Here is a 57,671-nt window from a genome sequence, read left to right as displayed (position 1 = left end):
CTGATGTCTTCGTACTACCAACGCTAGAAGATACTTGGGGTGTGGTGGTACTAGAAGCAATGCTGATGGGTAAACCAATTTTATGTTCTACAGGTGCGGGAACGTCAGAACTGATAGTGCATGGTGAGAATGGCTATGTATTTGACCCCAATCAGCCGGAAAAACTAGCCGAACTCATGTGTCAGTTTATCAATCGCCCGACGGCGATCGCAGACATGGGTAAAAAATCGCAACAAATCATGTGTCAATATACCCCAGAAGCAGCATCAAAATGCCTAGTTCAGGTGACAAACCTAGTTTTAAATAATTGAAATTTATGACTATGAAAAAAGTTGCTATCCTGACGCATGATATTGGAGGTGGTGCGTTCACTAGCTTAGGAACTGCCCTCTCGCGCGGCTTTCAGGAATTAGGAATCAATTGTGAGTTTGTGGTTTTAAAGGCAACTCAAGCAGAAAAAGAGCAATATCCAAACATTAATATAGTTACTCTCAATACTCAACGCACGGCTTTTTCTCTACTCCCAACTGTTCGCTATCTCAAACAAAGTAAACCAGATGTTATCTTTCCAATGCCTTGGTATTTTAATATCACGGCAATTTGGGCAAGGTATCTATCAGGAATTGATAGCCAAATTATTATTGGCGAACACAATATTATTAGCTTAGAAACAGGCATCGAGCATCAAGATAAACTGCACCTGCAATCTCTGCCGATGCTAATGCGGTACACGTATCCCTATGGTGATGGCTTAATTGCCGTTTCTCAAGATACGATCGCCGACTTAGTTGAAACAATTAAAGTGCCACCGCGTATTCCGATGCGGGTCATTTTCAACCCCATTGACCTCGATCGCGTGCAACAACTAGCGAAAAAACCAACCGATCACCCCTGGTTTCTAGACTCTGAAACACCAACCATCGTTACGGTAGCTCGTCTAGCCAAGCAAAAACAACTCGATGTATTGCTGCGTGCTTTTGCCCGCGTTGTCAAGATTCAGCCTGCCAGATTGTTGATTTTGGGTGAAGGACCCTTGCGATCGCAACTAGAAAACCTGTGCTACGAACTCCAAATTGAAGATTGCGTAGCGATGCCGGGATACGACCGCAACCCTTACAGATACATGTCTGCCTGTGACGTATTCGTACTCGCATCCGCTTGGGAAGGATGTCCGATCGCTTTACAAGAAGCAATGGCTTGCGGTGCGGCTGTTGTCGTCAACGATGCCCCGGGCGGATCGAAGGATCTGATCGAATATGGGAAGCACGGAATGATGGTAGCTGCTGGAGATTCAGAAGCACTGGCAACAGGAATTTTGCAAATCCTCAGCAACTCCAGCCTCAAGCAGCATTATCAAAACCAGGCGCGTAAACGGGCGCGAGACTTTCAGTATTTGAAAATCGCTCAGCAATATTTAGATTTCTCTACCACTGGGTTAGTCCGCCAAGAGGTACTGTGTCGATGAAGATTCTATTGTCTGCCTATGCCTGCGAACCAGGTCGAGGAACTGAACTAGGGGTAGGCTGGAACACAGTTCGAGAGGTTGCCAAATATCATCAAGTTTGGGTACTAACTCGACCTGATGACGGTCGCGAGGCAATTGAAGCAGAGTTAGTCCGTCATCCAGTCTCCAACCTGCATTTTATCTATTTCACCTTACCAATCTGGGGTGGCGGTTGGAAGTGGGGCAATGGAGCTTTCCAAATCCACTACTATCTCTGGCAGATTCAAGCTTATTTTGTTGCCCGTCAACTGCATCGTCAAATTGGCTTCGACTTAATTCAGCACGTTACTTTTGTTAAGTACTCTAGTCCTAGTTTCCTCTCTCTGATACCAGTTCCCTTCATTTGGGGTCCTGTGGGCGGCGGCGAAACTGCACCAAAGGCTTTTTGGCAAGATTTTAGCTGGAAAGGTAAGGTCTACGAAATACTGCGTGACTTCTCTCGTCGTTTAGGAGAACTCGATCCGTTTGCTCGTTTGACAGCCAGACGCTCTGTCTTAGCTTGGGCAACTACTGAGGATACGGCGCGACAACTCTCTCAAATGGGAGCGAAAAACGTCAAAGTCCTTTCCCAAGTCGCTTTACTCCCAGAAGAGATCGCCCGTCTGAGTCAGAGTTATATTTCTAGCGATCGCCCAGTTCGGTTTATTTCTATTGGTAGATTGTTGCATTGGAAGGGGTTTCACCTGGGACTACGTGCCTTTGCTCAAGCAGATTTACCCTCTGATGCCGAATATTGGATTGTGGGAGACGGACCCGAACGAAAACGGCTGCAAATTCTCGCCCAAGAGTTAGGGATTATCTCTCAAGTCATGTTCTGCCCTGAGATGTCCCGCGATCGCATCTGGCAAATGATGGCAGATGCACGAGCATTGATTCATCCTAGTTTGCACGAATCTGGAGGATTTGTCTGCTTAGAAGCAATGGCAGCAGGTCGTCCGGTTGTCTGTCTCGATTTAGGTGGACCAGCGGTTCAGGTCACCGAGGCAACAGGTTTTAAAGTCCCCGCAATCGAACCTCAGCAAGCTGTTGCAGGTATTGCTGATGCTATGTCTCGTCTGGCAAACGATGCTGAACTGAGTGCCGAATTGGGCAAGGCAGGACAGAAGAGGGCAAACGAGCTGTTCAACTGGGCAAATAAGGGTCAGCAATTAGTTCAGTGCTACGACAACATTCTCAATCGACAAACAATTCCCCATGCGTATTCTCACAGTTCATAACTATTACCAACAACCAGGTGGTGAAGAACAAATCTTTGCTACCGAATCGGCTCTTTTAGAAACACGCGGTCATCAAGTACATCGCTACACGATTCACAACGATCGCGTTGAGGGGATGAATCCTCTAACTCTGGCGAAAAAAACAATCTGGAATAACGATGTATACCGCGACCTACGGGCGATCGTCCGCCAGGAACGACCAGAGGTTGCTCATTTCCACAACACTTTTCCTCTGATTTCTCCAGCCGCGTATCACGCCATGAAAGATGAAGGTGTACCAGTCGTCCAAACTTTGCACAATTATCGTCTCTTATGCCCCAATGCTCTGTTTTTTCGCGATGGCAAGATTTGCGAAGACTGTTTGGGAAAATGCGGTGCTATACCTGGCATCGTTCGCGGTTGCTACCGAGATAGTCAAACTGCGAGTGGAGTTGTAGCGGCAATGGTGAACTTGCACTCGATGATGTGTACTTGGACAAAAACAGTAAATGTATTCGTAGCGTATAGCCATTTTGCTTTGCAGAAATTCGTTCAAGGTGGCTTACCGGAGAAAAAAATTCAATTTAAAACTAATTTTCTACATCCCGCTCCCGCACCAGGAACAGGACGTGGTGGATACGCTATTTTTGTCGGGCGGCTTTCGCCAGAAAAAGGTTTAGGGACGCTACTAGCTGCTTGGGAACAATTGGGCGGAAAAATCCCTTTGAAAATTGTTGGCGATGGACCGTTAGCACCTCAAGTTATTGAGGCAACAAAGCGCGTACCAGGAGTGGAGTGGCTAGGACGCAGACCGTTGGAAGAGGTTTACGAGTTAATGGGAGAAGCTACTTTGTTGATTTTTCCTTCTGAATGGTACGAGACTTTTGGCAGAGTTGCGATCGAGGCTTTTGCCAAGGGAACTCCTGTAGTAGCTTCAGCAATTGGTGCGATCGCCGAGTTAGTTACGCCTGGGCAAACCGGACTTCATTTTCTTCCAGGTAACACCCAAGACCTCGTAGAGCAAGTAGAGTGGGCTTTATCACATCCAGAAGAACTGATGCAGATGCGCCAAGCAGCTAGGGCTGAATTTGAGACTAAGTATACTGCGGAGGAAAACTATCGTCGCATGATGGAAATTTATACCTTAGCTCCTCATGTCTAACTTACATGTAGCAGTATACAGCGCGCTCTGGTGCTTGTATCTAGAGGTCGATCGATGAAAGTAGAGGCGGCGTGTCAGCAACAACGCAAGGGATTAATTAAAAGTTCCACAATTGTACTATTGGCATTTGCTACTGCTTATTTTGCCCGTATCATCGAGGCATTAGGAGTACCCGCAGCAATTAATTTTTTACACTTTGCTACAGTTCCACTTGCCTGTGGTATTGCTCTTGTCAAAGCTCGCTCTAAAAGCCAGCGTCAGCTTACCATCGTCCAAGAAATTCTCTTAGGTTTATTAATATTTTTCATCTTAATGTGTGCTAGTGGACTACTCAATAATGCTGGATTAATTAATGTAGTTCTCAATTATTTAATGCTGACCGAGCCGTTCTTACTTATAGTAGCGATCGCCTGCATTCCCATGTCTTTAACTAGCACGGAAAAACTGCACTGTTGGTTAGTGCGTTTTGGCTTTATCAATCTCCTGCTTGCTTTGCTCCAGCGCTTTGTTCTCAACTTACATCTTCAGGAAGGTTTAGAAGACAATATTAAAGGAGTGTTTTTAAACCAAGGTTCTGGTCATGTTGTTGGTGCTTCAGTTTCATTAACATTTGGTACGTACTATTTATGTATTGCTAAAGAACGTCCACTTTGGCTGCGAGCCTCTGTATTTATTGCTACTATCGTTCACGTATTAGTATCAGATGCCAAACAAGTTCTAGCAGTATTTTTAGTTGCTCTCGTACTTCTTTTTTGCACTAAATTAAAAGATATTACAGAATTTGTAAAATACTCGATTGGAGCAATTTTAGCTGTATTTATCGCAGTTTGGTTGGCAAATAATGGGTTTCTCGCTTGGAGCGTCGATATGACTTTAGAGGGGATGAAGCTTAAACTAGTAGGATTCTCAATTATTCCTTCTTTCTATCATTCTCCGCTCAACCCTTTATTGGGGCTTGGTCCCGGTCACACGATCGGACGTTTAGGGGGGTGGATGCTGCGTGATTATTGGGATCTGCTCTCCCCTTTAGGAGCAACTCAACTTTCCGTGAGCGAAGCCGTATGGAGTGTGGTAGGAGCAAGCTGGTTTGGCGATAAATCTAGCATGTTTTCGCCGTTTTTTGGTTGGGCAGGAATTTGGGGAGATTTGGGTCTGCTAGGGTTAGGAGCTTATTTTTATCTTGCATTTCTTGTTTGGTGCAGGCTGTGTTCGGACGATCTTTCTCGGTTTTTTCTCCTAACTATATTTGTTTTTGGATTAATTTTCACTCAAATAGAAGAACCTGGTTACATGCTCTTTATGGCTATTCTTGTCGGTCTGCAATGGCAAACCAATCGCTTGAGACGGCTATCATAATTCTGTATCTTCAGAGTTTTGCGATCGAGCAATCTACGAGCTATTAAATAGAAGCAAATCTGCTACTATAGCTGGGTACTAATCATACCATGACTGAGCAATTATTATTTTTTAATGAAGTTGCTAAACTACTATTGCTTGTCAGTAAATTTTGGTATAAATTTAGACATATAAATAATGTTCAAGGCAGTTCTCATCAATCCCACCGTACTTTGAGAAGACGTGTAGCAATTTCTCAAATCTATAGGTGCTATTATTTCTGTTGATTATTATTTAATCGGTAATCATTATATTTTTTTCATCACTTCTATGACTCATTTAACATGCAAATTGAATTTAATCAAATAAATCATGAGTTATCAAAATAGGGGAAAGAAAATCAATACTTTTCCAAAGTTTTTCTAGTAAAAACTATAATTTTGATGGATTTGAAATCTTTTTTTTATCGTTAAAAACGCAAATAATCAATGATTAGCAATGCTATAAATTACTTTCAAACTATACTGTCATTCATGGTAATGACTCAAGTGAAGAGTTCAGGGAAATGAGATTCGATACAACAAATAAAGTAGAAGCAGTGGAGTTAATCCAACCAATAGCATCGGATTTTCCCGGTCTAGCCATCACTCAATCGTTTCATACTCCAGTCAATAAATCGGAGTTAGAAGTTATTCCGGCTGAAATTCCTCAAATTAGAATTTGTGTGATTGGCTCACCAATCACGATAGCACCTTTCGATCGCCAAATAGAAATGATGTTGGAGTGGGCTAGCAGTCGTGCTAGCCGATTTGTATGCGTGGCAAACGTCCATATGCTGGCAGAAGCCTACTGGCATCCAGAATTTCATGCAGTGTTAAATCGTGCAGATTTAATTACTCCTGATGGTATGCCCTTAGTATGGATGATGAAACTAATGGGAGCGCAACATCAAAATCGCGTTGCTGGGCTAGATATTATGTTATCTATTTGCCAACAGGCTTCGCAGCGTCAGATAAAAGTTTTTTTTCTTGGTTCGGAAGCTTCCATATTAAAACAGATGCGAAAGCACTTAGAGCGTGACTTTCCCGCTTTAGAAATTGCTGGAATGGAGCCACTACCATTCCGTCCGCTCACGAGAGCAGAAGATGCAGCAGTTATTCAAAAAATTCATGATAGTGGAGCTGGCATTGTATTTTTGGCTCTGGGATGTCCGAAGCAAGAATACTGGATGGATCGACATAAAGACAAAATTCATGCCGTTATGATTGGTGTAGGCGGAGTATTTCCAGTGTATGCAGGAATTCACAAACGCGCTCCCTTGTGGATGAGAAACTTTGGTTTGGAGTGGTTTTACAGATTAATTCAAGAACCACGTAGACTCTGGAAAAGATATACTACCACCATGCCCCTGTTTATCTGGCTAGCTTTGAAGCAGCTATTAACTCAGGGAGCAAGAAGCAGTGACCAGTGACCAGTGACCAATAACCAATAATCAACAACTACCTATCACCGCTCTTCACAAACAACTAATAACTGATAACTAGCCCCCTGCCCCTAATTTGTGGCAATCTGAGAGACAGATAGACTCATCTGATAATCTCGCTACAAAAATTCAGCCAATAGGTTATGCAGACTCTCCCCAACCCAGCTACAGTAAAATCTTCTTCTGGCGAACTTTCCACTGATACTACTATTCATCGCCGCCAGACTCGTCCGATTCAGGTAGGAAACGTCACGATTGGTGGTAGTCATCCAGTGGTGGTGCAATCCATGATCAACGAAGACACCCTGGACATAGATGGTTCCGTTGCTGCTATTCGTCGCCTACATGAAATTGGCTGCGAAATAGTCCGCGTCACCGTACCAAGTATGGCACACGCTCAAGCCTTAGCAGAAATCAAACAAAAGTTGTATGCCTCATACCAACCAGTTCCAATCGTGGCTGACGTGCATCATAATGGGATGAAAATTGCCTTGGAAGTTGCCAAGCACATCGATAAAGTGCGGATCAATCCTGGCTTGTACGTATTTGAAAAACCTAAATCCAATCGCACTGAGTACAGTCAAACAGAATTCGAGGAAATTGGCGACAAGATTCGCCAAACTTTGGAACCACTGGTAGTCTGCTTGCGCGACCAGGGTAAAGCCATGCGGATTGGCGTGAATCACGGCTCCCTGGCAGAAAGAATGCTGTTTACCTACGGCGACACCCCAGAAGGAATGGTAGAATCAGCCCTGGAATTCATTCGGATTTGCGAATCGCTGGACTTTCGTAACTTAGTGATTTCTCTTAAAGCATCGCGAGTGCCCGTGATGATCGCTGCCAATCGCTTGATGGTTAAGCGGATGAATGAGCTAGGCATGGACTATCCCTTGCATCTAGGCGTGACGGAAGCTGGAGATGGCGAATACGGTCGAATCAAATCTACAGCTGGGATTGGGACACTGTTAGCTGAAGGGATTGGCGATACCATCCGCGTATCGCTGACAGAAGCGCCAGAAAAAGAAATTCCCGTTTGTTACAGCATTCTGCAATCTTTAGGTTTGCGGAAAACAATGGTAGAGTACGTTGCTTGTCCTTCTTGCGGACGCACTCTGTTTAATTTAGAGGAAGTGTTGCATAAAGTTAGAGAGGCAACAAAGCACCTAACAGGTTTAGATATCGCCGTTATGGGTTGTATAGTCAATGGTCCAGGGGAAATGGCGGATGCGGACTACGGCTATGTAGGGAAGCAACCTGGTTACATTTCTCTCTATCGCGGTCGAGAAGAAATCAAGCGCGTTCCTGAAGATCGAGGAGTGGAAGAATTGATTAACTTAATTAAGGCAGACGATCGCTGGGTCGATCCGTAAGCAGTGACCAGTGACCAAGGTTTGTCTGCTGCGGTCACTGGTCACTGTCAAAACTGGTCACTGTCTGAGCGCCCTGTGTTAAATTGGGCTTACTTGGTTTGCTTTGTTCTCCGGCTGTGCAGTGTCAATACGATCATGAATAAGCGTGGAATTTTCTTGGGTGCAACAGCAGTGATGCTCTCGACTGCCGCAGTTGCCAGTTTTAGCGATCGCTCTCAAACTCAAGCTTTCTTTCGTGAAAGTCCGAAAGAATTAGTCGATGAAGTTTGGCAAATAATCGATCGGCAGTATGTAGACGGGACTTTCAACAAGGTCAATTGGCAAGCTGTACGCAAAGAGTACTTGAGCCGCTCTTATGCCAATCGAGAGGATGCATACAAAGCAGTCCGACAAATGCTAGAAAAGCTCAAAGATCCATATACCCGATTTATGGATCCAGAAGAATTCAAGAATATGCAGGTAGATACTTCTGGAGAACTAACGGGAATTGGCATTCAAATCGCCCAAGATGAGAAAACAAAGCAATTAACTGTAATTGCCCCAATTGAAGATACACCCGCTTTCAGTGCCGGAATTCTTGCTAAGGATACAATCGTCAAAATTGATGGTAAAAGCACTAAGGGAATGGATGTGAATCAAGCAGTGTCGCTGATTCGGGGACAACCAGGTACAGAAGTACAAATCACGATTTTGCGCAACGGACAGCAGAAGGATTTTCGGATAAAACGGGCGCGAATTGAAATTCATCCAGTGCGTTACAGCTACCAGAATAGCCCAACAGGTGGTATAGGGTACATTCGCTTAAATCAGTTCAGTGCCAATGCTGCCACGGAAATGCGCGATGCAATTAAAAATTTAGAAAAGAAACAGGTATCCGGTTATATTTTGGATTTACGTAACAATCCTGGTGGGTTGTTATTGTCCAGCATAGAAATTGCTCAAATGTGGCTGGAAGACGGGGTTATTGTTTCCACTAAGAACCGACAAGGGAAGCAAGACATTGAAAGGTCTAACCACCATCCATTAACTAATAAACCCCTAGTCGTACTAGTAAATGACGGTTCGGCAAGCGCCAGTGAAATTCTTTCTGGGGCGCTACAGGATAACAAACGCGCGGTTTTAGTTGGAGAAAAAACTTTTGGTAAAGGGTTGGTACAGTCGGTACGCAGCTTGGGAGATGGTTCTGGCTTAGCTGTGACTATAGCGAAGTACTTTACCCCCAACGGGCGCGACATCAATAAGTCTGGGATTGCTCCTAATGTAGTAGTATCGCTGACGGATAAAGAAAAACAGGCGTTGTTTCTACAAAATCGCGACAAAGTTGGTACGCCATCAGACCCGCAATATGCTAAGGCACTAGACATATTAAAGAAGCAAATTGCAGCTAAGGGGAACTCTGCTACAAGGTAGGGAGAAAGTGTTCCCCACCGATTACATAGGCTGGCATTTTCCGGCACGGATGAGTCCAACGCGACGGGCGATCGCTTCTGCTTGAGATGGGAACGGTCCCCAACGTTCTTTTGCTTCTGCATCTGGCTCTATATTCACTTGCTCGTCAGAAACAATTTGACAATGACCGTCCGCTAGCTTGACAATAAACCAAGTTTGTGAATTCATCATAGAAAAAAGTTGAGCGCTGTTCTGTCTGGTATCCTCAATTCTAAGCTGTTCGCAGACAAGAGCATATTTGTAGGGGCGCACAGCTGTGCGCCCCTACAGATCGTGTAATTTATCTAATCGAAAACGACAGATCTTTTCAGCAAAGGTAATCAAGCCTGATGCATCAACGGTTGCCGTTACCGTTACTGCCAGTTGCCAAAACTCGCTCGGCTAACTTGTCAGGAACTTCTTGCAAGTGATGGTATTGCCACTGGAAGGAACCAACACCTAGAGTTAGCGATCGCAACTCGACAATGAAGTTCTGCATCTCGGCTTGAGGTAAGTAAGCAATCAGCTTGTCCCACCCAGACCAATCAGATCTTCCTTCATAGCCGAGAATTTGTCCCCGTCGCCCGCTCACCAGTTGCATCACCTTGGAGGTGAATTCGCTGGGCGTATTGACTTCAATTGAGGCGATCGGTTCTAATAGCGTCGGTTCGCACTGAGTCATTCCCGTTTGCATAGCTAGCCGTGCCGCTTGTTTAAATGCTTGCTCGGAGCTATCAACTGTATGATAAGAGCCGTTGGTCAAGGTGACGGCAACATCAACTACGGGAAAACCTAAAGGACCGTGTACCAAAAATTCCTTCACACCAACTTCAACGCCAGGAATATATTGCTTCGGGACAACGCCACCTACAATCTTTTCGCTAAAATTAAAGCCTTCTCCGCGTCCAAGCGGTTTAATATCTAGGTAAACATCGCCAAACTGCCCGTGTCCTCCTGACTGGTGCTTGTAGCGCCCGTGAACTGAAGCAGCAGGCTTGCGAATGGTTTCTTTATAGGGTACTTGTGGTAGATGAGTCCCCATTGGTAAGTTATACTTCCGACGCAGGCGATCGAGGGCTACTTGCAAGTGAATTTCGCCTTGTCCCCACAGGATCACTTCGTGGGTATCACCGTGCTGTTCCCACATTAAAGATGGGTCTTCTTCTAACAGCTTAGTCAACGCTGCACTCAATTTGACTTCGTCGTTGCGTTTTTCCGGGGCGATCGCCAAGGCATAAACTGGTCTGAGTATATCTGCTTTAGGTAGTTCTGTGGCTTGTCCGTTGGCTGAGATGGTGTCGCCAGTTTTTACGCCATCCAAGCGGCTGAGGGCAACAATTTCACCAGCTTCAGCTTCATTTATCGAGTTTTGTTGTTGTCCTAGTAGCCGATAAATCCCGCCAGCGCGAGTACCATTCAATACGATGCCATCGGTTAACTTACCCTGCCATACCCGTACTAGGGAAAGTTTGCCTCCTTGGGGCGTGTAATAGGTTTTCAATACTTGGGCTATGGGAGTTTCAGCAGTAGCGCCAAGCCCTCGTCGTTGAGCAGTGTCTTGTGGTTCAGGTGCTTCTCGTAACAGTGCTTCTAAAAGCGGTCTAACTCCAAAATCTCGGTCTGCAACTCCACAAAATACTGGAACGACTAAATCTGCCCCTAGTTCTAATTTCAAGTCTTGCAGAATTTCTTCTTGAGGCGGCTCGATCTCTTCTAAAAGTTCTTCCAATAAATGGTCGTCAAAGTTGGCTAATTCTTCCAACATTTCCGCTCTAGCTGCCTGTTCCTGTGCCTTTAAAGATGCTGGCAATGGAATCGGATCGGCTGGTGCGCCAGAGTGGTATTGATATGCTTGTTCGCTGACTAGATCGATAAATCCAGTTAGCTGTTCGTCTTGAATAATGGGATATTGATGCGGTACGAGCGGACGCTTGGAAACAGCTTTAAGGGCGTGCAACATATCCATGAAATTGTTGCTAACCCGATCCATTTTGTTAATAAATACGAGATGGGGAATTTCCCAATCGTCAAGAAATTTAAATAAGGGAGCGAGGGTAAGTACCTTCTGACGCAAACCGTTTTCATTGTTATCATTTGCTGGCTCGCAAACAACAACTGCTGCATCTACGCCCATGAGAGCGTTATATGTCTCTTGAGCAAATTCGACTGAACCCGGACAGTCAACAAATGTGAAGCGGACACCTTCATACTCGGTACTAGCGGCGCTCACTTCTACACTCATTTGGCGATCGCGCGCTTCCGCTGCACTGTCTCCTACGGTGTTACCGTCGCGGACGCTACCTTTACGAGTAATAGCTCCTGTGACCGATAACAAACTTTCGAGCAAAGTTGTTTTTCCGCTCAAATAAGGACCGACAATTGCAACATTGCGCGTACTCGCTCTGACATTTTCATTCATACAACCTCCTACGCGGATTCTTTTATGAGAAGCCGCACGATCGTGAGTAGACAATGGATAATGTTGTAGAGAATTATCCCGTCTTTAATCCGACCTTATCTTGTCTTTAATCGTAAGAATGAAAATTGTAGTTTCTCGTAAGAATTAGCTAAATTAAAGTTAATTAGCTTGAAGTTTTATGCAGATATTTGGAGTTTTATCAAGGAGAGAGTGGTAATTGGTAGTTGGTAGTTGGTAGTTGGGTGGTGCGTGGTGCGTGGTGCGTGGTGCGTGAAGAAGGGGTGTAGGGTGTAGGTTGTAGTGGATTGTTGACTGGTCCCTGGTCACTGGTCACTGGTCACTGGTCACTGGTCACTGGTCACTGCTCGTGCGCTCCCTCTCATCAAGCTTTGCAGGCAAGCATTGAGTAACTCCCAATTCAAAGAGTTATATTTTGTCTGCCCTTCCTTGCGAATATCGAGCAACCCTGCTTCCGCTAGAGTTTTAGAGTGGTGGCAGAAGAGGGCAAGGCTAATACTTAATTTTTGCGCAATCTCCGTACCGCTCAATTCTCCAGCATGGGCGAGTAACTCGACAATTTTCAATCTGGTGGGGTCGGCAAGGGCTGCAAAGATTTTTGCCCGACGACAGCTATCGTCCACTTCAGCTACAGGTAGGGACTTGGGCTGGTCTAGATTATTGTGTGTCATCATCGTTCGTCCGCGATCGCGCTACTTGTCAAATAGTTAAATAGCTACTTGACTTTTTAATTTATCTTGTCTAACATAATAGTCAAGTGGTTGTTTAACTACTTAAATTTTAACCTACGGTTGGCGATCGGTAATAGGTAGTTGGTAGTTACCTTTTGCTTGTGCTAATCCGGTTTTGATGAAGAAGGAGACTTGTAGGTATGACAGATCGTGTCAAGCCGTTGACTCTCACTGCTGAGAATTTTCAAACAGAGGTCATTGAGAGTAAAACACCAGTGCTAGTAGATGTTTGGGCAGCCTGGTGCGGACCTTGTAGGGTAGTTAACCCAATCGTGGAAGAGATTGCTGCCAATTTTGCCGGACGCGCCACAGTAGGCAAGCTGAATATTGACGAGTACGGAGAAATTGCTTCTCGATATCAGGTGCAGGCAATTCCGACGCTGTTATTTTTCCAAAATGGCGTAGTTGTAGATCGAGTTGTTGGTGTTGTTGGGGCAAAAGCGATCGCGCAAAAATTGAATGCTTTGTTAGAGCCAGCAGCAGATCGACAAGCTGCTTAGACATTACATCTGTAGAGGCGTGAAATTTCGCGCTTCTACAGTCCACATTATTTCATACACTTTTTATCCATTTACCCTAGTAAAGCCTATGAATACCAACATCGATCTATTCTCACCCGTTCGGCTCGGTCGTTACGAATTACCTAACCGAATGGTGATGGCTCCCTTAACGCGCAACCGTGCGGGAGAGGGTAACGTGCCGAGAGAATTGAATGCAGAATATTACGCCCAAAGAGTCTCGGCAGGACTGATTATTACAGAAGCGACTCAGGTGTCGCCACAAGGCTTAGGTTATCCGTTTACCCCTGGTATTCACTCCCAAGAACAGGTAGAAGGCTGGCGGCTAGTGACGAAAGCCGTACACGATCGCGGTGGCAAAATTTTTCTCCAGCTATGGCACGTCGGGCGAATATCTCACCCCGATTTGCAAGTCGATGGAGCATTGCCCGTTGCACCTAGCGCGATCGCGCCATCAGAAGGTATGGCAGCTACTTACGAAGGAGAAAAGCCTTACGTTACACCCCGCGCCCTAGAAACAGCAGAAATTCCAGGAATTGTAGAACAATATCGCCAAGGGGCAAAAAATGCGTTGGCGGCTGGGTTTGATGGCGTAGAAATTCACAGCGCCAACGGCTATCTGCTCGATCAATTTCTCCACGATGGCTCCAATCACCGTACAGATGAATATGGTGGCTCGATTGAAAATCGCGCCCGCTTGCTAATGGAAGTGACTGAAGCAGTCGTTAGTGTTTGGGGTGCAGATAGAGTGGGAGTCAGACTTTCACCCAGTGGCACTTTTGGCAGCGTCTACGACTCCGATCTCAAAGCATTGTTTACCTATGTAGTTGATGCGCTCAACCAATTTGAATTAGCTTATCTACATTTGGTAGAGCCGAGAGTTGCTGGTAACGAGACAGTAGAAAATCCTACTTCAGAATTGTCATCAAAATACTTCCGTCCGATCTACAAAGGGACTCTCATCAGTGCTGGCGGCTACGATCGCGAATCGGGAAATGCAGTATTAGCCTCTGGAGATGCGGACTTAGTTGCTTACGGTAGACTGTTTATTTCCAACCCCGACTTACCGCAGCGTTTTGCTCTCAACGCACAATTAAACCCCTACGATCGCTCTAGCTTTTATGGCGGAGACAAGAGGGGTTATACAGATTATCCATCTTTGGAATTGCAGGCTGCTGGTTGATGGGGTAGGGGCGCACGGCTGTGCGCCCCTACTTTACCCAATTTATTTACTAGCAGGTGGTTCTTTATCTTTGAGCAAATCACTTGCAACTTTGAGCAGATCGTGCAGAATCTTGCGTAGTTGATGCTCTCCTTTCGCGATCGCTTCTCCTACTTCTTTAAGTCTATCTTCAAGCGATCGCCCTTCTACTGATTCTCCGACATCAGCTTTGTTACGGGTGCGGCTGTACCAGTGCGTAGCCTCATCTATTCTTTCTTTGATTTCCTCGTAGCGTCCGCCATAGCGGGCGGCTAGATTGGCGCGAACGATCGCCAATTGTGCTTGGAGTTGAGCGTAACGCTTCTTCATTAAAGCGAATTCTTCGCTATTTTTAAAGGCATTAATGGCGGATTGGATCGAATCTTTCAAACTAGAATCTGATTCTTTACCAACTTCTTCTACATCAACCAAGAGGCGATCGATCTCTTGTTGTAGTTCCTCTTCTTGAGTGTCAATTCTGGATTGTAATTGGTGAACTTCTGCCTGATCTTTGACAATAGTTTGCCGTTTGCCACTACTGTAACCTTCAATAAATCCTTCAACCGCAGCAGTAATTTCCTCTTTGATCTCGCTACCCTTATCCTTAAAGTTATCGCTAACTGCTGAAATGGTATCTCTGAAAATTTGACGAATATCGCTAGTACCTGCTTTTATCTCCGTACGAACATCATATATAGCAGATTGAACGATTTCGCGAATCCTACTCGATCGCAACTGTCCAGTAGTTTTTGCTTCCTCAAATTCGGAGCGAATTTGCGTCCTAATTTGCTCGACTATATTTCTTTGTGGATAAGTTGACGTACCTGTCTCATCTACAGGACGCTGAGCAAAATCCTCAAAATTCTCGTAGTCTTTAGCATCGAAACTAGAGTCATACTGGTCGAGATTAGGAGTTTTTTCCTCATGAACCAATCCTGGCTTACCTTGAGCTAGATCGTTCATGATTTTTTGTTTTTCTTCATTACTTAAAGTCACTTTTGTTTCTCCCACTTACTAAATTGAGCTACTAAAACTGAACTGTAGTAAAAGAATTGTTTTTGCTTTCTTCTTTGCGCCTGTGCATCTAACGCTTCGCCTTCGGCTAATGCGTGAAACACAATCAAAACTTTATCCAATCTAAGAAAAAATCTCTGATATCGTGTTCGGTTAATCGCTCGTAAATACCGTCAGAATGAATTCTGGTAAACCCACCCTTGCAATACTCTGGTTATTGCAACGAACTTAATATGACTTATCCCTACATTAATGACAAACAAATCCAATCGCACTCTTTCTGACGGATGAAAGTCAATCTAGAACAAGCTGAGTTGCTGAGGAAATGGCTGCAAATCGTTCCAGGGAAGCGGCGGAACCACAACCCCTTTTTGTGTCAATAACTGGTGAAACGACCGAGCATTGTGCGGCGATCGCTCTTCTGTGGGACAATGTATAAAGAAATAAATCTGGGTTCCTTGACTTAGATTGCGATCGATAAAATCAACCCATTCCTCAAGAAACAGCTGATTCAACTCCCATTTTGGGTGACTGATAAAACGAACTAAGCTAAACGGTGCAGCGATCCTAAATTCTACTGGTAACTTAGGTTTGCGGCGTTCGGAGTGAATCTGCGGATCGTCTGGTGCATCGTATATCGGACGGCTATCGAGTAAAACTCTACCTATCCCTAATTGTTTCAGAAGCGTTGTTAGTTGACTAGCGTGAGGCTCTTGAAACCAACTTGGATGACGTACCTCTAAAGCCAGCGACGTTTTTTCTCTCAAAGCGTTTAAGAATATTGTTAAGTCTTCTATTGCTTCTGGACTATATCGTGGCGGGAGTTGAGCAAAAATTGGTCCCAAGCGATCGCCTAAACCTTGCATTCGTGCTATGAAACTCAAAGCATCGGGAATATGTGGTTCTAGCAAGCCTTGATGGGTAATGTCTCGCGGTAACTTGAGGCAGAATTTAAATTCTGGCGGTGTTTCTGCTGCCCAGCGCGCTACAGTATCGGCATCAGGGATAGCGTAAAAGGTGGTGTTTCCTTCAACAGTCGTGAGACGCTGGCTGTATAAACCTAAAAATTCACCCACACGACTTCCAGTCGGATAAAAATCGCCTACCCAACCTTTATACGACCAAACAGCACAGCCAAGATGAAAAGTCAAAAGTTAAAAGTTAAAAGTTAAAAAACTGTAAGGACTGGTTTTTACTAAGATCTTCAGCTAAAGCTGTCAATCTATTTGCTAAGCTCACTCGTACAACAATCAAAAATCAAAGACAATTTTCTAGGAATGAACTGAGCCATCAGGCATAATTGCCCCAGTTAAAATTGCTCCGGTTAATTTGACCATAATTCGGTCTTTTGTACCTACTTTTGCTCCTTTTAAATTAGCTTTACTTAAATTTGCTCCACTCAAGTCAGCACCAATTAAATTGGCTTCCTGTAAATTGGCTGAAGTTAAATTTGCGCCTAATAAGTTGGCACGAAATAAGTTGGCTTGAGATAGATTTGCTTCTTGTAAGTTGACTTTGTGTAGAAAAGAATCGCTCAGATCGGCTTTACTTAAGTTAGCTTTGCTCAAGTTTCTCCCCGATAAATCTTTTTCTTTCAACTCAGCACCCCGTAAATCGGCTCCAGTCATATCGGGATAGTGAGGACGGTAAGGTTGATGGGGGGAAGATGAAGCAGTGGCTTGCTGGGGCGACTTAGAAGCAGAATAGTAAGACTGAGAACTACTCTGTTGGGGCGATTGCGATCCCGAGTAATAGCTTGAGGGAGGTGATTGCTGCTTGTAGCTCGACTGTGAAGCTGAGTAGTAATCTGACTGGTACGGTTGCTTATAGCTAGATTGCGAATGTGACTGCTGGTGCGACTGAGTAGAGTCGTAGTGCGATTGCGACGGTTGTTTGTAGCTAGATTGTGAATTATTGCCGTTCGACTGCGAACTTGCCTGCTGACGCGATCGCGCGGTTGAATCGTAATATGACTGAGAATTATTGCTGCTCGACTGCGAATAACTTTGCTGGCGCGATTGTGACGCTGAGTAGTAATGAGATTGAGAATGAGCCTGCGACTGTTTAGATCTACTGCGAGACTCTGGTTTTGGTTGCGCGGGAGTAAATTTACCCGTGCGAGTCTGAATTACCCGCAATTGCTCTCGCGCTTGATTAATTTCTTTTAATTTTTCTTGCGCTTTTTGCTGCAACCGCTGATTCTCTTTCGGGATGCGATCGGGATGCCAAATAAAAGCCAAGTCCTTATACGCCTGGTTAATTTCTTCCAGGGAGGCTCCAGGCTCTAATCCAAGTACTCTGTAGCAGTGGTTCAGGTCTAACATTACTACTGCCGCATCCTCACTAGCTTGGTATTACCCATGATAGGCAGCTAATTGCGTATTCGCTACCTTCTTTTAGGCGATCGCCTAATAAGAAACTTAAACTAAACTTATCACTACTGAGACAACACTAGCTCAAGAAAGCAGGAGGCAGATGACAGCAGGATTTAATCTATACGGCATCAGCCAGTCGTGCTGATTCAACTATATAGTTATTCTTGCCATAATCCGCTACATTTTTTCTTGAATTCCCCAGTCTCCAGCCGCCAATTTTCCATGTCGAGTCATGCCATTTGATTTTCAATTGCCCAACGTGCTAGCTCAGTACGATTGTGCAATCCCGTTTTACCAAGCATATTAGACACGTGGCTTTCTACTGTCCGCTGACTCACATTCAGTTCTTCGGCAATATCGCGATTAGCTAGACCTCTCGCCACATATTGCACGACTTTTAGCTCTGTTTGCGTCAGATGCACGTCAAAAGGAACTTGAATTTTTGTCTCGTTTTCGCCGTTGCCACCTGATTGTTGTCTCTGGCGATAAGCTTGTTTAAGAGAAGCTTCCACTTGAGCCACTAGTTCCTCTGGCTCGAATGGTTTGACCATGTAGACATCAGCACCGATGTTTAAACCTTTGATTTTGTCTTGGCTTTGACCCTTGGCAGAAAGAAATAGAATCGGAATCCAACTGGTGCGTTCGTCCTGTCTTACCTGATTGACAAACTGATAGCCATCCATTTCTGGCATCATCACGTCACAGATAATCATATCTGGAATTTCCTGCTCCAGAACTTCTAAAGCCTCTCGCCCGTTTTCTGCGGTGATGACCTCATAGCCTCGGAATTCTAGGTAATCCTTGACGAGTAATATGAGGTTGGGGTCATCATCTATTAATAGCAGTCGCTTGTGCTCTTTTACGCTAGTTTCCTTCATGCTGCGCTTACTCGCCACAATTGAGTCAGTCGAACTTTTCAATAGCAGTTTCTCTTGCAATTTATCGGTTTGGTGGTATTTTACTGACCTCGGTCTCGCTGAATTGTAGTCGGAAAGCCATTTTAATCTTCAAAGAAGATTTATAGCTTTAGTGCTGCACTGCAACTGCAAAGATTTCAGTCTTAGTACGGACACCTAATGATACGCCCTATTTGGTATAACTTAGGCGATATCATTATATATTCTTTTTTCGGCGTTGTCGTATAAAACCTGATACAATAGCAAAATATACCTATCTTTATTTGAAAGAATCAGTAAAACCCACTAAAGTAGGAGCAAACGCCAAAATTTGTACTGAGAAAAGTCAGTCAATTTTGTTTGCTAAATCAAATATTCTTTGTAACTATCCTTAATAAACTGTGATGAGATGGGGTCTCGTGCAAAAGAACTGATGGCTTTTTAGTTATTTTGCCAAGTTATTTTGCCAATTCTATTGACTTCTCTGATGCTGCACTAGTTGTCATCAGCGATCGCGTCTGATGTCGGTTCTGGAAGAGGATGAACGAGAAAGGCATATTCGCGCACAATTTGGTTGCCGATGAGATGTTCTTGGATAATCCGTTCGATAACTTCGGGGGTTGCCTGACGATACCAAACCCCATCGGGATACACTACGAGAATTGGACCATTAGTACAGACGCGCAAGCAGTTAGCCTTCGTGCGAAAGATACAACTGGGGCGATCGCTCGTTGGTTTATCGAGTTTTAATTGTTTGAGGCGTTTTTTCAAGTAATCCCAAGATTCTAGGCTCGCTTCCTTAGAACAGCACTGCGGTAAAGTCTGGTCGGCACAAATAAAAACATGGCGTTGAATTTGCGGTAAACCTAAAGCCTGGACGCAAACAGCCAAAGCTTCATCATCTTTTGGTTTGCAGGTTTCATCTTGGGGTGTCAGGTTGTCGGTCATTTGAGGAATGAGGGAGAAAATCTCAGCTTCAGGGAATGAAACGGGTAAGTTACATAATTTACACGCATACACATTGCATTTTAAATTGTCTTGTTCCTCATTATCCCCTTGTCCTCCTTGTCCCCCTTGTCCTCCTTCGCCCCCTTGTCCCCCTTGTCCCCCTTCGCCCCTAATCCCCCTTGTCCCCCTTGTCCCCCTTGTCCCCCTTGTCCCCCGACTCTCTAGTTCGGAAACCCGTACAATCGAATTTGTTGCCACGATCTCTATCTTTTGGCTAAATTAGCACTCAGGAGTTGAGAGTGCTAACAAGGCAAGGAATTTGTATGGCAGCAGTATCTTTAAGCGTTTCTACAGTTAAGCCACTAGGCGATCGCGTATTTGTCAAAGTCAGCGCCTCAGAAGAGAAAACCGCTGGCGGTTTGTACTTGCCCGACACTGCTAAGGAAAAACCCCAAGTTGGTGAAATCGTCGCCATTGGTCCTGGTAAGCGTAATGATGATGGTTCTCGCCAAGAATTAGAAGTTAAGGTTGGAGACAAAGTTCTTTACTCTAAGTACGCTGGCACAGACGTAAAGCTAGGTACAGATGAGTACGTGCTGTTGTCTGAGAAAGACATTTTAGCAGTTGTTAGCTAATCGGTAATGGGTAATGGGTAATGGGAGATCCACAACTACCAATTACCAACTACCAATTCACAAAATCTAAAATCCAAAATCTAAAATCCAAAATCGCAAGACAACTATGGCAAAGCGCATTATTTACAACGAAAACGCTCGTCGCGCCCTAGAACGGGGTATGGACATTCTAGCTGAAGCGGTAGCCGTTACGCTGGGTCCAAAGGGTCGTAACGTGGTGCTAGAGAAAAAGTTTGGCGCACCGCAGATCGTCAATGATGGCGTAACCATCGCTAAAGAAATTGAATTAGAAGATCACGTAGAAAACACTGGTGTATCTCTAATTCGTCAAGCTGCTTCCAAAACCAATGACGCTGCGGGTGATGGTACAACCACTGCAACCGTATTAGCTCACGCCATTGTAAAAGAAGGCTTGCGTAACGTTGCTGCGGGTGCAAATGCAATTTCCCTCAAGCGCGGGATCGATAAAGCGGCTAACTTCCTAGTAGAAAAGATTGCCGAACACGCTCGTCCTGTAGAGGATTCTAAAGCGATCGCTCAAGTCGGTTCGATTTCTGCTGGTAACGATGAAGAAGTTGGCAGCATGATCGCTGAAGCGATGGATAAGGTGGGTAAAGAAGGTGTCATTTCCCTAGAAGAAGGGAAGTCCATGACAACCGAACTAGAAATCACCGAAGGGATGCGCTTTGACAAAGGTTACATCTCTCCCTACTTCGCTACCGATCCCGAACGGATGGAAGCTGTTCTAGACGAACCTTTCATTTTGATTACCGACAAGAAAATTGCTTTGGTACAAGATTTAGTCCCCGTACTAGAGCAAGTTGCACGTTCTGGTCGTCCGCTGCTGATTTTGGCAGAAGATATTGAAAAAGAAGCGCTAGCAACCCTAGTTGTTAACCGTCTGCGTGGCGTACTCAACGTAGCTGCGGTCAAGGCTCCTGGGTTTGGCGATCGCCGCAAGGCTATGCTGGAAGATATCGCTATCCTCACTGGTGGTCAATTGATTACTGAAGATGCTGGTCTGAAGCTGGATAACACCAAGCTAGACATGCTCGGTAAAGCACGCCGGATCACCATTACCAAAGACAACACCACAATTGTCGCTGAAGGTAACGAACAAGCTGTTAAGGCTCGTTGCGAACAGATTCGCCGTCAAATGGACGAAACCGAATCTTCCTACGACAGAGAAAAGCTACAAGAGCGCTTAGCTAAACTAGCTGGTGGCGTTGCTGTGGTCAAAGTCGGTGCTGCAACTGAAACCGAAATGAAAGACCGCAAACTACGCCTGGAAGACGCGATTAACGCTACCAAAGCCGCCGTAGAAGAAGGTATCGTTCCTGGTGGTGGTACAACCTTGGCTCACTTAGCTCCTCAGTTGGAACAGTGGGCAAGTAGCAGCCTCAAGGGTGAAGAATTAATCGGTGCATCAATTGTAGCTCGCGCTCTAACTTCTCCCCTGAAGCGGATTGCTGAAAACGCAGGTCAAAACGGTGCGGTCATCGCCGAGCGCGTCAAGGAAAAAGATTTCAATATCGGCTTCGACGCTGCTAAAAACGAGTACGTCGATATGTTTAGCGCTGGTATTGTTGACCCTGCTAAAGTGACTCGTTCCGCGCTGCAAAATGCTGCTTCTATCGCTGGTATGGTGCTGACAACTGAGTGTATCGTGGTTGATAAGCCTGAACCAAAAGATGGCGCTCCTGCTGGTGCTGGCGCTGGTATGGGTGGCGGAGATTTCGATTACTAAAGTTTGTTAGAGGTAGGCTACTGTCTACCTCAATTGTGAAGAATACAGCTGCTTCCCTTGGGAGGTGGCTGTTTTTTTATAAAGTCAAAAGTCAAAAGTTAAAAGTCAAAAAACCGATCGCATTTGTATTTTACGTGCCACCTGCATCCATCTCTGTTTAAAATTTCTACCATTTTCCAAAACAGAAGCTATTGACTATATCTATGGCTAGGCGACAGACAGGAAAATGTTAATTTAATCTCAAGTTAATCGAGCGAGAACGCAGAGAGATGCTCCACCGCCAAACACCAACAGGAATAATTGCGATCGCACAACCAACTCATGCTTGGATTGCAGGTTGTCTGGCACAAGCTTGGGGAAATCAAGATTTTGGGAATTTTACGCCTAGAGAAGAAGTTTGTCTTGGTGCGGCAATACACGATATTGGTTGGGTCTTTTGGGAAAACGAACCGACTTTAAATCTCCAGACGGGTTATCCTCATCATTTTATGGAACTCCCTTCAGAAATCTCGGTTAAGATTTGGTCTGGTGTCAAGCATTTAACTTCGTCTTACGGTAGATATGCAGCGTTATTGGTTTCGCTCCACGGTACGGGATTGTTTGAGCGCTTCCGAAAATGGGAAAATTCACCTGAATCTACTCAGTTAGTAGAAGAATATTTGCAGCAAGAATATGCTTATCAAAAACAGCTCGTTAATTATTTACAGAATGACTCTTACTATGCAAATCATACAACTCCAGAAGTAATTCAACGCAATCGCAAATTAGTAGCAATTTGGGATTTATTATCACTTGCTTTATGTATGGGACTGCGAGAGGAAAGGCAATTTCATGATATTCCTACTGCATCTGGGGAAACGACTCTGACTCTAAGTCCTGTAGATGATAATTTTGACAAAATTAAAGTTGAACCTTGGGCATTTGAACGAGATGAAGTAAAACTCAATTATGATGGGCGAGTTTTAAATGAAAAGTTTACCGATGAAACTCAAATGCGTCAGGCTTTGGCAAATGCAGAATGGGTAAATATGTCTACTGTTTTGATTCCAATGTAGAGACGTTACATGTAACGTCTCTACATTGAATTGGAAATTATTCCCGAGCATTTCTCGTAATTTCAATTGAAATTCTGCCGCTAAAATCTGGTATGGGTGCGGCGGGTTTAGATAATTTTACTTTAACTTGTTCTATCCCCTTCACTGCTAAAATAGATTCCGCGATCGCTGTTGCTAGTTTTTCGACTAATGCAAACTTAGAAGTCTTAACTAAATGCTGAATGTTACTAATAATATTACGATAATCGATTGTGTCTTCAATAGCATCGCTCTTACCCGCCACCGATAGATCTAACCACAGCGTTACATCAACCTCAAACCATTGTCCTAATACCTGTTCTTCTGGTAAATATCCCGTATAACCATAACAGCGAATTTTTTCTAGATGAATGCAGTCCATATAATTAGGGTAATTGGTAATTGGTAATTGGTAGAATTTGTGTTAAATTAATTATATTTTACAGTGCGAAAGTATAACTTGAATTGGATGTAAAGGTACGAAACTATCAAATCGTTTGATTTGAGAACGACAAGAGTAACCAGTAGCTAAACAAAACTTTCTCTGTTCTACATCGGATGAAATTTGCCGTCTCCAGCTCATAGAATAAATTCCTTGAGATTCATTATAGTGTTCGGCTTCATGTCCGTAAATACCCGCCATGCCACAACAGCCTGTAGCAACTAAACTCAAAGGAATTTTTAACATTTGAAAAATCTGCTGCCATTGTTTTTGTGAGTTTAAAGCAATCGTTTTTTCGGTACAGTGACCGAATAAGTAATAACGATATGATTCAGATATGCGATCGCCAATTTTTTGCTTTAACCTCGCTTGGTTTTCCCACAAAAATTCTTGCAATAACTGCACTCGAAAGCTTGCTTTTAAACCTTTAATTTTGATATACTCATCTCGGTAGGTTAGGACAATACTAGGTTCAATTCCTACAAGGGGAATTTCTAGTTTTGCTAATTGATTTAAATAGTCAGTATTTTTTTGCGCGATCGCTTGAAATGTTTTTAAAAACCCTTTAACGTGCAATGTCTTTCCATTCACGAAAAAAGGTGGAACGTACACTGTATAACCTAACTCGCGCAAGCAATCGTAAGTATCGAGAACTATTTGCGATTCGTAAAAGCTGGTAAAAGCGTCTTGCAATAAAATAACGCTGTTTGCTCGTTCTAACTTGCTAAGAGTAGATAATTTCTCTAAATCAAAAACTGGTGCTTGTCTTTGTTTTAATCCCTGTCTGACAGTCAGCGTGCTGATTGCGGGTGGATCGACCATTCGCACGAATTTTTGAATTAACCAGCGCGTCACGAAGTTTTGAGTCAGAAAATTGAATAAGACAGGTGCGTGAGATTGCCAATTGGCGAGAGTTTCAATATTCCCAACGAAATAATCGCGCCAATGCCTCAGATAGCGGGTGTGGTAAAGTTCGAGAAATTGTGCTTTCAGACTGGGAATGTCTACATGAATCGGACATTGACTAGCGCACGCTTTACAGGAGAGACAACCGTGCATTCCGTTATACACTTCATGGGAATAGTCATAACTTCCCCAGATCTTAGTTAAATTATTCCAGAACTTGAGGGTAAAATTTCCAGATTTTTCTATTTCTTCACTTTTATTGATGGCTAATTGCCGCAACCATTCTCTCATCAAACTGGCACGACCTTTAGGCGAGTGAATGCGATCGCCTGTAATTTTGGCAGACGGACACATGACATCATCGGGATTGTAGTTAAAGCACGCGCCATTACCGTTACAGCTAAAAGCAACTTCGTATTGCGATCGCACTTCTTTTGCAACTTGGCGATCGAAATGTCCCCGTAAAGGTGCTTCGACTCGTACCACTTCGTTATAACTGGCGTTTGGCGCGACAATTTTGCCTGGATTTAAGCGATTATCGGGATCGAAAGCTGCTTTGATTTTGCCTAAATCGGGATAGAGTTCGCCAAAAAAGGTAGGAGTATATTCGCTGCGAAAACCTTTACCGTGTTCTCCCCACATTACGCCACCATATTTTCTGACCAACGCCACAACTTTGTCAGATAATTCTCCGATCAGTGCTTCATCTTGTGGTACTTTCAGGTCTAGTGCTGGTCGAACGTGCATACAGCCTACGTCTACATGACCGTACATGGCATAATTTAGCTGATAGGCATTGAGTAAAGTTTGAAATTCGCAAATATAGTTAGCTAGACACGCTGGCGGAACTGCGGTATCTTCAATAAAAGCAATTGGTTTGCGATCGCCTTTAGTATTACCAAGGAGTCCTACACCACGTTTGCGTAAGTCCCATAAATGAGAAATTTCTGTTTCGTTTTGCGCCAAATAATAACCAGTTGGTTGCTGAGGCTGGTTTCGATTTAAGGTAATGCTTTGGCAGATTCGAGTAAGTTTCTGTGCTAATTCCTCTAAGTCGTCACTGCTAAACTCAACTAAGTTGATTGCTTTTGCACCTAGAATAAAATGTTTGACTTTTTCATAAATCTCATCTTGTCTCGCCAGACTGAGAATTTTTTCGTCAATGGTTTCTATAGCTGCGGGTGCAAAAGCTAATAAAGTCTCTGCTGCAAATAAAGCATCGTTAAAACAGTTATAGTGAATTGCCAATAATTTTTTATATTTAGGAATCGGAGTTAACTTTAATTTGGCTTCGGTAATAATAGCAAGCGTTCCTTCCGAACCTGCTAAAAGCCAGTTTAGATTAAATGTTTGTTCTGGCGGTGAATAAACCTTTGCCAAGTTATATCCCGTCATAAATCGAGGCATTTTAGGAAAACTTTGCTCGATGATTTTTTGCTTGGTTGTAACAATTTCATTAACTTGACTGTAAATATGTCCGATGCTATTTGGTTGTTGCTTTAGATGATTTAATGTATAAAGGTTAATAGCGTGCGATCGCCCCACAGTCCCATCTGCTAAAACCCAATTTAACTCTAAAATATGGTTGCTAGTGCGTCCGTAAATCCGCGAACCTTGACCGCAAGCATCAGTATTAATCATACCTCCAATCGTCGCACGGTTACTAGGAGATAAAGACGGTGCAAAAAATACTCCATAAGGCTTTAGTTCGGCATTCAATTTATCCAAAACTACCCCTGGCTGCACTCGTACCCATCCCTGTTCCAGATTTATTTCTAAAATCTGGTGCATGTACTTAGAACAATCAATAATAATTCCAGGGGAAAGCGATTGACCGTTAGTTCCCGTTCCTCCACCTCTGGGTGAGAAAGTTACAGATTTAAATGGTTCTTGCTGTGCTAATTGAAATAAATGCACTAAATCTTGTTCGGATTTAGGATAGACAACCGCTTGCGGTAAAATTTGATAGATACTATTGTCAGTTGACATCATCAATCGACTGGCAAAATCAGGGCGAATTTCTCCTGAAAATGGTGTTTTCGCCAGTGCATCTAAAAAAAGTAGATATTCGGGTTTTAAGTTGTCCTTTAGATTTAGCTTGGGAATCATAATTATACGCAATCTACTAATAAAGCTTTTAAAAGAGTTGATGACAGCAATCGGTTAAATATTTACTAGAGATTATTTATACTGAAACTCATATATTGCTACCTCACTATTTTGCGATCGCTCTTGACTGATAACTGGTAACTGATAACTGATAACTGTAAATGAAGTTAATTCGCCTTTTTCTCAGCGCCTCTTGGCAAAGTATCACTTTAGCAGTGCTGACTAGTGTACTCAGCGGTGCGAGTAGTGCTGGAATTATTGCCCTAATTAACACATCATTGCGAGTAACCAATCACGTCAACCCAGTTCTAGCACTAGGATTTGTAGCACTTTGCCTCATACTGCTAATCTCAACGGCAACATCTCAAGTCTACATTGCTCGATTAGCAGAACGGATTATTTTCGATCTTCGACTGCATTTGACGAGTCAAATTTTAGCTTGTCCTCTACGACAGCTAGAAGAAATTGGGATTCCACGACTGCTGGCGGCTTTAACACAAGATATTGAGATAATTGCCAATGCATCTGTCCTCATCTCTATGCTTTGTGTTTTCGTAGCATTGTTGCTAGGTTGCTTATTGTATTTGAGTTGGCTGTCGTTACCGCTATTTAGCTTAACAATGGTGCTGATGCCATTAGGTGTTTTTAGCAACCAATACTTAATTTATCGCGGTAGACATTTCTTAAAATTTGCTCGTGAAGAACAAGACAGGCTGTTTCAGCACTTCCATACCGTAACTGAAGGAATTAAAGAACTAAAACTGCACCAGCAGCGAAGACAGGCTTTTTTAGTAGAAGACTTGCAAGCAACAGCCGTGCGATCGCAACATTATCGCATAACCGCAGCCAATTCATTTGCGATCGGTGGTAGTTGGGGATTAGTGGCGCTGTTCGTTCTAATTGGACTATTCCTATTCGTCGTACCGTTGCTATTTGCGGTTCCCAATGCGGTATTGTCTGGTTATGCTTTGACGCTAATTTTCATGCTGACACCCATCCGTGGCGTACTCAACGCGCTACCGGAACTGCTACGAGCTAATATTGCACTAGAAAAAATTAATACATTGGGACTCTCGTTAAACTCACCCAGTACTGAAGTAGGAAAACTACCAGTAGCAATTCAAAATCCTGATTGGCAATCGTTACGAATAACTGGAGTAACCCATGCCTATAAAGGAGAACGAGAAGACAACCACTTTACTCTAGGACCGCTCAATTTGACTTTATCGCCTGGAGAACTAATATTCATCGTAGGTGGTAACGGTAGCGGTAAATCAACCCTCGTAAAGTTGTTGACTGGACTATACGCGCCTGAAACTGGAAGGATAGAATTTGACGGACAAACTATTACTGATGCTAACCGAGAGTGGTATCGTCAGCAGTTTTCGGTAGTGTTTTCAGATTTCTATTTATTCGATCGCCTTTTGGGATTAGATAATTTAAAGAGTGGCGATCGCGCATAGCACAAGAATACCTCGAAAAATTACATCTCGATCGCAAAGTTGAAATTGATAATGGAGTATTCTCTAGCACTGCACTTTCTCAAGGACAACGCAAACGTCTAGCACTCCTCACAGCATATCTAGAAGATCGAGCGATTTACGTCTTTGACGAATGGGCTTCCGACCAAGATCCGGCATTCAAAAAGATTTTCTATACTCAACTTTTACCAGAACTGAGAAGCCGAGGCAAGGCAGTTGTAGCAGTCAGCCACGACGATCGCTATTTCGATTTAGCAGACCGGATCGTAAAATTAGATTACGGCAAGATCGAATATGACAAAAATATGCATTGAATATGTGTTGCTAGTAGTTCGCGCACACGTCGATTTGCAATTCGTTGGCAACTATCTCAATCTACTTGCGTCAACCCTAGATATTTTGTTAAATAAGGCGAAAACACCTCATAAATCAACGTCAAAGGCTTTCCATGATGCCAGAACAAGTAGTGACGACCCCAAAAGGGTCCCTTGTGTTGAAATCCTGCTTCTAAAGCCTCTGAGTGACCGTAATAAACTCCTTGGACATCCCGATATAGCTCAGTCCGCAAACGCGCTAGACTAGCCCAAATTGGTAAGGAACGATTTTGTAAATATTCATCTACGTGGCTGGCTTCCCACCAAGATGCGGCATATGCCAAACGTTGACCCGATTGTTTGCGCAACCACACCTGTCGTCTCAATCTCGGTCCTGGGACAGCTTCGATGATACTGGGTGCATCATCTAAATCCATGCCAACTACTGACATATCAATCACGTCAACTTCCGTGGGTTCCCCAGTTAGCAATTGTAAATGGCGTGTAGGAGAACCATCACCTAACAAAAGTAACTGCCAAGCTGGAGCAAGACGAGTATGAGGTAACCCTGGTTGTATAGTATTCTCATCACCTTCCCAAATGGGTGAGAGACGATGCCAAGACTTAGGTAGTACCTGCTTATCTGTAAAGTTATAAGTCGCAGTCAATTTGTTTACAAAAATTCATGACTTTCTTATTAATATAACAGGAGTCAGAACAGTTATCAGTTATCAGTGACTCGTGGCTAGTGGCTGGTGACTAGAAAAGAATCCAGCCACTAGATACTCACTCATGACAGCTACCAACCACCCATGACAACCGATCGCTGGTCACTGGTCACTGGTCACTGGTCACTGAAAATGCGGATGGCGAGACTCGAACTCGCAAGGCAAAGCCACACGCCCCTCAAACGTGCGCGTATACCAATTCCGCCACATCCGCGCTTGCAGATATATAATTTAGCATACTTGTGGAGCAAGACCAGCAAAGTTGAACAAAAAAGAGGCGATCGCTCGTGCCAAAATAATTACGAATTACGAATTACGAATTACGAATTCTGCCAACCCCTATGCTGATGATACCGACATCCTTTGCTGGAAGATGCGCTTTGACAAAATTCTGATTGCTAACCGAGGGGAAATCGCCCTGAGAATTCTCCGTACTTGTGAAGAAATGGGAATTGCGACGATCGCGGTACACTCAACCGTAGACCGCGACGCGCTCCACGTCCAATTAGCTGATGAAGCGGTGTGTATTGGCGAAGCTCCCAGTAGCAAAAGTTATCTCAACGTCCCTAGTATTATTGCCGCAGCTCTGACGCGCAACGCGACTGCCATCCATCCTGGTTATGGCTTTTTAGCGGAAAATGCGAAATTTGCGGAAATTTGTGCCGACCACCAGCTTGCCTTTATTGGACCAACCCCAGAAGCAATTCGAGCTATGGGCGATAAATCCACAGCGAAGGAAACGATGATCGCGGCAGGAGTCCCCACCATCCCTGGGAGTGATGGGTTAGTCAGAGACGAAAAAGAAGCGCGGGAGATCGCGCGTCAAATTGGCTACCCAGTCATGATTAAAGCCACTGCTGGCGGTGGTGGCAGGGGAATGCGTCTGGTTCGCAGCGATGAAGATTTAGGGCGATTATTTTTAGCGGCTCAAGGAGAAGCAGAAGCCGCCTTTGGCAACCCTGGTCTGTATGTCGAGAAATTTGTCGATCGCCCGCGCCATATTGAGTTTCAAATCTTAGCAGATAGCTACGGCAATGTCGTCCACTTGGGCGAACGGGACTGTTCGATCCAGCGCCGCCACCAAAAGCTATTGGAAGAAGCTCCCAGCCCTGCCTTAACCCCGAATTACGGGAGAAAATGGGAACAGCTGCGGTAATGGCGGCAAAGTCGATTAATTACATCGGTGCGGGGACGGTAGAGTTTCTCCTGTCGCAAACTGGAGAATTTTACTTCATGGAAATGAATACGCGGATTCAAGTCGAGCATCCCGTCACGGAAATGATTACAGGACTTGACTTAATTGCCGAACAAATCCGCGTTGCCCAAGGGGAAAGCCTGCAATTCACCCAAGAGCAGGTAAAGTTGCGGGGACACGCAATTGAATGTCGGATTAATGCTGAAGATCCAGACCGAGATTTTCGTCCCGCACCAGGACGGATCAGCGGCTATCTCGCTCCTGGAGGACCAGGAGTCAGGATGGATTCTCACGTTTACACCGATTATCGCATCCCGCCTTACTACGATTCTCTGATTGGTAAGCTGATCGTCTGGGGACCAGACCGTCCGACTGCAATTAGGCGAATGCGACGCGCCTTGCGGGAATTCGCCCTCACAGGCGTACCGACGACTATCGGCTTTCACCAACGGATTTTAGATACTCCAGAGTTTCTCAAGGCAGAGGTTTACACCAATTTTGTCGAGCAGGTGATGTTGAAGAAATAGATCGGTAGAGACGTTACATGTAACGTCTCTACATAAAATTTCAATGCATCAGCATCATCAGCAGTCCTTGCTGACCGAGCAGAATTTCTCGCAACAGGCTAAAAATTCCGACCCAGATGATGGGGGTAATATCCACACCGCCTATGGGTGGTACAAGTTTTCGCATCGGTACTAACAAGGGATCTGTTGGTACGGCAATTAAGTTGTATGGAAAACGCTTAAGGTCTATTTGGGGAAACCAAGTCAGCACGATGCGGAAGATAAATAGCAGAATCATTAAGCCGAGAAAGATCCCCAGCACCAAATTTGCGATCGCAGCAGTTGTCATATATGGTCATTGGTAATTGGTAATGGGTAATTGGTAGTTGGCAAGAGGTAAGAAGCAAATTTAGATGTCTAACTTACGACTTACGACTTACAACTTTACCCTGTCACTTAAATAGATTTTGCCACTAAAATCGAGGATTAGTGGTGGAGCAACTATTGTGGGTGGTGTGAGAAATGCGCCGTTCAGCCTCTTGGCAGCGTTTAGCGATTTACGGTTTGAGCGGTCCTGTTATTGCTCTGAATATTTGGTTATTGAGTCAAGCTTTTCAATATTTTCAGCATACGATCGCCGTATTGACGATCGCGGCTATTTTGGCTTTTCTACTCAATTACCCAGTCCGGTTTTTCGAGCGAGTTGGCTTTAGCCGCTCTCAGGCAGTCATCGTCGTTCTATTTTTGAGTTTAGTCTTGTTGGTGGCGATCGGTCTAACTCTAGTGCCATTGGTCTACGACCAAACAATCGAATTGATTCAAAGAATTCCCGATTGGTTAAATACAATTCAAACACAGTTGGGAAGACTAGATAGCTGGGCGCGGGTAAGAAAGTTACCTCTCGATCTGAGCGGTTTTAGCAATCGCGTTAACGATACGATTGAAAGACGCTTGCCATCTATACCAGAACAGGCGTTTGGAGTTGCCCTCGGGACGCTGTCGTGGTTAATTGAGACAATTTTAGTGGTGGTACTGGCATTTTACATGCTGCTCTACGGCGATCGCCTCTGGCGCGGTCTCATTAGCTTCCTACCACCAGAGATTGGACTTCCGTTTAGTGCTTCCTTGCGACTCAATTTTCAAAATTTCTTTCTGACTCAACTATTACTGGGGTTATTCATGTTTGCCGCTTTAACCCCAATTTTCGTAGTTCTCAACGTGCCATTTGCACTACTATTTGCCCTCTTAATTGGCGTAGCCGAACTCATCCCATTTATTGGTGCTAGCTTGGGCATTGGTACAGTCACGCTGTTAGTCATGGTGCAAAATTGGTTGCTGGGGTTGCAAGTTGCTTTGGCGGCAATTGTGTTGCAACAAATTAAAGATAACGTGCTAGCACCTAGATTGATGGGCAATTTTACGGGACTCAACCCAATTTGGATCTTTATTGCCATCTTGACTGGAGCTGAAATGGGTGGTTTTTTGGGTGCAATTGTAGCTGTTCCCCTGGCTGGTACGATTAAAAATACTATTGATGCAATTCGTAACCTGCGGCGTTCTACTGTAGCGGCTAAAATTACCATCACGCATGAGGATGCGACTTCTACTGAAGGGAAAGATAATCTCAGTTTTTGATTTATATTAAGGTGGACAATACCCACCCTACTTTTATTATTCACCCCAAATTTGACACAGAATTGTTCTTTTTCGAGCGCCGTCTAATTCAAAAAATAAAACTGATTGATAGGTTCCTAATGCAAGTTTCCCATCGACTATGGGAATAATTTCGTTATTATTAAGCATCATCGCCATTAAGTGCGAGTGAGCATTTATCGGCTCATCTTCAGGGATATTTTTTCTTAAGTGCAAGTCGTTATGCAAGTAGCATTCTGATTCGGGAACTAATTTGCTCAAAAAAACTTTGATATCTTCTAGTAATCTTTCTTCGTCTTCATTAATTGCTAATGCGGTCGTAGTATGACGAGAAAAAATTAAAACTTGTCCGTTATTAATTCCTGTGGCGGATACTATCTTGTCAATTTCTGGTGTAATGTTATGAATATTAATTCCTTGAGCGGTTTCGATTTCAATAAATTTATTAATGATTGGCACGGTAGTCGGTAAATGGTAATGGGTAATTGGTAGTTGGTCATCAGTGAATGGCTGGTGGCTGAATTCTTTTCTAGTCACCAGCCACTAGCCACGAGTCACTGATAACTAATAACTGAAACTTAACCTGGACTTACTGACTTATTAAAGCGCGATCGCTAAGCTTAGGAACAGTCTGCATTTCTCCTTTCCTCCTCGTAACTATGCAGAAATTAAGCATTTAGTCAAGATGATGAGTGTTTTTCAACAACTTCGATTATTTAAAGCGATCGCCCCAGCCAAAACAATTCCAGTAAAAATCATTTTAGTCGCAACAATGTGTGTAAGCTGCTGGTATTCTACCCCAGCTAGAGCGCAACCTAAATCTTTAAATCTCGTCCTCAGTTCTGAGGGAATGCCTTCTTTTGCTCGTTTGATGCAGCAAGCTGAGTCACAGACTAGCAAGTTGATTCAGCAAGAGTTCGATCGAAAACCCAGAGTTACAGAAATCGCTGTAACGGTAGTAGGCGATCGCAATGGGCAACAAGTCCCTTTACTCCATACTCAAGTCTCGCGAGTCGATTGGCGATCGCAACCCGTGTTGAGTCACTGGACGAGATACTTCAGCAACTCCGCACTTTTGTTAGGCTTTTCCTCATCGCCAAATGGAACTGCAACCGATAGTCAGCGTACTCCTGCGAATGTAAATACTGCGCGTAGGTTAAAAGAAGACGATCCCGCCTATCGCGATGACTGATTGAAATGAGAAATGTACGTAATTCTGCAAATTTTGATTTTTTTATACACACCGATCTATTGTTGCGATCGCAGAGGTGGCGCGGAGAAAATTGTTTAAACAACAAAGTATATCCGATAGGCTCGCATTTAAACTACTAGCTGAATTGAGAAAATAGCTTTCAGCAAGCAAACTAAATTTTGCAAATTGATGACTAGATATATTTGCTTATCGTGTTCTATATAAAGTTAACTATAGCAACCTAATGTAAAAAAATGACTCAGTATTAACCAGGCGATTAACTCACCTTAATGTTGCGGGATTATCGTAACAGAGGCAACAATATTTGTTTGAAAATAAGTCCCTGTCTTAATAATTAGTAGTAGAGAAAAAGCGAGAGCGCGTCTTTTGGTTACAGCTCAATCCAAGCTTTTGTTTGATATGTTTGTAATTAAAAATACATAAGCTAATAGAAAAGGCGCGAGCATAGTTATCGCGTTGAAACCTGAAGGAACCAAGAGCTAATAGCACTCTGCACTCTCTACTAATAATTGCAATACAGACATTTTCAAACTTGAGGATCTGGCGATTCCGAATCAAGAGGGAGTTTCATGTCTAGAATTACTCGGAGGCAGCTGTTAGTTTTCTTCGGTGCGGGTGTTGGTGCTGCTGCTTTCTCACCCGTGCTAGAGAATAAACTGTTTGGTGCTGGTTCTAACGCTGCCCAAGCAGCTGAGGCTTTATCGTTCACCCCTGTACGATTGCCCCATCCGTTACCCATTTATCAACAACTGCCTAGTTACCTACCAGCAGGCAGTGAAAAAGGGCAAGTTTTACAACCATCGACAGATGCGAGATTGACGAAATATACCGTCTACGATGATGTCATCGTACCCCCAGAATATGAACGCTACGTCATTGTTGGCTGGGGCGATCGCGTCTTCTCCAACCCAGACGATTATTTTGGTTATAACTGCGACTACACGGGTTTTATTCCTATTAAGGACAGTAGGGTTCGCAATATTATCGACGGTAGCAGTTACGACGGCATTGCTGTTAAAGACGGCTACTTGTGGGTGAACCACGAATACGTTTCCTACCCCATTTCTCTTCTCGCGCCTGAAACCCAGAAGATTTGGCAGGGTTCTCCGAATCTTTCCCTTATTTAGGAATCAATATTACTGAGAAAAACCGCACATTGCTAGGCGAGTTTCTTTACAACATGGGTGGTTCGATTGTCAGAATTCGCCAAGGTGATGACAGACGTTACAGCGTTGTCAAAGACCCGAAAAATCGCCGCATCCACACCCTGTCAGGCTTAGGAATCAACAGCGATCGCACTGATGCTTACAAAGAAGTCACATCCTGGGGTGAAAAAAGCTATCAGAAAGGCGATCTCAACTACCTCATCGGTACGGGTGCGGCTGCTAAGGATGTATTTGAAGCCGTCAACACCGATGGATTGGGTAGCAAAATCATCGGTACGGGACACAACTGTTCTGGTGGTACAACTCCTTGGGGAACGATCGTGTCCGCAGAGGAAAACTTCCAAGCTAGTGAAGAGTTCTTCGTCGGAGTTACAGAAGCCGTTCTGCCTAACGGTACGCAAACAGAATACACCGAAGGCACGACTGGAGCTGAATTCGGGATGGTAGGGGAAAAATACGGCTGGATGGTCGAGATCGATCCCGCCGATCCCAAATGGCGATCGCGCAAACATACTGCTCTCGGTCGCTTCCGCCATGAGAATATCACTATAGTGGCGGAGTCTGGAAAAAAACTCGTTGCCTACATGGGTGACGATCGCCGTGGCGGACATACCTGGAAATTTGTCAGTGCAGGGAAGGTCAAATCCCCTGAAGACAAGAAAAATAGCGAACTATTCGAGACGGGTACGCTCTACGTTGCCCGATACAATCCTGATGGTACAGGTGAATGGCTACCGTTAGAGATTGGTGCGAGTACCAACCCCATTTCCCCTTCCACGCTTGGCTCGGTAGAAATTCAAGCTTTGGGTAAAGCGACGCGCAACGCACTGCTACCATTACCGCGACGCAACGGCATTGCCGCACAAACAAAAGATGGTGGGAAGTACAACATTACGACCGAGAACGAAGCTACGGCTTTAAAAGACTACCAAGGTAAGAAACTCTCAGATTTCTATACCAGTCAAGGCGCGGTGTTAGTTGATGCCTTTTTAGCTGCTAACCTCATCGGTGGTACTCCTACCGCTCGTCCTGAAGATTTGGAAATCAATCCTCGCAATTCAAGGGAAGTCTTCATCGCTTATACCGATGGTGCGCCAGGTAGCGATGGTTATCCAGATTCTCGGATATTTGTTGTCTCTAAGTACAGCAAAGATGTCAACGCCGGGCAGCCTTCAGGAGAACTGTTTAAGATTACTGAAAACAGTTCCGATAATACAGGTCTAACTTTCCGTTGGCAACGCTTAGCCAAAGGTGGGGAAGCAGGAGCCGAGCCAGGAGACGGTTTTGCTAACGTGGATAACCTTGCTTTCGACAGCCAAAATAACGTCTGGGGTGTCACGGATATGTCCACTGGCGCTCATAACGGTTTTGGTGAAGGAGCAGAAGCAAAACCACTCAACATCGACCATACAGTAGTTGGAGCTGTGGTAGAAGGTGCATCCTCCGATCTCAACATTCAAACATCCGATTTAATTGGAGTTTTCGGTAATAACTGGCTGTTCTACATTCCTCTAGATGGTGAGAATGCAGGGCAGATCGTACCCTTTGCCTATGGTCCGCCGCGCTGCGAAATGACAGGACCTACTTTTGTCAGCGATACCTTAATTATTGCCGTGCAGCATCCCGGGGAAAACTGCCCCTTCAATCCGCCTCAAAGTCTCAATCGCGACATTGAGATGCTGAATTTGGATGGGACTCTGTTCACGCAAAATAGAACTGTCCCACGCGGTAGTAATTGGCCTAGCAATTTAGCTGGAGATCTTTACGGTCCGCCGCGTCCTTCTGTAATCGGTATTCGTCGTAAAGAAGGTAAAGGCGATCGCTTTGTTTAACAGTTATCAGTTGTCAGTTGTCAGTTATCAGTGACCAGTTAATTTCAACTTACGGCTTGTAACCAGTGACTAGCTATTAGTAGGGTGGGGGATACTTACCCTACTTTTTTATTACTAAATTATAAAAAATTTCTTCATTTATTCACTCAGATAAGTTTCCTTAAGTTATCTTGCAAATGGCTTCACGATAATCCTAAATGGGAGTATTTAGCATTAGGACGATCGCGCTTATATGGATTATGCGATCGCCTTAGTATTAGCTCCCAATTTTCTCATTTGTCGGATCGCAATCGGGAAAAAGCGGTTGAAGATAGCGAATTAAAATGTGTTTGGTTTCAGTCACGATCTGCTGTCGTAACCGTTCTGTTTGGGCAAGGGATAATAGCTGTAAGGCTCCAGTAATTTCTACGCTGACTAAAGCCGCTAGCTGGCGTTGCTCTGGTTCCATCTGCGGTTGTCGCAAGGCAAAAAAAGCTTCTAAATGTGCCACAATTTCGCGATCGGCACGTTGATTCACCGCCTGTAACTCAGGAGAAACTCGCGATCGCAACATAATTGCTTGCGCCCCTGGTACGGTCGTGAAAAAATCATCAAACGCTTCGACTGTATCGCTGACCACCTGAGCCAGAGGTCGATCTACTGTTGAGGAATTGAACTTAGTGACAAATAAATCCCGCATTTGCTCGGCATATCTCTCTGCCAAGGCGTATAAAACCGCAGATTTATCTGGAAAAAAGCGATAAAGCGAGCCAATAGAAGTATTTGCCCGTTGTGCGATCGCCTCCGTAGAAGCTGCTTCATAGCCAACTTCGGCAAACACTGCGGCGGCGGCTTGCAGAATTTGCTCAAATCTTTTTCTGCTACGGGATTGTTGCGGTAAATGCCTGGAAGTCATGTATCAGTAATCGTACGGTCGGGTTTATCTGTCTCTCTTGACAAACGTGAGGATTTCTCAGATTATGCAAATATGAGGATTCCTCACGTTTAGAAGGGCGATCGCTAATTATGGCATTCAGTACACCCCACACCCTAAGCTTATGCTGAGAGAAATCGATCGAAATATCTGGGTTGGCGAACGGCAACTTAAGTTTTTAGGTCTAGAAGTGGGAACGAGAATGACAGTAATTCGCCTTGACAATGGCGAACTTATAATTATTTCTCCCATTGATGTTGATGAAACAATTATTCAGCAAATTAACGCACTGGGTAACGTCACCACAATTATCGCGCCAAATTGCTATCATCATCTTTTTCTCACTAACTTCAAGGAGATATATCCCAATGCCGAGATTTGGACTGCTCCAGGTTTAGACTTGAAAAGACCAGATATAAAGAGCGATCGCATCCTTAGCGAATGTGGTAGAATCGGCGATTTGAATGAAGTTGAATATCTTTTATTTGCGGGATTTCAAACTATAGGTATCGGCAATTCGGGAATATTAAATGAAATCGTATTTTGGCATCGAGAAAGCCAAACTTTGGTATTGACAGATACAGCATTTCATGTTGATGCTAGTTTTCCTTGGCAAACACAATTAGTTTTCAGAATTATAGGAGGCGATCGCCAGTTGGAACCAACATTATTAGAAAAACTTGCTTCTCGCGATAAAGAACGGGTAAAACAGTCAATTCAAAAAGTTCTGTGCTGGGATTTCGATCGAGTCATTATGGCTCATGGCAGTATTATCGAACGTGACGGTAAGCGCCAATTACAAGCAGGATATGAGAAGTTTTTATCTACAAAAAATTTACAGATATAACGCTCTTAGATAATCGTGAAATCGATTGCCCGTGTAGAGACGTTACATGTAACGTCTCTACACAGGAACGTTTACAAATCAATTTGGATTGCTATAGCTCGTTCGTAGTTCGGTAGTCTAAATTAGAACTCTTAATTAGAATTCAAAAGTAGTACGAATTGTCCCAACATATAAAGTATCGTTATTGTTATCGTGTTCGGGATTGATAATAACTAAGAAACCTGGAGTCATTGAAATTTGTTCGCTGAGTTGCAAGCGGTAGAATGCTTCAAAATGCCAAGCTGTATTGCGGTCTTGAAAATCTGTGCTGAGATCGCTGTTAGTAACCTTTGGTGGCTGACCGATAACAATTCCACCTAAGCTACCCTCTTTCCCTAAGTCAGGAAAGGCAAGGGTGATAGCATAATTAAAAATCTCTGCGGTTGGATTGTCTGGTAAATCTGCGGCTGTCGCATTTGTCAAACCCATCCATCCACCGATCGCAAATTTAGGATTAATCTGCCAAGTTGTAGCAATACCATAAGAATTTGCTCGGATAGCATCGCTGTTTTCATCAAAAGGATCGTTGGCTAGTTCGCTTCCCGTACCTGTATCTATTTGGTTGTAAGAATGTACGTAAGTTAAACCTAACTCAAATCGATCGCTATACTCAAAATACAATTGCGCGATCGCGCCGTAAGCACTACCACCAATTCCAGATTCCGGTTCGTTAGCATCTTCAGCAACGTAACCCAGTTGCAGAGAGATCTCCTCAGTCAAATCGTATTCCACACCTACTCCCGTACCCGAACCTTGTCTGTATATCGGATTGCGCCTGCCAAAGCGAGATATTGCCCCCCGACTGCTACTATCAAGGAAAGAATTGACTGTATCGGCGAAGTCATCTATTCCACTACCGAAGATCCCCGCGTAAACTGTAGTTTGTTCGCCAACGGGAAAGCGGTACTCAATGCGAGTTAACTCAAACTGATTCTCGCTATCCCCTTCAAATCCCAACCGCGCCATTGTTGTCCCAGTCGCATCTTCAACTCCGGGGAAGTTATTCGCTTGTATACGCACCCTCAGACGATCTTCCCCATAAAACTAGAATTAAAAGTTAGTCGCACGCGATCGCTCAAAACTAAATTGCTATCTACTTTTTCACCACTACCATCGGCTTTTTCGTCACCTACAGCGCCACTGACAGCAAAGATGACTTGACCTGAGAGAGTTGTAGTTGTAGAAAATTGTTGTGCTTCAAGCTGCTGGGCTTGACTTTCTAATCCCTCTACTCGTCTTGTTTGTAGATTAGCTAGTTCAGCAGCAAATTCTGTTTGCAATCTTTGTAATTTGGTGATGTCTGATTGACTCACTCGTTCAGCGTCACCTGTAGCAATTAGTTTTGCAATTTCAGTTAAAACAGCATTTAAAGTAGAGGCAAATTCATAGCGTGTTAGACTGCGATCGCCATTAAAATCAATTGTCGTATTATAGCGTTGGCTAAGAAATTTTAATGTTTGCCACTGCCAATCGCGAGCGCTAATATTGTCGAGTTGGGAAACAGGCGTTATCCGATCGAGACTGTTAGCTTCGTAAGGTGCGATCGCTTTAAAGCTAGAAGATAAGTTATTTGCTCGATCTAAATCTGTGTTTTCTTGCTTCAATTCGCTGGCAAATACACTATTTGTTAGTGCAAGCGTTGCACCAAATACAAATATGCTTGTACGAATATTATTGCTAATAATCTGCAACACAATTCCTGCGACTAGAAACACTCAATAAAATATACATGTATTTTCTTCACAGGTGCAAGATTACTCTATAAAAATAAAAAATTCATGAATCTAAAATGAGAAAAATCTCATCTTTACTTCTCTTGAGAAAGACGGCGAACGGTTGTTAAATATTGTCCTAAAAAAGGGAAACCACCAATCGCAGGTAACAAGTAGCGGGACGTGCAAAGTAAACCTAAAGCAGCTGCCGTAGGAGCATTAAAATAGGGTTGGTAGAACGCAATTAATGCAGCATCACGAGTGCCAACACCAGCAAATGTCAGCGGTAATAATCCTGCTAAAATCGCTAATGGAGAAAGAGCAAGGTTTGTTAAAAATGGTGTCCAGGCTTTTAGAGCCAGAATGAAGAACCAAATCTGTAATAGATGTAAAAACCAAATAAATATAGACGTTAAAGCGATTTTGAATAAATTAGCTCGATCGCGCCAAAAGTAATTATGCATTTCCTTCCAAGAAAATTGCAATTTTTGAATTTTAATTTTAAGTTTTTTGGTAGCGATTGCTTTACTGAAAACAAAAAATATTTGGGCAAATTTACGAGAACTGAGTAAGAGTAAGCCAAGAATTAATCCCAATCCCACACTTACTGTCATTATCCAAAACAACCAATTCTTATAAGGATAAAGAATTAAACCCAAAACACACCATAATAATAACGATAGTAAATCGCAAGTTTTCTCAAAAACAACTAAAGATAAAGACAAAGAGCCAGTTAAATGCCCTTGCTGCCGCATAAAATAAGCTTTAGCAATATCGCCCATTTTTGAAGGTAAGACCATATTCAGAACGCTAGCAGCTAAAATTAATTTATTTGCTTCTCCAAAGCTTAATTGAGCTTGTTTGGGAGCTAGTTGCTGCAATCGCCATGCTGTAATAGTTGTTATGGGTACGACCATACATAGACTGACTATCATCCAGTAAATGTTTGAGTTTTGAAATACTTTGATGAGGTTAGTAAAGTCTATCCTCCAGTAAATAATTACTAAAATTATTAAGCTAACTACAATAGAAATTATTCGTTTCATGTTTGAACCCAAAAAATATTCAATTTCTTCAAAATTTACGCAGTCGATCCCCCAACCCCCTTAAAAAGGGGGCTTTGAGTTCCCCTTTTTAGAAGGAGGGAACTAGGGGGGATCGAGATCTCAGATTTCAAGTGCGTAACTCCTGTTCTTGTAGAGACGATGTATCAACAATACTTTCTAAAAATACCGTTCTAATTTTAGCGATTCACCTGGGGCGAGTTGTTTGACTTCTTCAGTCAAATTCCATTCAGGCTGCAACTGACCGATTTGAAAAGTTCGACTCATGACAACATAAATTGAAGTGCGATCGCAGCCAATATCAGCAGCTATAACATTTTCCCAATTCTGAGCTTTTAGTTCGTCAATTATCTGTAATTTACCATTCTCCCAAAACAGTTGACGTTGAAACCAGAATGGTGCGTCTTTCTTGCCAACAATCAAAACTTTTTGTAATAACTTCCGAATTAAATTAGGAAAAAATCGTCCGAAGCCCAGCATAACTATGCGTAATATCATTAAGTTGGCTGGTGTCATTTGTTTTTGCTTCGCCCATCCCAACTGTCCTTGAATTGTAATTTTGTTTTGTTCTAGAGCGATCGCATAATTTCCTACTAAATGTCCAACCGCATTCTTAATTTTTTTACCTTCTTTAACCAAAAGTGAAAACTGCGTATCTGAAGCTATCAACTGGTTGTTACGAAATAGTTTAAACGTACCTCCCTTATTAAGTGCCAAATACAATTCATAATTATCTCCCTTGTCCCCCTTGTCCCCTTGTCCCCTTGTCTCCCTTGTCTCCCTTGTCTCCCTTGTCCCCCTTGTCCCCCTTGTCCCCTTGTCTCCCTTGTCCCCTTGTCCCCCTTGTCCCCCTTGTCTTCAGACGTACCTTGATATCGGTCTATCAAAATCTTCGCCTCCGGTAGCCAAATTCTACCTGTAGGACGAGATTGAGATAAAGGACGTTGAGGAACAAAATCGCGCCAAGCCAACAAGTAATTCCAAGTATGATGTCCGATAATATGGTCATCACTATAACAAGGTGCTAAACCGTTCGCTAATCCAACTAAAAAAGCATCATTAATTCTTAAAGCATCTGGGAACCATTGCCCAACTAATTCAAAACCATGAGGGAAGTAATTGTATGTATTACGACTAGTATATTCTCCCCCGTATGAACCATCAGGATGGACAAACTGAGCAGCTAATTCAATCGCTTTGATTAATGCCTCTTTGATGCGAATATCGGGTTTAAGTTGATAAATTCGCGCTAAACAAGAAATAGTTAAAGTATGATAACCAGGATCGCAACCTTCATATTCTTGAAACCAGCCTTCGCTACTTTGCCAAGCTAAAACTCGTTCTAAGCGCTGAACTTTTGCTCGATCCCATTGAGAGGTTTGTAATAAATTTGAAAGTAATTCAAAACACAAAACAATCAAGGCTTGGTGATTGGTAAGTCTACCACTTTCATGATGTTTTGCTAACCAATTAGCACGTTTAGTAAAAAATTGCAGAGCGATAGGATTATTGAGTTTTAATAGGGTGTAGCTATCAATACAGGCAAGCAGAGAAAAAGCCGCTGCACCAGCAGCTCGTTCGTAGGGAAAATAATCGTCACAGGAACCATCTTTATGAGCGCTACGAGCAGCATATAAAATTCCTGCTTCCACCCACTGAGGAACGATCCTTTGACGATAAAAAGGGTTATTTGGTAAATCCGTATCGTATGCTAAAGCGAGAGGTAATACAAATTCTTGCGCCATCCCGCTCGGAAAATCAATAATTTTGTAATGCCAAAAATTGCGATCGCAACATCCATAAGTAGGACTGTGAACATTACGATCCATGAGGGTTAGAATTTTAGGAATTTGCGCGATCGCTTCTTTAGCAAACAGGTTTTTATTTGACACTGGTAATTGGTAATTGGTAATTGGTAATTGGTAGTTTCTTCTCCCTTGTCCCCCTTGTCCCCCTTGTCCCCCTTGTCCCCCTTCGCCCCCTAATCCCCACTCCCTCCGGTCGCGGGGTCCCCTTGTCCCCCTTGTCCCCCTTGTCCCCCTTGTCCCCCTTGTCCCCTCAGCTCTCTTTCTCCCTGCTCCCTTCAATATCCGCCCGTCGTAGTCGTAATTGAATTTCTTCTAATACTTTGCGGTTGACTGCTAAGAGATCGGCAACTAAGCCAAAAAGCCACAATTGTACGCCAGTAATAATTAAAATTGCTGCTAAAATCAAGCTAGGGATACGAGTACGAGTTGTGCCATCAAGAAAAAATATCAGCCATCGAATCCCCAGCAATGTACCCAAACTAAAAGGAATGCTGCCTAAAATTGTGAAGAATTTTAGGGGGTGATAGGTCATGAAAATGCGTAAAATTGTAAAGAGCGATCGCTGAATGTAAGTTGGAATGTTTTTCACTAAACGCGAAGGTCTGAGATATTTATTCGTTCTAATCGGAACGGCAGTAATCGGAATACCTTTTTGTCCAGCTTGAATGATCGTTTCTAGCGTATAAGTATATTCGTTAAATACATTTAATTGCATTGCTGCTTCTCGACTAATTGCCCGAAAACCACTGGGTGCGTCGGGAATGTCCGTGTTGCTGGCAAGGCGTACCACCCAACTTCCTAATTTTTGTAAAACTTTTTTAGTTGGGGAAAAGTGTTTAATTTTATAAATTGGTCGCGTGCCAATGACAATTTCTGCTCTACCTAATAAAATGGGGGCAATTAATTTAGGAATATCATCAGCACAATATTGATTATCTGCATCAGTATTAACAATAATATCTGCTCCTGCGATTAGACAAGCTTCTATCCCTGCCATAAATGCTTTTGCAAGTCCTTGATTGTGGTTCAATCTGACTATGCGATCGACCCCAAACTCTTTAGCAACTGCAAGTGTTTTATCCGTACTGCCATCATCAATTACTAACCATTCTACACAGCTAATCCCAGGTATTTCCCGCGGCAAAGCTGAGAGAGTAGTTCCCAAAGTTTCTGCTTCGTTATAACAAGGAATTTGAATAATTAGCTTGGTCATACGGTGATATATACAGAATTCATAAGCTTTTTAGTTATTTGTCATTTGTTATTCGTGAGTGGCTGGTGGAACCAGTGGCTAGTGGCTAGATTTTTTTCCGATCAACGATTCCACTAAACACTAGTCACTTTCTTAAAATATTAAATTAAAACGTAACAATTACCCCTTCGCGATCGCCTGTATATTCGTAGGTTCTAAGTTTACCTTCAGCCAGTTGCGGTTGAATAACTTCTTTAATAATGGTAAAAGCACAACTATTATTACCAGTATCAATCTGCAACTTATTACTGAGAAACTGATACTTTATATCGTTCATATAGTTGGCGCAAATTATTTTTACCTGCTTATTACTGCTGACTAAATTTTGAATATCTTCTATTTTCTTTTCATATTCTTCTGGTGGTTCTGGTGGTTCGGCAGGTCTGCTAGGATTTCTAGGAGTGCGTCGTGGAAGTTCAAAAGAAGAATTGTTGTCTGAGTTAGGAGAGGTAGATTGCGCCGCCACAATTGTAGGCAATGCCAGAAAAGCGATCGCGGCGATCGAGCTAAGAATTAAACGCATAATTAAATTTACAGTTTATGAGAGTAACAGGTAAGTCGTAGGTCGGAATTGACTGATAACTGATAACTATGTACAGACGTTACATGTAACGTCTCTACACTGACAACTGTTCACTGCTGACTAACGAAACGGTATCCCATACCTCGGACGGTTTCAATCAGGTGAGAACTGATTTTTTTGCGTAAATAGCCAACATAAACATCAACAATATTAGAACCAGGATCGTAGTCATAACCCCAAACAGCACTGAGGAGTTGCTCGCGGCTGAGGACTTGATTGGGATGCCGCAGAAATGTTTCGATCAACGTAAATTCTTTTGCAGAAAGTTCAATCGAGCGATCGCCAATTCTAACTTGTCGCAGCCGCAAATCTAGGACAAGATTACCTGCTTTGAGTTCCGCAATCTCCTTCGTAACGCTCTGAGTTTTGTCGCGTAACCGCAAACGCACCCGCGCCAGCAATTCTTCAAACCGAAATGGCTTGGTCATATAGTCATCAGCGCCTCCCTCTAGTCCCGCTACTTTATCATTCACATCGTCGCGAGCAGTGAGAATGACGATCGGTAAATATTCTCCTTGACCGCGCAATGTTGATAATATCGTCCAACCGTCTTGTCGCGGTAGCCCTATATCGAGAATCATGAGGTCAAAATCTTTGCTATTGGCTACAAGTAAAGCTTCATCGCCATCCCGAACTACTGAGACTGTGTAGCCATTGGCTTTTAGTCCTTTTTCAATAAAAGCACTAATCCGGGGTTCATCTTCGACGATTAAAATTCTACTCATGAGATGATATCTCTGATGTGGGTTCGATAGGAAGTACGATGGTAAAAGTAGAGCCGCGATGAGGACGACTACTTAGTTCAATTTTGCCACCGTGAGCTTGAGCGATCGCCCGCACGATTGCCAAGCCTAAGCCAGCACCTTCAGAACGTCTTTGACTTTTGGTAGTGCGAGCAAAGCGTTCAAAAATTCTTTGTTGGTCTGCCAGAGAAATACCTTCGCCCGTATCGCGCACCCATAACCGTACCCAATTGTGTCTCTGCATACAGCCTAAAGCGATCGTATCTCCCGTTGTCGTGTGTTGGGTGGCATTCTGAGCCAAGTTTATCATTGCTTGGGTGAGACGCTGACGGTCGGCAATAATTGTCCCTGGACTATGGCGATCGATCTGCCAGTGACGATCCGTTGATAGGGCGATCGCCTTAGAGTAAATTTCTGCTACCAAGGTAGTCAGATCTAATCTTTCCAGCTTTAAAAAGTTTGGTTGCTCCGCCTTAGCGAGGAGTAACAGATCGTCAACAAAACGACTCATGCGATCTAATTCGTCTGTCACCAAGGCTACAGTTTCCTCTCGTTCTTGGGGATCGTCGCCCATAAGTTCTAAGTGACCGCGGATGATAGTAATTGGCGTTCGCAGTTCGTGACTGGCATCGTTAATGAAGTTGCGTTGGCTGCTGAAAGCAGCTTGGAGGCGATCGAGCATTTCATTAAATGTCGTTGCGAGTTCGGCAACTTCATCCGACCCTTTGACAGGAATGCGGCGAGTCAGGTCAGATTCGCGAATCGAGCGTGCAGTTTCCGTGAGTAAATGTAGAGGAGTCAGCGTTCTACCTGCTACTAACCAAGCAAGGATAGCTGCCCCAATGATGACAAAAATTTTGACTTGAATAATCACTGCCATTGCTTCATTCACTTCTTGGCGTTCCCCTGCTGTCAGTTGAGCGACCACAAAGACTCCGTGAGTTTCATCTCTGATAATAGGGGCAGCGCGATAGAGAATCGTGCCTACAGCAGTCTCTCTGGCTCCCTGTTCGGGCTGAGTCAATTTACCAAAATATTGAATTAGCTCTGAATTCTGTTTTAGTGGCTCGGGTAGCGCTCTAGGGCTGGAGCGATCGATTTCACCCTCGATGATGGCAATCAAAAACTCATCGTCATCAGGAATGTTGCGGTTGAGAAAAACTTTAAATAAAGCTTTAAGGTTATGTTGAAAAGGTTTTCCCGTGTTGGGGTCTTTGCCATTAGCTAAAACTCGAAACTCCTTAACTTCCTGTAGCAAAGAGGTTGCATGTCTTGCCTCTAGGCGCGCCAGTAAGACTTGCCGGATGACCAAGGTGGAAAGAAACGCACTACAAGTTAATAGCAAGACATACCAAATTAAAATGCTGGTACGCAAGCTATAAAAGATCCGCCGCCATTGTTGAGTTTTATCGAAACGATTTGGTGGTGACACTTCTGTTTTTGATGGCTCAAATCGATTGCAGAATTTTTGACCTCGATCGCTGACTTCCCACGTTTGTTGTTTTTGATGCAACTATCTCTGGTTGAGTTCCATAAGACTGACCTTAAGGATGCACCATTTATACTGTGTTGTCTGTTTTAATTTATGTAAAGAGTGTAAAACGATCCTTATTATTCTTTGCAATTAGTGATGGTTCCGGTAGCAAGGCAATTTTTCTCTCAAGAGATCGATCGCTCTGATGAGCAGATCGATCTAGCCAAAGCAGCTCTGTACATTGCTCAGGAGGAATATCAAGACCTCGATCCAGCAGAATATCTCAACGCTCTAGATACGATGGCAGAAGAATTACTAGAGCGGCTACCTATTCAGAGGTATCCCTTACGTGTCATTCACACTATTAATCAATACTTATATGAAGACTTAGGATTTAAAGGAAATGTTAATGAATATCACGATCCGCGTAATAGCTTCTTAAACGATGCGATCGAGCGACGGACGGGAATCCCGATTACACTATCGCTAATCTACCTAGAGTTAGCTAAGCGAATTGACTTTCCGATGGTTGGAGTGGGAATGCCAGGGCATTTCCTGATTCGTCCTGACATACCGGAAATGGAAATTTTTGTCGATGCCTTCAATCGCGGTGAAGTACTGTTTCCCCAAGACTGTCAAGCAAAATTGAGCCAAATTTACGGACAGCCTGTAGCATTACGAGCGGAATTTTTGCGATCGGTGACTCATCGGCAATTCTTAGCACGGATGCTGACAAATTTGAAGTATATTTATTTACAACAGCAGGATTTAGAAAAAGCACTGGGAACAGTGGAAAAGATTTTGCTCTTGTTTCCAGATATCCCAGGTGAAACACGCGATCGCGGTTTAATTAACTACCAGTTGGGACATTGGTTTTCAGCCATTTCCGACTTTGAATCCTATCTTGCCCAAGCCCCCCATGCAGAAGATGCTCCAGTAATTCGCAAGTTGTTGAGTCAACTGGGAAGAGGATAGGGTTGGAATTCGGAATTCGGAATTCGGAATTCGGACAAGGGAGAAGAGGAAGCAATTCTGGTTCCGCTAGCGACTCACTCCCACTACTCCCTACTCACTTCCTCTGCAACCTGCTTGAGGCGCTGGAGTTGAGTTTTCATGTCTGCTTGCGTCCAGGGGGCGGCGAAGGTGTGGAAACCCCAGCTAACGATGGGATTGGGAATCTCAAATTCAAAGCGGTTAAGCAGGCGCGTTCCTTGGGGTAAAGGCTGACACTCCCAGCGATCGCTACCCCGAAAAAAACCCTCAAACCCCCAGACAATTAACCCGGGAGCGCGATCGAGCGTGACGCATTCTAAAGTTGGTTTGACTAAGGGAACTTGAATAAGAAAACGGCTGCGGCTACCTATTTCCGTACTCCACTCGCCTACAGGTTCGCAACGCAGGGCTGGGTTCAACCACCGATGCATTAGATGCAAGTCGGTAATGCAACGCTCGACAGCCGTTGCACTAGCAGCAATCTCAATTGATTGTTCAAATATTTGTGTCATTTGTTCAGTTATCAGTTGTCAGGGTATGGGTAATGGGTAATGGGTAGTTGGTAGTTGGTAGTTGGTAGTTGGTAATTGGGTGGTGAGTGGTGCGTTCAGAACTAGGGTGTGGGGTGTATGTAGTGAGTGGTGCGCTCAGGCTTGGCTTGCGACTGCGAAAGAGCGACTTGCGAAAGAGCGACTTGCGAAAGAGCGACTTGTGAATTACTCTCTGCTCCCTTATCTCCCATTTATCAGAAAATTTAATCATAATCTTTACGAGCAAACTGATTTGATTTCGCATCTATCACAATGATGAAAATCTGAAAACTCACTAATCCGGGGATTCTTCTGGCATAACTACTCACTAAGGTAGATGTGGAATGAGAAACTGAGGAATCACTCTGTATAAGAACTCTATATTTCTCCTCACTAGCTAATTTGCTGACAAAGTACAAAAATACAAGGGAGTTGTAGCAGAATTCCCAGTTCTGCTACCAAAAAGAGCGATGACTGGTATTCTCTCCTCATGAAATTTACAGTTAACTCGGAAAATTATGAATGCAATTTGGCACGGGATAACCCACTCGACTAACTGGGATAGACCGCTGCAAGCGTCTTGGCGACATTTGGCGCAAGCAGCACCACCAGTACAGCAGGGACAACAGGCTGTTGAGCGAAGTGTGGATTACGTACAAAATATTTGGGGTAGCTTGTTAGCGTTTATTCCTAACTTGCTGGGAGCAGTCTTGATTCTGGCGCTTGGTTTGATCGTGGCTGCGATCGCTAAAGCTATAGTCAAAGGCATCCTCAATCGCACGGATATTGACAATCGCATTGCAGCAAGTATTACTGGTCGTTCGGATAGCCGCGACTTACCCAGAGTCGAAGAACTGATTGCCAACCTAGTCTATTGGATTGTGATTCTCTTCACCGTAGTAGCGGTGCTAAACGCACTCCAACTAGAGGTCGTATCTCGTCCTTTGGGTGGCTTTCTCAATACTGTACTGAGCTTCATTCCTCGAATACTAGGAGCGCTGATCTTTCTGGGTGTAGCTTGGGCGATTGCGACGATCGTGAAGTTGATTACAGTCCGAGGACTACGCGCTGCTAGGCTGGACGAGCGTTTAGACCAGCGACCGCAAGGAGTAACCCGACCACCAAACCAAGTATCGCTGAGCGATACGATTGGTAATGCCTTGTACTGGTTTATATTTTTGCTGTTTTTAATTCCTATCCTCGATACTCTTGGTTTGCAGCAAGCATTACAACCAATAGAGGGTTTGGTGAGCGAGATTCTCTCAGCGTTGCCAAATATTTTGGTAGCAGTCATTATTGCTGCTGCTGGTTGGTTGTTGGCTACTGTAGTGCGTCGGATCGTCACTAATTTGCTGATCTCAACTGGAATTGACCAAGCAGGATCGCGCTTTGGACTGCGAACCACGGCAGGAGGGCAATCTTTATCGGGAATTATTGGCACGATTGTCTACGTCCTCATTTTGATTCCAGTAGCGATCGCGGCACTACAACAACTGCGCATTGATGCGATCTCGACTCCAGCGATCGCCATGTTGCAACAGATCCTCAATGCTTTACCACTAATTTTTACAGCAGCATTAATTCTCATCCTGGCTTACTTCCTGGGACGATTCGTCGGAGATCTGGTGACGAATATTCTCACAAGTATTGGCTTCAACAATATCTTCTCCGTATTGGGACTACCTACTCTCAGACGCAGAAGCGCCGCGCCAAGCCCCACCTATGAGGAACCAGGAGCAATTCCGCCACCACCATCGACGGGGCAGCCAACAGTCATTCAAAGGGAACCAACACCTACAATCTCCGCTCGTACACCAGCTGAAATTGTTGGCATTATCGTATTTGTGGGAATTATGCTGTTCGCTACGGTGACGGCAGTTAATATTTTGGGTATTCCCGCATTAACTACCCTTGTAAGCGGTATTATCGTCATTTTTGGACGAATTTTAGCTGGATTGGTAGTATTCGCCATTGGCTTATTTCTGGCAAACTTGGCTTACAACATCATCACCAGTTCGGGCGATCGCCAAGCCCAGATTTTAGGACAGATAGCCCGCATAGCAATTATTGCCCTCGTCTCAGCAATGGCGCTGCAACAGATTGGGATTGCCCAAGATATCGTAAATTTAGCATTCGGATTGCTATTTGGCGCGATCGCTGTTGCTTCTGCGATCGCCTTCGGTTTGGGTGGTCGGGAAATAGCCGGACAACAAGTACGGGAAATTCTCGAATCCTTCAAGCAGCAGCGGAATTTACCTCCACGGACGTGAGATAGTTGCTGGTGGCTAGAGAATACTAGCCGCTAGCCACTAACTACTAGCCACTAACCCCTCGCCCCTAATTTCGCGACCAACTCATCTTTAATCCGATTCAGAATCGAAGTTTGGTCGAGGGAGGACAAAATGCGAGTAATGACCGCTTTTGGTCCTTCTGGTCCCCAAGTTGCGCCGTTAGCGAGGTATGCTTTTGTCACTTGTCCGATGCTGTAAGCAGAAACACCCGCCACACCTGCTTGGGTAATAGCAACAGAAAGGTAGGGAGCCAGAGTAATGCCCCCGGTAGCGGGGGTAGCTATACCAAGTAGGCTTTTCAGGGAACTCAAACCCAAATTGGCTAGCAATTGGCTGGCACTAATTCCGCCCAAACTCAGGGCGATTTTTTGTAGCAATTGCAAGGCTCCCGTCTGTGACATCGGGATGTCATATAACTTAGCTAAAGACAGGATGAGGATCGCATCGATCGCAGCTCCACTGAGCAGATCGACCATCATTATTGGGTTGAGGGCGATCGCTACGGCTTTGGTCATGGTTGCCCGCCAAATTAGGCGATCGGCACTGCTGGCACGAATTTCGAGTTTACGCTTGACAATTTGCTCGTTCACGTTGTCGGCATAAAGCATTGTATTGAGGGCAACTAAAGCTTTGCCTTCCCGATGTAAAATTTCGAGAATTTTTAACTTTAATTCCTCAACTTGCGGCTGTCCCTGGCTGAGTTGCACGCTTCTGGTTCCATCAGGACGCACGATCGCTTTTTTGGTCAAAGGAGAAGCCGCCGCCATGACAATTTCATCGGGAGAGAGTAATTCTTTGACTCGTTCGTCGCGAATTTTTTGATAGATCGCTATCCGGTCGGCTTGGGGATATTGGTCGATTTTATTAAATACCAACAGGATCGGCTTGCCAATGTCTCGCAGTTGGGAAAGAGCCTTGTGTTCTACTTGCGTCATATCTCCGGCGATCGCAAATAAAATCAGATCGGCACGATTGGCAATTTGCGCGGCGAGAGCAGCGCGAGTTTCTCCATCAACCTCATCTAAGCCAGGGGTGTCAATCAACTCTACTTGAGAATCGCCGCTACTAGGCAAGGTAAATTTAACGTAGCGATCGCCCGCACCAATAGTTTCTTCTGTAACTTCCCACTGTGCTTTTTGAGTGCTGCGAGTCACGCCATGCAGTGGACCCGTTTCAAAGACTTGCTGCCCTAACAAAGCATTAAGTAGAGATGATTTTCCCCTACCTACCATACCGAAGACAGCAATTTGCACCACCCTCTGCTCTAGATTTTCCAGCATCGTCTCTAACTGGGCGATCTCCGTTTCTAATCCCTCTCGTTCTTGTGGTTTGAGGTCGAGACGAGTGACTAAGTTATGAAGAGTATCTTTTGCCTGTTTGTAGTTAATTTCTGCCTGAATATCATCAAAGCCCCAAATTGCCTTATCTAATTCATCGGCTAATTCCGTCTCTTCTAAAGGCTCGTGCATAGATGGAAATAATCTCAGTTTTCAGTGACTAGTGACTAGTGACTAGTGAAGACGAAAACTAGGAATCTAGCCGCCAGCCACCAGCCACTAACCACTCAAGACTCACTTTCTTTCGTTAGAAAGATCGCTTTCGCCTCTTCGATCCTATAAGTTGGTTTTGGTATTGTGGGAAGTAAGTCATTCGGAAAGCATTTCATAACGGTAGTATCATTGTGAGTCGTAAACGATTACCAGAAACTGTTGCCCACGTTCGGATTACACGACAATCTTGGCAGCACGGTTTGCTAGAGGGAGAAGTGTGCGCTGGTAATTTTGAGTGGCAATTCCAGTGGCGATTTCACCGAGGCGAGTTATCTGTTAAACCTTCGCAAGGAAGGGCATTGATTCAAGAACCTCTTGGTCGCTTTTTAGAGCAACGGGATTATCAGCTAGAACCAGGCGGAGATTACGCATTTAAAATTCGGGCAGAAATTTAACGATTGGTAATTGGTAGTTGGTAGTTGGTAGTTGTTGGTTAGTAGTTTTTAGTTGCTGTTCCTGAAGCTCCCATTACCCATTACCAGCATCTAAATATCTTTCAATGAGCAATATTGCTACGATATCGTCGATCGCCCGTGGGGGTTGACGCATTCCCTGCGGGATGAGGCGAGAAAGACCAGTTGGAGGATACATCTGCCAGTAGCGATCGCGTGCTTCTAAAGTCGTGTTACGTTCGTCTACCATGACTATTGTTAGCGGTTCTAGTTGTGCTTGACTAATTTTTTGCTGCCACTGTTTGGATGTGGTTCGATCGCCCATAACCAATAGGGAGATGGGATATTGTTGGCGTAACGCTTGAATAGTGGCGATCGCTTCTGTAGCTGGTACAACTTGATGGTAGGACAAATTACCATCCAGCCCCATCACTGCCACACCGCATTTATCTCGACCAGGATCGAAGCCTAATATCACAGTTGAGTCCATCCCCATACCTACTCCCCACTCTCTGCTTCCTGGTTCTCTGCTCCTCTGCTCCCTGCTCCCTGCTCCTCTGCTCCTCTGCTCCCTGCTCCCTGCTCCCCGCTCCCTGCTCCCTGCTCAGTCGGCTGCGGTAAACTTTGTTGAGTACTAAATATCACCTGTCCGTTTTGGGTTGCCAGTAGCTCCACAGCTATAGGTCCAGCAGTGTAAATATTCTGAGCGGCGATCGCTTTCAATTCTAGCGGGCGATCGTAGCTCTGGAGTTGCTCGAAAAAGCGAATTAGGGTTTGGATACGATTGTCGGCAATCAGGAGATTCTCATCTAACACTCCGGCACGTTGAGCGCTAAATTTAGCAGCTTCTAACAACAAATCTATCCGCTGTCTCACTTCTCTAGTTGTCATTACTGCTGGGTTCGCTTCGATCCTAGATAAGACTTCTCCAGGTTTAAAGACTTGTTGATTCAGTGCCACATCAGCAAAAACTTGCACGGAACTTTCCCCTACTACATAATTATTTGCAGCAAGAATGCGGACAAGATAATCTTGCCCATCGTCAATTTGCTTGATGAGCTGTTCGACTTGTTTTTCCGAAATTTTGACAACCCTTTGGGAAATTTTTTCTACTCCAGGTTGAGTTTGATTCATCGCATTACGGTTAGCTTCGCGCAGAATTTCTTCGATAGCTTGACGAGCGGCTGAAGGACGAACGATGCGCACTACCCGCGCCGCTAGTACTTGACCCCTGACTAATGCCAGATTCCCTTGGCGCAGCAGTTGTAAGTTCCTTGCTAAAGCAATTGCTTCTTTTTCCAAATCTTTCAGCAAAGCTTCTCTTTGGGCAATACTTAGGTCTCGCCGCTGAATTTCTGCGTCTAATTTGGCAATTTCTCGGTCTTGCTGGTTAATTCTTGTTTTGAGTTGGTTTCGTTGGGCAACTAATGCTTGCAGTTCTTTCTGGTTCTGTTGAATTTCTTGACGCAGCTTGCGTGCTTGCCCAGTCACCGTATTCAGTTGCGCTTGAGCTTGCTGATATTGCGAGGAGATTTGCTTAAGTTGACTGCGAGTCCGGTTGAGTTGAGCTTGGGTTTGTACTTGTTTAGTTAACGCTGCCCGTAAAGATTGATTAATTTCTTTTAACCGCTTTTGGGCTAATGCTTGCTGTCTTTGAGCTTCTATCTGCTGAGCTTTCTGTTCTTCCCTGGCTTGAGTCAGTTCTTGCTCGACTTGAGTTTTGGCTTTGGTAGTTGTTTCTAATTGCTGGCGAGTTTCGGTTAAATCTTGTCGCCTTAATTCCAGCAATCGCTGTACCCTACCAATCTCAAAGATCCCATCTCGCAACCTCTTGTCAAAAGCTAGCAAAACCCCCAAAGTGGAAAAAGAAATCACCATCCCAGTCAAGATGGTAATCAAAGTAGCTGTGTTGCGGGGGCGCAGTTTAAACAAACTCAGCCGCGCTTTGCCTACTTTCGTGCCGATGCGATCGCCCACCGTCGCGATTACACCCCCCAAAATAATAATTGCTGCAATCCAGATGAATCCGGTGGACATTTCTTGTTGCGATTTACGTCATCCAGATACAGCCTATCCTAATAATGAAGGAGTAGGGAGTCAGTTATCAGTGACCAGTGACCAGTGACCAGTGACCAGTTAGTTATTTTATCTCCTCTGCCCACCTGCACACCTGCTTCCTTGTCCCCCTTGTCCCCTTGTCCCCTTGTCTCTCCCTTGTCCCCCTTGTCCCCCTTGTCCCCCTTGTCTCCCTTGTCCCCCTTGTCCCCCTTGTCCCCCTTGTCCCCCTTGTCTCTCTAGCCACCAGCCACCAGCCACTAACCACTAAGTAAACTGCTGACTCAATATGACGGGGTTGTGAACGGTGATTTTCTTTTTGTGGATGGAGATCATGTTTTTATCGCGCAAGTCTCCTAGCAAGCGGGTGACGGTAACGCGGGTAGAACCAATAGCTTCTGCGATCGCCTGATGGGAAAGCTTGAGATCGACCGTGATCCCATCTGGACTGGGAAGACCGAAATCGCGGCACAGAATTAATAAGAAACTGACCAAGCGCGAACCCATATCGCGGTGAGCCAGGGTTTCAATCATCATTTCTGTCTGCAAGATCCGCGAAGATAAGCCCCGCAGCATTAACATTGACAGATCGGGATTTTCTTTCAGCGCTTGCTCGACTTGCTCGATTGGTGCTGAGAGTAACTCCACTGGTGTAAAAGCTACTGCATGATAAAAGCGATCGCTACGATTGCCTGTCAGCAGCGACAGCACGCCGAATACGCTATTTTCTCGCAATAGTGCAACGGTGATCTCTTCTCCTGCTTCATATACTCTAGACAACTTCACCGCGCCTTTGAGTAAGAAATAGACCCGTTCTGCCGGATCGCCAGGAAAAAATATTGTTTTGCCCCGTTCAAATACTTCTACGACTGGTGGAAACGAACCTGCTCCTACCTGCCGAAATACCTGTGCTAGCGGTCTATCTTGCGTCACGACCATATTCCTTGCCCAACCAGATGTCCGTAAAGACTACACCAGATAACATCATCATTAAACAGATCGAGTCAAAATCCAGAAGATCTGCTCTTTATGCATCTAAATCAGAATCTTCCAGTTTTTTTGTATTCAAAGCTACAAAAGCTTGAATAGACCGCAAATAACTCGATTCCAAAGCAAAAATGGCAAAGTATTGTATCCTCTAATCTCAATTACTTAGCATGAAAACTACTTGCCAATATATCTTAAGTGAGAATAAGGCATTTTACTTAAATTCTAGCTAATTGATTTGAAAAAGTTGTGAGTAGTGAGTGACTAAGTGGCTAGTGGCTAGTGGCTAGTGGCTAGTGGAAGTAGTCACTGATGGAACTAGACTCTTTTCTAGTGACTAGTCACCAGTCACTGGTCACTGATATAGGTGTATGCTGCTAATGTGTTTCCTGACGTAGCCTGACACAGTTTGTATGCTAGATTTAACTGGAAAAAATGCCCTTGTAACTGGCATAGCCAATAACCGCTCCATTGCTTGGGGGATCGCCCAACAGTTACACAAAGCTGGTGCAAACCTGGGGATCACCTATTTACCAGACGAACGCGGCAGGATGGAAACAAAAGTTGCCGATCTAGTAGCTCCCCTGAACCCCAGCCTGTTTTTGCCCTGTGACGTGCAGAATGAAGCGCAGATTCAATCTACCTTTCAGGCGATCGCAGAAAAATGGGAGAAATTAGATATTCTAATCCATTGCCTTGCCTTTGCTAACAAGGATGACTTGAGCGGAGATATCAGCGGTACTTCGCGATCGGGTTACGCTAAAGCTCTAGATATTAGTGCTTACTCTTTACTGCAATTGAGCGGAGCTGCTAAACCCCTGATGACAGCAGGGGGTAGTATTGTCACTCTTACATATTTAGGCGGCGTGCGAGTAATTCCTAACTACAACGTGATGGGAATTGCTAAAGCAGCTTTAGAAATGAGCGTGCGGTATCTTGCATCTGAAATGGGACCGCAAAACATCAGGGTGAATGCTATTTCCGCCGGTCCAATTCGTACCCTAGCTTCTTCAGCAGTAGGTGGAATCTTAGATATGATTCATCATGTCGAGCAAGTTGCTCCCTTGCGTCGCACAGTCACGCAAACTGAAGTGGGTAACACCGCAGCTTTCCTGTGCAGCGACTTAGCTAGCGGGATCACGGGTCAAGTGATATATGTCGATGCTGGTTACGAAATTATGGGTATGTAAAAAAGAAACCTACCCAATACCTGGGTAGGCGAAACTGTTCAAAACTATTTTTGGATTGAGCTGTCTTGTATAGGGAGCAGAGAGCAGAGAGTAGGGAGCAGATGAAATTGATTTGTCCCAACCTTTCCGCGCTCTACTATACTCAATTGTCTTGTAATAACTTATGTTAAAAACAATATTATTATCATTGATATATTTGCTTTAGATTAGAGATATAAAATCTTTCTCTAAAACCAAATTAGCCGTAACCGATCGCCAGTAACTATTCTGCAATTAGCATCGCCAACCAGTTACAAAAATCATCTAGACAAGCAACCAAAAAACCAGCCATATAACCGATCGCGTAAGCTTGCTTGGTGAAGTAATCGACAACGCGATCGCTCGATTTAGTAGGTGAGAGAGATTGTACTGGCTGAAAGTTTGTCATAAATTTGAAGTGGAAAATTTAAGCTTTTTTCCAGCTTAATCAGTCTTGGCTATTTTAGCCCGCTCCACTATGTAGATATTATCAAAGCTTTAGAAACTAGCAAGAGTTTGTAAAATCTTAAAGATGTGAAGCTTTGAGGTAAAAGCAAACACTTTCCGCCATCCCCCGATCAACCTCCTTCCAATCGCCAGCCGAAGGGAATAATCTGCTGGGCAGTAGTAGT

At 44.1% G+C, this 57,671-nt stretch carries 50 protein-coding genes, 1 tRNA gene and 5 pseudogenes (2 of these 56 cut by a window edge); 23 read left to right on the top strand and 33 right to left on the bottom strand.

What is annotated here, in order from left to right; all coding sequences use genetic code 11:
* From M5J74_RS03265 to ctpC, 8 genes are all read left to right on the top strand, one after another.
* Positions 1–311, top strand: the final stretch of a protein-coding gene (locus M5J74_RS03265; protein WP_015152699.1) for a glycosyltransferase family 4 protein. 835 nt of this gene lie to the left of the window's left edge; 311 of the gene's 1,146 nt are visible here — the last part of the coding sequence; its start codon lies off the left edge, out of view; it ends in the stop codon at positions 309–311.
* 5 nt (positions 312–316) lie between these two features.
* Positions 317–1,465 carry a glycosyltransferase gene (locus M5J74_RS03260; protein WP_041462336.1) on the top strand — a complete coding sequence of 383 codons (1,149 nt, stop codon included), beginning with the start codon at positions 317–319 and terminating at the stop codon, positions 1,463–1,465.
* Complete coding sequence (locus M5J74_RS03255; RefSeq protein ID WP_106218155.1) at positions 1,462–2,721, top strand: glycosyltransferase family 4 protein; 1,260 nt, start codon at positions 1,462–1,464, stop codon at positions 2,719–2,721. Before M5J74_RS03260 ends, M5J74_RS03255 begins: the two co-directional genes overlap by 4 nt.
* Complete coding sequence (locus tag M5J74_RS03250) at positions 2,699–3,862, top strand: glycosyltransferase (RefSeq protein ID WP_106218154.1); 1,164 nt, start codon at positions 2,699–2,701, stop codon at positions 3,860–3,862. Before M5J74_RS03255 ends, M5J74_RS03250 begins: the two co-directional genes overlap by 23 nt.
* A gap of 54 nt (positions 3,863–3,916) precedes the next feature.
* Positions 3,917–5,218, top strand: coding sequence for a hypothetical protein (locus M5J74_RS03245; RefSeq protein WP_106218153.1), 1,302 nt, complete (start codon positions 3,917–3,919; stop codon positions 5,216–5,218).
* 544 nt (positions 5,219–5,762) lie between these two features.
* A complete protein-coding gene (locus tag M5J74_RS03240) occupies positions 5,763–6,668 on the top strand; it encodes a WecB/TagA/CpsF family glycosyltransferase (protein WP_015152694.1) in 906 nt (301 codons plus the stop codon).
* A gap of 155 nt (positions 6,669–6,823) precedes the next feature.
* On the top strand, positions 6,824–8,050 hold the full coding sequence (gene ispG, locus M5J74_RS03235; RefSeq protein ID WP_015152693.1) for a (E)-4-hydroxy-3-methylbut-2-enyl-diphosphate synthase: 1,227 nt from the start codon (positions 6,824–6,826) through the stop codon (positions 8,048–8,050).
* Between the two features lie 135 nt (positions 8,051–8,185).
* Positions 8,186–9,460 (top strand): carboxyl-terminal processing protease CtpC, encoded by a 1,275-nt coding sequence (gene ctpC / locus M5J74_RS03230; RefSeq protein WP_015152692.1) that lies wholly within the window; start codon positions 8,186–8,188, stop codon positions 9,458–9,460.
* Between the two features lie 21 nt (positions 9,461–9,481).
* On the opposite strand, the gene M5J74_RS03225 is transcribed toward ctpC, so the two are convergent.
* The 4 genes from M5J74_RS03225 to M5J74_RS03215 form a co-directional block, all read right to left on the bottom strand.
* Positions 9,482–9,670, bottom strand: coding sequence for a hypothetical protein (locus tag M5J74_RS03225; protein ID WP_041462750.1), 189 nt, complete (start codon positions 9,668–9,670; stop codon positions 9,482–9,484).
* A 163-nt stretch (positions 9,671–9,833) separates the two neighbouring features.
* Positions 9,834–11,897, bottom strand: a complete 2,064-nt coding sequence (locus M5J74_RS03220) for an elongation factor G (protein ID WP_015152690.1) — start codon at positions 11,895–11,897, stop codon at positions 9,834–9,836.
* A 199-nt stretch (positions 11,898–12,096) separates the two neighbouring features.
* The gene (locus tag M5J74_RS32500) at positions 12,097–12,231 is read right to left on the bottom strand and encodes a hypothetical protein (protein WP_256498664.1); all 135 of its coding nucleotides are present in this window, start codon (positions 12,229–12,231) and stop codon (positions 12,097–12,099) included.
* 10 nt (positions 12,232–12,241) lie between these two features.
* Positions 12,242–12,589 carry a helix-turn-helix transcriptional regulator gene (locus M5J74_RS03215; RefSeq protein ID WP_250015341.1) on the bottom strand — a complete coding sequence of 116 codons (348 nt, stop codon included), beginning with the start codon at positions 12,587–12,589 and terminating at the stop codon, positions 12,242–12,244.
* A 197-nt stretch (positions 12,590–12,786) separates the two neighbouring features.
* On the opposite strand from M5J74_RS03215, the gene trxA reads away from it, so the two are divergent.
* The gene (gene trxA / locus M5J74_RS03210; protein WP_106544943.1) at positions 12,787–13,146 is read left to right on the top strand and encodes a thioredoxin; all 360 of its coding nucleotides are present in this window, start codon (positions 12,787–12,789) and stop codon (positions 13,144–13,146) included.
* Between the two features lie 88 nt (positions 13,147–13,234).
* On the top strand, positions 13,235–14,347 hold the full coding sequence (locus M5J74_RS03205) for an alkene reductase (protein WP_015152687.1): 1,113 nt from the start codon (positions 13,235–13,237) through the stop codon (positions 14,345–14,347).
* 42 nt (positions 14,348–14,389) lie between these two features.
* Here the strand turns inward: M5J74_RS03205 and M5J74_RS03200 are convergent, their stop codons facing one another.
* The 5 genes from M5J74_RS03200 to M5J74_RS33235 all read right to left on the bottom strand — a co-directional run bounded on the left by M5J74_RS03200 (position 14,390) and on the right by M5J74_RS33235 (position 19,598).
* On the bottom strand, positions 14,390–15,361 hold the full coding sequence (locus M5J74_RS03200) for a histidine kinase (protein ID WP_181245474.1): 972 nt from the start codon (positions 15,359–15,361) through the stop codon (positions 14,390–14,392).
* Positions 15,362–15,678: 317 nt separating this feature from the next.
* Entirely contained in the window at positions 15,679–16,530 is an 852-nt protein-coding gene (locus M5J74_RS03195; RefSeq protein WP_015152685.1) for a DUF72 domain-containing protein, read from the bottom strand.
* 120 nt (positions 16,531–16,650) lie between these two features.
* A complete protein-coding gene (locus M5J74_RS03190; protein WP_015152684.1) occupies positions 16,651–17,703 on the bottom strand; it encodes a pentapeptide repeat-containing protein in 1,053 nt (350 codons plus the stop codon).
* A gap of 281 nt (positions 17,704–17,984) precedes the next feature.
* Entirely contained in the window at positions 17,985–18,632 is a 648-nt protein-coding gene (locus tag M5J74_RS03185; protein ID WP_015152683.1) for a response regulator transcription factor, read from the bottom strand.
* A gap of 513 nt (positions 18,633–19,145) precedes the next feature.
* Positions 19,146–19,598, bottom strand: coding sequence for a ferredoxin (locus tag M5J74_RS33235; protein WP_015152682.1), 453 nt, complete (start codon positions 19,596–19,598; stop codon positions 19,146–19,148).
* Between the two features lie 323 nt (positions 19,599–19,921).
* Between M5J74_RS33235 and groES the strand changes: the two genes are divergently transcribed.
* From groES to M5J74_RS03165, 3 genes are all read left to right on the top strand, one after another.
* The gene (gene groES, locus M5J74_RS03175; RefSeq protein ID WP_039713348.1) at positions 19,922–20,233 is read left to right on the top strand and encodes a co-chaperone GroES; all 312 of its coding nucleotides are present in this window, start codon (positions 19,922–19,924) and stop codon (positions 20,231–20,233) included.
* A 106-nt stretch (positions 20,234–20,339) separates the two neighbouring features.
* Positions 20,340–21,980: a chaperonin GroEL gene (gene groL, locus M5J74_RS03170; RefSeq protein ID WP_015152680.1), complete on the top strand. Its 1,641-nt coding sequence runs from the start codon at positions 20,340–20,342 to the stop codon at positions 21,978–21,980.
* A 269-nt stretch (positions 21,981–22,249) separates the two neighbouring features.
* Positions 22,250–23,035: a DUF3891 family protein gene (locus tag M5J74_RS03165; protein WP_250015337.1), complete on the top strand. Its 786-nt coding sequence runs from the start codon at positions 22,250–22,252 to the stop codon at positions 23,033–23,035.
* A gap of 37 nt (positions 23,036–23,072) precedes the next feature.
* Here M5J74_RS03165 and folB read toward each other — a convergent pair whose 3' ends face one another.
* Both folB and M5J74_RS03155 read right to left on the bottom strand, forming a co-directional pair.
* Positions 23,073–23,435, bottom strand: a complete 363-nt coding sequence (folB, locus tag M5J74_RS03160; RefSeq protein WP_250015335.1) for a dihydroneopterin aldolase — start codon at positions 23,433–23,435, stop codon at positions 23,073–23,075.
* A 51-nt stretch (positions 23,436–23,486) separates the two neighbouring features.
* Complete coding sequence (locus M5J74_RS03155) at positions 23,487–26,510, bottom strand: FAD-binding and (Fe-S)-binding domain-containing protein (protein WP_250015333.1); 3,024 nt, start codon at positions 26,508–26,510, stop codon at positions 23,487–23,489.
* Between the two features lie 161 nt (positions 26,511–26,671).
* On the opposite strand from M5J74_RS03155, the gene M5J74_RS03150 reads away from it, so the two are divergent.
* Complete coding sequence (locus tag M5J74_RS03150) at positions 26,672–27,973, top strand: cyclic peptide export ABC transporter (RefSeq protein ID WP_250015331.1); 1,302 nt, start codon at positions 26,672–26,674, stop codon at positions 27,971–27,973.
* Positions 27,974–28,361: 388 nt separating this feature from the next.
* On the opposite strand, the gene M5J74_RS03145 is transcribed toward M5J74_RS03150, so the two are convergent.
* Positions 28,362–28,973 (bottom strand): chorismate lyase, encoded by a 612-nt coding sequence (locus M5J74_RS03145; RefSeq protein ID WP_015152675.1) that lies wholly within the window; start codon positions 28,971–28,973, stop codon positions 28,362–28,364.
* 193 nt (positions 28,974–29,166) lie between these two features.
* A tRNA-Leu gene (locus tag M5J74_RS03140) sits at positions 29,167–29,247 on the bottom strand.
* A gap of 159 nt (positions 29,248–29,406) precedes the next feature.
* On the opposite strand from M5J74_RS03140, the pseudogene accC reads away from it, so the two are divergent.
* Positions 29,407–30,755, top strand: a pseudogene (accC, locus tag M5J74_RS33230) (acetyl-CoA carboxylase biotin carboxylase subunit).
* 40 nt (positions 30,756–30,795) lie between these two features.
* Here the strand turns inward: accC and M5J74_RS03125 are convergent.
* A complete protein-coding gene (locus M5J74_RS03125; RefSeq protein ID WP_106169023.1) occupies positions 30,796–31,083 on the bottom strand; it encodes a YggT family protein in 288 nt (95 codons plus the stop codon).
* A 173-nt stretch (positions 31,084–31,256) separates the two neighbouring features.
* Between M5J74_RS03125 and M5J74_RS03120 the strand changes: the two genes are divergently transcribed.
* Entirely contained in the window at positions 31,257–32,369 is a 1,113-nt protein-coding gene (locus tag M5J74_RS03120) for an AI-2E family transporter (RefSeq protein WP_106169024.1), read from the top strand.
* Positions 32,370–32,405: 36 nt separating this feature from the next.
* On the opposite strand, the gene M5J74_RS03115 is transcribed toward M5J74_RS03120, so the two are convergent.
* The gene (locus tag M5J74_RS03115; protein ID WP_106169025.1) at positions 32,406–32,846 is read right to left on the bottom strand and encodes a secondary thiamine-phosphate synthase enzyme YjbQ; all 441 of its coding nucleotides are present in this window, start codon (positions 32,844–32,846) and stop codon (positions 32,406–32,408) included.
* Between the two features lie 226 nt (positions 32,847–33,072).
* Between M5J74_RS03115 and M5J74_RS03110 the strand changes: the two genes are divergently transcribed.
* Both M5J74_RS03110 and M5J74_RS03105 read left to right on the top strand, forming a co-directional pair.
* On the top strand, positions 33,073–33,579 hold the full coding sequence (locus tag M5J74_RS03110) for a hypothetical protein (RefSeq protein ID WP_250015323.1): 507 nt from the start codon (positions 33,073–33,075) through the stop codon (positions 33,577–33,579).
* A 590-nt stretch (positions 33,580–34,169) separates the two neighbouring features.
* Positions 34,170–36,598, top strand: a pseudogene (locus tag M5J74_RS03105) (PhoX family phosphatase).
* Between the two features lie 256 nt (positions 36,599–36,854).
* Here M5J74_RS03105 and M5J74_RS03100 read toward each other — a convergent pair.
* Positions 36,855–37,493: a TetR/AcrR family transcriptional regulator gene (locus M5J74_RS03100; RefSeq protein ID WP_106169028.1), complete on the bottom strand. Its 639-nt coding sequence runs from the start codon at positions 37,491–37,493 to the stop codon at positions 36,855–36,857.
* Positions 37,494–37,635: 142 nt separating this feature from the next.
* Between M5J74_RS03100 and M5J74_RS03095 the strand changes: the two genes are divergently transcribed.
* Entirely contained in the window at positions 37,636–38,358 is a 723-nt protein-coding gene (locus tag M5J74_RS03095; RefSeq protein ID WP_250015322.1) for a DUF4336 domain-containing protein, read from the top strand.
* A 135-nt stretch (positions 38,359–38,493) separates the two neighbouring features.
* Here the strand turns inward: M5J74_RS03095 and M5J74_RS03090 are convergent.
* From M5J74_RS03090 to M5J74_RS03055, 8 genes and pseudogenes are all read right to left on the bottom strand, one after another.
* A pseudogene (locus M5J74_RS03090) lies at positions 38,494–40,091 on the bottom strand (iron uptake porin).
* Positions 40,092–40,204: 113 nt separating this feature from the next.
* Complete coding sequence (locus M5J74_RS03085; RefSeq protein ID WP_250015320.1) at positions 40,205–41,155, bottom strand: lysylphosphatidylglycerol synthase transmembrane domain-containing protein; 951 nt, start codon at positions 41,153–41,155, stop codon at positions 40,205–40,207.
* Positions 41,156–41,332: 177 nt separating this feature from the next.
* Positions 41,333–41,905 (bottom strand): annotated as a pseudogene (locus M5J74_RS03080) (hypothetical protein); the annotation flags it as partial.
* A gap of 143 nt (positions 41,906–42,048) precedes the next feature.
* Positions 42,049–43,002 (bottom strand): annotated as a pseudogene (locus M5J74_RS03075) (hypothetical protein); the annotation flags it as partial.
* A gap of 229 nt (positions 43,003–43,231) precedes the next feature.
* Entirely contained in the window at positions 43,232–44,194 is a 963-nt protein-coding gene (locus M5J74_RS03070; protein WP_250015315.1) for a glycosyltransferase family 2 protein, read from the bottom strand.
* Positions 44,195–44,339: 145 nt separating this feature from the next.
* Entirely contained in the window at positions 44,340–44,756 is a 417-nt protein-coding gene (locus tag M5J74_RS03065) for a hypothetical protein (RefSeq protein ID WP_106168203.1), read from the bottom strand.
* A gap of 110 nt (positions 44,757–44,866) precedes the next feature.
* Positions 44,867–45,541 (bottom strand): response regulator transcription factor, encoded by a 675-nt coding sequence (locus M5J74_RS03060; RefSeq protein ID WP_015152661.1) that lies wholly within the window; start codon positions 45,539–45,541, stop codon positions 44,867–44,869.
* Positions 45,534–46,991: a sensor histidine kinase gene (locus M5J74_RS03055; protein WP_371933999.1), complete on the bottom strand. Its 1,458-nt coding sequence runs from the start codon at positions 46,989–46,991 to the stop codon at positions 45,534–45,536. Before M5J74_RS03055 ends, M5J74_RS03060 begins: the two co-directional genes overlap by 8 nt.
* A gap of 198 nt (positions 46,992–47,189) precedes the next feature.
* Between M5J74_RS03055 and M5J74_RS03050 the strand changes: the two genes are divergently transcribed.
* Positions 47,190–48,008 (top strand): SirB1 family protein, encoded by an 819-nt coding sequence (locus tag M5J74_RS03050; RefSeq protein ID WP_015152659.1) that lies wholly within the window; start codon positions 47,190–47,192, stop codon positions 48,006–48,008.
* An 83-nt stretch (positions 48,009–48,091) separates the two neighbouring features.
* Here the strand turns inward: M5J74_RS03050 and M5J74_RS03045 are convergent, their stop codons facing one another.
* Together M5J74_RS03045 and M5J74_RS03040 are read right to left on the bottom strand one after the other, a co-directional pair.
* The gene (locus M5J74_RS03045) at positions 48,092–48,538 is read right to left on the bottom strand and encodes an SRPBCC family protein (protein ID WP_106168202.1); all 447 of its coding nucleotides are present in this window, start codon (positions 48,536–48,538) and stop codon (positions 48,092–48,094) included.
* A gap of 4 nt (positions 48,539–48,542) precedes the next feature.
* Positions 48,543–48,788, bottom strand: a complete 246-nt coding sequence (locus tag M5J74_RS03040; protein ID WP_250015306.1) for a hypothetical protein — start codon at positions 48,786–48,788, stop codon at positions 48,543–48,545.
* 286 nt (positions 48,789–49,074) lie between these two features.
* On the opposite strand from M5J74_RS03040, the gene M5J74_RS03035 reads away from it, so the two are divergent.
* Positions 49,075–50,826, top strand: a complete 1,752-nt coding sequence (locus tag M5J74_RS03035) for a mechanosensitive ion channel (protein ID WP_250015304.1) — start codon at positions 49,075–49,077, stop codon at positions 50,824–50,826.
* Positions 50,827–50,879: 53 nt separating this feature from the next.
* Here M5J74_RS03035 and M5J74_RS03030 read toward each other — a convergent pair whose 3' ends face one another.
* Positions 50,880–52,316, bottom strand: a complete 1,437-nt coding sequence (locus M5J74_RS03030; RefSeq protein WP_250015302.1) for a GTP-binding protein — start codon at positions 52,314–52,316, stop codon at positions 50,880–50,882.
* Between the two features lie 212 nt (positions 52,317–52,528).
* Here M5J74_RS03030 and M5J74_RS03025 point away from each other — a divergent pair, with 212 nt between their 5' ends.
* A complete protein-coding gene (locus M5J74_RS03025; RefSeq protein ID WP_015152654.1) occupies positions 52,529–52,792 on the top strand; it encodes a DUF3146 family protein in 264 nt (87 codons plus the stop codon).
* A 73-nt stretch (positions 52,793–52,865) separates the two neighbouring features.
* Here the strand turns inward: M5J74_RS03025 and M5J74_RS03020 are convergent, their stop codons facing one another.
* The 4 genes from M5J74_RS03020 to ntcA all read right to left on the bottom strand — a co-directional run bounded on the left by M5J74_RS03020 (position 52,866) and on the right by ntcA (position 55,783).
* Positions 52,866–53,285: a pre-16S rRNA-processing nuclease YqgF gene (locus M5J74_RS03020; RefSeq protein WP_015152653.1), complete on the bottom strand. Its 420-nt coding sequence runs from the start codon at positions 53,283–53,285 to the stop codon at positions 52,866–52,868.
* Between the two features lie 2 nt (positions 53,286–53,287).
* Positions 53,288–54,826: a DUF3084 domain-containing protein gene (locus M5J74_RS03015; RefSeq protein WP_015152652.1), complete on the bottom strand. Its 1,539-nt coding sequence runs from the start codon at positions 54,824–54,826 to the stop codon at positions 53,288–53,290.
* A gap of 103 nt (positions 54,827–54,929) precedes the next feature.
* Positions 54,930–55,112 carry a hypothetical protein gene (locus tag M5J74_RS03010; protein ID WP_250015300.1) on the bottom strand — a complete coding sequence of 61 codons (183 nt, stop codon included), beginning with the start codon at positions 55,110–55,112 and terminating at the stop codon, positions 54,930–54,932.
* Positions 55,112–55,783 carry a global nitrogen regulator NtcA gene (gene ntcA, locus M5J74_RS03005; protein ID WP_015152650.1) on the bottom strand — a complete coding sequence of 224 codons (672 nt, stop codon included), beginning with the start codon at positions 55,781–55,783 and terminating at the stop codon, positions 55,112–55,114. Before ntcA ends, M5J74_RS03010 begins: the two co-directional genes overlap by 1 nt.
* A 461-nt stretch (positions 55,784–56,244) precedes the next feature.
* Here ntcA and fabI point away from each other — a divergent pair, with 461 nt between their 5' ends.
* Positions 56,245–57,021: an enoyl-ACP reductase FabI gene (fabI, locus tag M5J74_RS03000; RefSeq protein WP_015152649.1), complete on the top strand. Its 777-nt coding sequence runs from the start codon at positions 56,245–56,247 to the stop codon at positions 57,019–57,021.
* Between the two features lie 262 nt (positions 57,022–57,283).
* Here the strand turns inward: fabI and M5J74_RS02995 are convergent, their stop codons facing one another.
* Positions 57,284–57,448, bottom strand: coding sequence for a hypothetical protein (locus M5J74_RS02995; protein ID WP_015152648.1), 165 nt, complete (start codon positions 57,446–57,448; stop codon positions 57,284–57,286).
* 169 nt (positions 57,449–57,617) lie between these two features.
* On the bottom strand, positions 57,618–57,671 hold the end of the coding sequence (locus M5J74_RS02990) for a peptide ligase PGM1-related protein (RefSeq protein ID WP_015152647.1). 1,557 nt of this gene lie beyond the right edge of the window; 54 of the gene's 1,611 nt are visible here — the last part of the coding sequence; the start codon falls outside the window, past its right edge — the gene reads right to left on this strand; its stop codon occupies positions 57,618–57,620.

The organism is Chroococcidiopsis sp. CCNUC1 (genome assembly GCF_023546805.1).
GTDB classification, from domain to species: domain Bacteria; phylum Cyanobacteriota; class Cyanobacteriia; order Cyanobacteriales; family Chroococcidiopsidaceae; genus Chroococcidiopsis; species Chroococcidiopsis thermalis.
Note: the sequence above shows the minus strand (reverse complement) of the source record. Positions and strands in the feature narration are given on the sequence as shown.

Coding starts and splice junctions, on each gene's coding strand:
- M5J74_RS03015 (WP_015152652.1), bottom strand. CDS start 54,826: ATGTCCACCGGATTCATCTGGATTGCAGCAATTATTATTTTGGGGGGT.
- M5J74_RS03035 (WP_250015304.1), top strand. CDS start 49,075: ATGAATGCAATTTGGCACGGGATAACCCACTCGACTAACTGGGATAGA.
- M5J74_RS03110 (WP_250015323.1), top strand. CDS start 33,073: ATGATGAGTGTTTTTCAACAACTTCGATTATTTAAAGCGATCGCCCCA.
- M5J74_RS03085 (WP_250015320.1), bottom strand. CDS start 41,155: ATGAAACGAATAATTTCTATTGTAGTTAGCTTAATAATTTTAGTAATT.
- M5J74_RS03260 (WP_041462336.1), top strand. CDS start 317: ATGACTATGAAAAAAGTTGCTATCCTGACGCATGATATTGGAGGTGGT.
- M5J74_RS03050 (WP_015152659.1), top strand. CDS start 47,190: ATGGTTCCGGTAGCAAGGCAATTTTTCTCTCAAGAGATCGATCGCTCT.
- fabI (WP_015152649.1), top strand. CDS start 56,245: ATGCTAGATTTAACTGGAAAAAATGCCCTTGTAACTGGCATAGCCAAT.
- trxA (WP_106544943.1), top strand. CDS start 12,787: ATGACAGATCGTGTCAAGCCGTTGACTCTCACTGCTGAGAATTTTCAA.
- M5J74_RS02995 (WP_015152648.1), bottom strand. CDS start 57,448: ATGACAAACTTTCAGCCAGTACAATCTCTCTCACCTACTAAATCGAGC.
- M5J74_RS33235 (WP_015152682.1), bottom strand. CDS start 19,598: ATGACCGACAACCTGACACCCCAAGATGAAACCTGCAAACCAAAAGAT.
- ctpC (WP_015152692.1), top strand. CDS start 8,186: ATGAATAAGCGTGGAATTTTCTTGGGTGCAACAGCAGTGATGCTCTCG.
- M5J74_RS03100 (WP_106169028.1), bottom strand. CDS start 37,493: ATGACTTCCAGGCATTTACCGCAACAATCCCGTAGCAGAAAAAGATTT.
- M5J74_RS03255 (WP_106218155.1), top strand. CDS start 1,462: ATGAAGATTCTATTGTCTGCCTATGCCTGCGAACCAGGTCGAGGAACT.
- ntcA (WP_015152650.1), bottom strand. CDS start 55,783: ATGGTCGTGACGCAAGATAGACCGCTAGCACAGGTATTTCGGCAGGTA.
- M5J74_RS03155 (WP_250015333.1), bottom strand. CDS start 26,510: ATGATTCCCAAGCTAAATCTAAAGGACAACTTAAAACCCGAATATCTA.
- groL (WP_015152680.1), top strand. CDS start 20,340: ATGGCAAAGCGCATTATTTACAACGAAAACGCTCGTCGCGCCCTAGAA.
- M5J74_RS03095 (WP_250015322.1), top strand. CDS start 37,636: ATGCTGAGAGAAATCGATCGAAATATCTGGGTTGGCGAACGGCAACTT.
- M5J74_RS03125 (WP_106169023.1), bottom strand. CDS start 31,083: ATGACAACTGCTGCGATCGCAAATTTGGTGCTGGGGATCTTTCTCGGC.
- folB (WP_250015335.1), bottom strand. CDS start 23,435: ATGGACTGCATTCATCTAGAAAAAATTCGCTGTTATGGTTATACGGGA.
- M5J74_RS03150 (WP_250015331.1), top strand. CDS start 26,672: ATGAAGTTAATTCGCCTTTTTCTCAGCGCCTCTTGGCAAAGTATCACT.
- M5J74_RS03240 (WP_015152694.1), top strand. CDS start 5,763: ATGAGATTCGATACAACAAATAAAGTAGAAGCAGTGGAGTTAATCCAA.
- M5J74_RS03030 (WP_250015302.1), bottom strand. CDS start 52,316: ATGCACGAGCCTTTAGAAGAGACGGAATTAGCCGATGAATTAGATAAG.
- M5J74_RS03045 (WP_106168202.1), bottom strand. CDS start 48,538: ATGACACAAATATTTGAACAATCAATTGAGATTGCTGCTAGTGCAACG.
- M5J74_RS03020 (WP_015152653.1), bottom strand. CDS start 53,285: ATGGGGATGGACTCAACTGTGATATTAGGCTTCGATCCTGGTCGAGAT.
- M5J74_RS03245 (WP_106218153.1), top strand. CDS start 3,917: ATGAAAGTAGAGGCGGCGTGTCAGCAACAACGCAAGGGATTAATTAAA.
- M5J74_RS03250 (WP_106218154.1), top strand. CDS start 2,699: ATGCGTATTCTCACAGTTCATAACTATTACCAACAACCAGGTGGTGAA.
- M5J74_RS03065 (WP_106168203.1), bottom strand. CDS start 44,756: ATGCGTTTAATTCTTAGCTCGATCGCCGCGATCGCTTTTCTGGCATTG.
- M5J74_RS03190 (WP_015152684.1), bottom strand. CDS start 17,703: ATGTTAGACCTGAACCACTGCTACAGAGTACTTGGATTAGAGCCTGGA.
- M5J74_RS03225 (WP_041462750.1), bottom strand. CDS start 9,670: ATGATGAATTCACAAACTTGGTTTATTGTCAAGCTAGCGGACGGTCAT.
- M5J74_RS03120 (WP_106169024.1), top strand. CDS start 31,257: ATGCGCCGTTCAGCCTCTTGGCAGCGTTTAGCGATTTACGGTTTGAGC.
- M5J74_RS03070 (WP_250015315.1), bottom strand. CDS start 44,194: ATGACCAAGCTAATTATTCAAATTCCTTGTTATAACGAAGCAGAAACT.
- M5J74_RS03165 (WP_250015337.1), top strand. CDS start 22,250: ATGCTCCACCGCCAAACACCAACAGGAATAATTGCGATCGCACAACCA.
- M5J74_RS03060 (WP_015152661.1), bottom strand. CDS start 45,541: ATGAGTAGAATTTTAATCGTCGAAGATGAACCCCGGATTAGTGCTTTT.
- M5J74_RS03220 (WP_015152690.1), bottom strand. CDS start 11,897: ATGAATGAAAATGTCAGAGCGAGTACGCGCAATGTTGCAATTGTCGGT.
- M5J74_RS03205 (WP_015152687.1), top strand. CDS start 13,235: ATGAATACCAACATCGATCTATTCTCACCCGTTCGGCTCGGTCGTTAC.
- M5J74_RS03185 (WP_015152683.1), bottom strand. CDS start 18,632: ATGAAGGAAACTAGCGTAAAAGAGCACAAGCGACTGCTATTAATAGAT.
- ispG (WP_015152693.1), top strand. CDS start 6,824: ATGCAGACTCTCCCCAACCCAGCTACAGTAAAATCTTCTTCTGGCGAA.
- M5J74_RS03215 (WP_250015341.1), bottom strand. CDS start 12,589: ATGATGACACACAATAATCTAGACCAGCCCAAGTCCCTACCTGTAGCT.
- M5J74_RS03040 (WP_250015306.1), bottom strand. CDS start 48,788: ATGATTAAATTTTCTGATAAATGGGAGATAAGGGAGCAGAGAGTAATT.
- groES (WP_039713348.1), top strand. CDS start 19,922: ATGGCAGCAGTATCTTTAAGCGTTTCTACAGTTAAGCCACTAGGCGAT.